The sequence below is a fragment of the Rhodoferax sp. BAB1 genome (assembly GCF_013334205.1).
Taxonomy (GTDB): domain Bacteria; phylum Pseudomonadota; class Gammaproteobacteria; order Burkholderiales; family Burkholderiaceae_C; genus Hylemonella.
In genome coordinates this window covers 133,239-186,154 of sequence record NZ_CP054424.1, presented here as the reverse complement: position 1 = coordinate 186,154, position 52,916 = coordinate 133,239, and the positions used below count along the sequence as shown (strand labels likewise).

The window sequence follows — 52,916 nt, the reverse complement described above, 5'->3', positions numbered from 1 at the left end:
GGCTCCGTGAGCCACGTCTTTGGTTCGGATGGCGCAAGCCGATCGAGTTCCTTGGCTCTGACGTGGAGCAGAAGAAAGTGTTGACCCTGATTGAGGGTATCGCGGCTGGGGCCTATATGTAATGGCTACCCGAGAATCTGACTGACTTGTAAGATGGCATGGTCGTTACTAACAACAAAGACCGAAATGGCCAATATCGCTAGCCTCCTGAAATCAGAGATCTCCCGTATTGCACGCAAAGAGATCCGCGCAGAAACCGAGACCCTGAAGAAGGCCTCGGCCCAGTACCGTAGCGACATCGCTGCACTCAAGCGGCACCTTGCCGAACAGGACCGCCTCATTGCCAAACTAAGAAAGCACAAGCCGGCCGCCGCCGCTAACGACAAGGCGGAAGAAGCCTCCCAGCTTCGCTTTCGCGCCGACGGCTTTGCAAGCCTGCGCAAGAAGCTGGGTCTGTCAGCCGCCGACATGGGCAAACTGCTCGGCGTTTCACTGCAGACGATCTACCAGTGGGAGAAAGGGCAGTCCAAGCCCCGGGCTAGCCAGCTGCAGGGCATTGCTGAAGTGCGCAAGCTCGGTAAGCGCAGCGTAGCCGCTCGTTTGTCTGAAAACTAATCTTGGCGAGACTTTTCGGCAATCATGATCACTTCACTGGCCTAGATCTGTGTCTATCGCAACGATCAGATATATGCGGATCGACATAGGCACAGTAGAGGATGAAGCACCGAAGAGGTCAAAGCAAGGGTTAACAGTCTATTCTGAGATAACCAGATGGATCGGATCAGAGAGCCAGATCACAGAAATTTCACGAGTCTTGGCGAGATCACTGGATCATCGGCAAGACTCGTGAGGTACAGCTTCAAAGGGGAAAAGGCAATCTATCAGCTCTGGTGTGCCTAAATGACAGGTCAGTTCTCGTGACCTTGGCGCAGCTGGAAGTCGAGACGTGCACTCTCGCTGCTGGTCATGACGATCTTTTGACCGTCAGTCGTCTCCAGGACTTGGCCTTTGGGGAGATGGACGGCGCGGTCGAACTTGTCGGCCACTGCCATCTTTCCGTCCTTAAAAACGAATACGGTGCCGCCGTCCTTCAGGCGGTAGGTCTTGTCGACATTGTCTGCCAGCGAGTCGGCGGAAAAAGCGGTTGATGCCAGGGTACTGAGCACGACGGCAGCGAAGAGCGAAGTGATGCGGGTGTTCATATCAGGTCCTTTCTTGAATATAGGTGCTACGTTATTCAAAGCACTTGTGCGAATGCACGTCCTGTATTCTGTCGAGCGCCTCTGACATGAAGATGTGCCGCTGATTACATTTGCGTCAGGTCTGCAGCTCCGTTGAGCATGCAAAGATGTTGCTAATGTCCTCGCTTACATAGGGCTCACTTTGATGAACCACAGAGTAAATCTTGTTCGGCCCTGAGCCGATGAAACTTCGATCTTGCCCCCGTGTGCCTCCACGATCGCGCGCGTGATGGCCAGTCCTAAACCGGCGCCTTCTGAGTCCGGCTGCGCCCGTGACGGATCCGCACGATAGAAGCGGTCGAACAGCCTGGGCATGATTTTCGGATCGATCTCATCGCCCGTGTTTTCGACTATGACCTGGGTCGCGTTCTCGGTGTCGCTGATCTCGATGTGGACCTCGCCAGCAGTATTCGTATGCCGTAGTGCATTAGACAACAAGTTGCTCACCGCTCGACGAAACATCAGCCGGTCACCCAGGATGTTGCCGCCGCCGTGCAGGCTCATGCGGACATTTTTTTCATCGGCCACGGCCTCGTAGAAGTCCAGTAGAGCCTGCGCTTCCTGGGCAGCAGAGAAAAGCCCTTTGCTGGGAAGCTGGATCCCTCCTTCGGTCTTGGCCAGAAACAGCATGTCGGACACCATGCGCGCCAGGCGCTGGAACTCCTCAGCGTTGGACGCCAGGATATCTCGATAGGTTTCGGCATCACGCCGGTTGGACAAGGCCACCTGCGTCTGCGTCAAGAGGTTGCTGATCGGGGTTCGCAGCTCATGCGCCAGATCTGACGAAAAGTCGGACAAGCGCTGGAAATCCTGCTGCAACCGATCTAGCATGCGGTTGAGTTCGTTGGCCAGATCCGCCATTTCGACGGGCACGGCCTCGACCGGCATACGAGGATTGAGCTGCTGGCCACTGACGTCCGAGGCTCTCGATTTCATGGCGCGCAGCGGGGCCATGCCCTGGTGCGCGGCGAACCAGCCTGCAAACCCGCTGACCAGAGTAGCCAGCACGGCATACAGTGCCAGGGTGTGCTGCAGCTGCGCCATGAAATGAGTGTGGTGCTCGGTGTCGATGGCGACCAGGATCAGAAGACGGTCTGATCCGGTGCGATTGCTTTCCACCCACTGGCCCAGCCCGTGGTAACCGCGACCGCGACTGGTCCAGTGTAGAGATTTCGGGGGATTACCCGGCTCGGGCAGTACGGCAGCGTAGGGCGGGTTGAAGTCGTCCGATTGGAAAAAGACCTGGCCTCGTCCATCCCTAAGCAATACATAGAGACCTTGGTGATGATCCAGCGCCTCCTTCAATCGGACTTGGGCGTCCTGCGCCGAGCTGGACCTGGCGAGCAGCTCGCCAACCAGACGCTGTTTGTCTTGCAGAGCGATCTCATCAAGGTCAATGAAATGGCGCTCGGTCGCGATCAGAAAAATCGCACCCAGGCCCAAGAGAATCGCTGCTGAGAGCAACGTGAAGAACAGGGTGAGGCGGAATGTTAGCGAAAGGGATTGAAGCATTCAGGACTCCTCCGGGGCTTCCAGCACGTAGCCCATGCCACGCACCGTCTGGATGAGCTTGACCTCACGGCCCTCGTCGACTTTGACCCGCAACCGCCGCATGGCCACTTCGATGACATTGGTATCCCCATCGAAGTTCATGTCCCACACCTGGGAGGCGATCAGGGAGCGCGGCAGGACTTCGCCGCGGCGACGCATCAGCAACTCCAGCAAGCCGAACTCTTTGGCCGTCAGATCGATTTTCCGGCCACCCCGGGTGACACGGCGGCGCAGCAGATCCAGCTCCAGATCGGCCACCAGCAGCGAGGTCGGCTCCGTGCCACTGCGCCCGCGCCGCAGGATGGTCCGTACCCGGGCGAGCAACTCGGCAAAGGAAAACGGCTTGACCAGATAGTCGTCGGCGCCAAGTTCGAGGCCCTTGATGCGGTCTTCCACCTGGTCACGCGCCGTAAGAAACAACACCGGCATCTGCAGCCCGCGTTTGCGTATGCCATGAAGGACCTGCCAGCCATCGATGCCAGGCAGCATGACATCCAGGATGACCAGATCGTAGGGCTCCTGGAGGGCCTGGTGCAGCCCGTCCGTTCCGTCTCGTGACAGATCGACCACGAAACCGGCTTCCCCCAGTCCCTGGCGCAGGTACTCCCCGGTTTTGTGCTCGTCCTCAACGATCAATATCTTCACGCATGTACTCCACAACCGGATGGGCGCCAGTTTGACAAGTTTCGGGCCTTCGTCAGCAAGATTACAGAAATTTAATCTGGAAGACAGCTTTCTGACGACGTCGGATTCTCAGAATCACCCCCTGAAATCAGCGAGTCACCCCAAGAGGAATCCATGACCATCCCTACCCGCAGCCTGTCCTTCGGAAAATTGCTTCCCTGGACCATGGCTTTACTTGCCGGCTCAGCCATGGCGCAGACCGCGGCAGAGCAAAAGCCGCTGGCAACTCCGGCCCAGCTGAGCTACACCTCTCCCCTGCGCGGCTATCAGACCTACACGGACCAGCCGGTCCAGTCCTGGCGGGAGGTTAACGACACCGTTGGCCGTATCGGGGGATGGCGCACTTATGCCAAGGAAGCCAGAACGGCTGAGCCTGCCAATGACACGGTACCTTCGTCTGCGGCCCATGAAGGGCATCACGGAGGTTCCAAGCGATGAGACGCACTCTGCAATCGAGCGGAGCCAGGCTCGCGATATCGGCCGTGACTCTGGCGGTTCTGTCCGGCTGTGCCAGCGTCAGTCTTGAACAGAACGTCAGCCGTGTGAATAACGAGGCCAGCAGTTTCACTGAAAAGAAGCTGACGCTTTCGCGCACAGAACAAGAGCGGAAAGAGCGGGCTGAGGCCGCCCAGGCCCTCCTAGCCCAGCCTCTGGGCCAACGCGAAGCCGTGCAGCTGGCCCTGGTTAACAGCCATTCCTTGCAGGCCTTGCTGGCACAGGGCTGGGCGGAATCTGCCGATGCGGCCCAGGTTGGCCGGATCGCCAACCCCTTTTTCAGCTACGAGCGCATGGTCGCGGGCGACGAGCTGGAGATAGGGCGCTCTCTGACGTTTGGCCTCCTGGATCTGCTAACGCTGCCGGCGCGCCAGGGCATCTCCCGCTACCGTATCGAGCAATCGCAGCTGCGGCTGACCAGCGAAGTGGTGGACCAGGTAACGCAAGTCCGTCAGGCCTGGGTGCGCGCGATCGCCGCGCAGCAGACACTCAAATATGCTCGCCAGGTGTATGAAAGTGCTGAAGCCACGGCCGAGATTGCCCGGCGCATGCAGGCCGCAGGCAACTTCAGCCGCCTCAGCCGTGCCCGCGAGCAGGCTTTCTACGCAGATGCCGCCACGCGTCTGGCCACGGCCACCCATCAGGCCACGGCCGCACGCGAAGAGTTGGTCCGCCAGCTGGGCCTCGATGAGGCACAGGCCCGGCAGCTCAGGCTCCCCGAGCGCCTGCCTGATCTGCCCAAGCAGGCTCTGGATCCCCAGACCGCTGGCACACAAGCCACGCGCAACCGCTTGGATATCCGGCTCGCGCAGTCGAACTACGAGGCCTATGCTAGGTCTCAAGGTCTGACCACGGTGACCAGCTTCACCGACATCGAACTCACGGCACGGCGCAACACCAATACCGACAGTGCGACTGGCAGCCGTTCGGACCCGCGCGGTTATGAGATCGGGGTGCGCCTGCCGATTTTCGACTGGGGTGGCATGCAGCGTGATGCGATGAGCGCGCGCACGCTGGCTGCGGCTAACCAGTTGGAAGCCACGGTGCGTGCGGCCGGGTCGAACCTGCGCGAGAGCTATTCCGCCTACCGGACCGCCTACGACGTGGCGCGTCATCATCGTGATGAGGTCGTCCCGCTGCGCAAGGTGATCTCGGACGAGAACCAGCTGCGCTACAACGGGATGATCATCGGCGTTTTCGAGCTGCTGGCCGATGCGCGTGATCAAGTCAACACGGTCATCGCAGCCATCAATACGGAGCAGCAGTTCTGGCTGGCTGATGCAGCCTTGCAGGCCTCCTTCATCGGTCGTCCGACCAGCACGGCGCTCTCTGCCGCGGCACCCGCTTCCGGTGCTGCTGCAGCCGGCCATTGATTTCCAAGGAATCCGCAATGACATCCAGAAGAAATTTCTTCAAATTCGCAGGTATCGCCGGCGGCGCTGTGGCTGCGGCCTCGGTCAGCCGCGTGGCCATGGCTGCCCTGCCCGAACCGGTCATGCAGACCAGCCCGGACACCATGGCTCCATTGATTCCCACCAGTGGCCGGCCCTACAACCCGGTGGTCACGCTCAATGGCTGGACGCTGCCGTGGCGAATGAACCAGGGCGTAAAGGAGTTCCATCTGGTGGCTGAACCCGTGGTGCGTGAAATGGCTCCGGGCTTTAAGGCCCACTTGTGGGGTTACAACGGCCAGAGCCCGGGTCCCACGATTGAAGTGGTCGAGGGGGATCGCGTGCGAATCTACGTCACGAACAAGCTGCCTGAGCACACGAGCGTTCACTGGCATGGACAGCGCCTGCCCAGCGGTATGGATGGTGTGGCGGGTTTGAACCAGCCAGCCATTCAGCCGGGCAAGACCTTTGTCTACGAGTTCGTGGCGCGCCGGCCAGGCACTTTCATGTACCACCCACATGCCGACGAGATGACGCAGATGGCCATGGGCATGATGGGCTTCTGGGTGACCCATCCCAAGGTCAAGAACCCGCTGATCGACGAGGTTCAGAGAGACTTCTGCTTTCTCCTGAACGCCTTTGATATCGATCCTGGGAGCTACACCCCCAAGATCATGACCATGCTGGACTTCAATCTGTGGTCCTGGAACAGCCGTATCTTCCCCGGCATCGACTCTCTGAATGTCCGCCTGAACGACAAGGTCCGGATCCGGATTGGCAATCTGACGATGACCAATCACCCCATCCACCTGCATGGCCATGAGTTCCTGGTGACTGGAACCGATGGCGGGCCCACACCGAAAAGCACGCGCTGGTATGAGGTGACCACCGATGTCGCGGTTGGCCAGATGCGCCAGGTTGAGTTCCTCGCGGATGAGGAAGGCGACTGGGCCTTCCACTGCCACAAGAGCCACCACACCATGAACGCCATGGGACATAACCTCCCTACGCTGATAGGTGTGGACCACCGCGGCCTCTCCAAGAAGATCAACAACCTGATCCCGGACTATATGGTCATGGGGGAGCGTGGCATGGCGGACATGACGGAAATGGAGATGCCCATACCCGACAACACCGCCCCCATGATGACTGGCGAAGGCCCGTTTGGTTCGGTGGAGATGGGTGGCATGTTCAGTGTGCTCAAGGTTCGGCGCGATCAGAAACCCGGGGACTACAAGGATCCGGGCTGGTTCAAGCATCCCGAAGGTACGGTTGCGCACGAATACGAAGGCCCTCTCAGCGAGCCTGCACGGTTCAAGGCCGAAGGTGGCCAATCCATGCCCAGGGTGCAGACACCCAGCAAACCAACCGAAGTCAAAATTCGCAAGCCTCAGTCCCACAGCGGGCACTGATTTTTTAATCCAAGGAGATATCCATGACGCACGAAACACAGACCCTGGCCAAAGTGATGGCCCTGATGGCAATTGCCCTGTCCAGCTCGGCTTTTGCCAGCGGCAACCATGCCGGTGGCCACGGCCACGGGCATGTTGATGAAGATACGGCGATCGGCAAGCCCGGCGTGGCAGCACGGGTCAGTCGCACGATCACCATCGAAATGAACGACAGCATGCGCTACACGCCCGCAGACGTTCAGGTCAAGCAAGGCGAGACCATCCGGTTCGTTGTCAAGAACGTCGGCAAGGTCAAGCACGAGCTCAGTCTCGGAACGCAACAGGAGCTGATGGAGCATCTGGAGCAGATGAAGAAGTTTCCTGACATGGAGCATGACGAGCCCAGCAAGGTCACGCTGGCTCCTGGCAAGCAAGGCGAAATCGTCTGGCAGTTCACCAAAGCCGGCCCCGTGAATTTTGCTTGCCTGATGCCCGGTCACTATGAGGCCGGCATGAAGGGCGTCGTTCGAGTCGGAAAACGATGAGAGCTCGGTGTTCTCGAATTAAGTCAAACCCCAGATCGCGCACTCACTACTATTCATTTGGAGTAACGTCATGAAAGCAATCAAGAAAATTCTGCTGATCAGCGCCATGTCCCTGGGGGTGACGTGGCCTCTGATTAGTTCAGCGCAGGCGATGATGGATCACGGCACTTCCAGTATGTCTGGGGCGGCCATGATGACGGACGGTGAGGTCCGCAAGGTGGATCAGGCCGCAGGCAAGGTCACGATCAAGCACGGCGACATCAAGCACCTAGACATGCCGGGTATGACCATGGTCTTCACCGCCAAGGACAAAAGTGTTCTGAACAACGTCAAGCCTGGGGACAAGATCAAGTTCATGGCCGTCGCTGAAGGAGGCAAGTTCTTCGTGTCCGACATCCAACCCGAAAAGTAATTCCTGTCCGCAGGACAGCTCAGGCTGCTCCTGCCCTCAGGTCTCGTGAGCAGAGTCATCTTCAAACCAACCAGGAGTGAGCCATGATCAATATCCGCAATCTCATCGCTGTCTTGTGCGTCGCTGCGGTGCCCATCGGCGCCTATGCCCAAAGCAAGGAAGAGCATCAAGAGCACCATCCCGCAGGCGCGGCCGCTGCGACGCAAGGCAACGCGTCGCCTCGGTCCATGGGGGCTGACCGCATGGCCGCGATGGACCAGCATATGAAAGCCATGCAGGCTATGCGGGAGAAGATGGCCGCGGCCAAGACGCCGGCGGAGCGCCAGGCGCTGATGGCCGAGCACATGAAAGTGATGCAGGAAGGCATGACCATGATGGGTCAGATGCGAGGCATGTCGGGGATGCAAGGCATGCAGGGTGTCATGCAAAGTGGTTCTGGCATGGCGGGCAATATGGCTGAACGCCAGCAGATGATGGAAAAGCGCGTGGAGATGATGGAGTCCATGATGCAAATGATGATGGACCGCCTTCCGTGGCGGACGGTCATTGGCCAGCAGGGCAGGCATCCACGTTGAGGAAAACCGACCAAATGGGGGTATCGGTAGGCAGCTCTTTCAGAGCACTCTGCTAGCGATCGAACCACGATTTGAACCAATCCGCACAGCGGCGCAAGAAGGAAGATTTCGGCTTCCGCTTCTTGTCCTGTTCGACGTGGCGGCGAACCTGAGATTGCATGACCCGATCAACCGTTATCTTGGACCACTGCTGTGCCCATTCCACCTGGCCCCTTCGAATAAAGAAGTGAGACAAGCAAGGAGCGTCTGAGACCAGTATGGAAGGGGTGACAGTGGGAAGTCCGCCCTCTATAACGAGTTGGTGCTGATCCAGCAAATTCAGCATGACCCTGTGACCGCACCCGCACGCGCAGGCCAAGGCGGCCATTTCGAAGCGTCGGCTGTAATGGAACTCAAATGGCCCCACCTGAGGCGGGAGCCTTTCGCTCTCGATGATGCGATATACACCGCTGCTCATCCTGCTGTATCCATCGCCATCCCGGCAAGATCGAATACCACGGAATGCGAATCGCTCAGGCGGTCAAAGAATCCCATGTGCTGCTTGAACCGGATCACGGCAATTGCAGCGTTGAGAGCGTTGAGTTCAGCAATCTGAGGCTGACTCCTATATTCCCGATCATGGGCGTTTTGTGCAGGCAAGTGCTGCGTGCCATTGAGTTTGTCAAAATCGCCGGGCTTGCCACCAGCGGTACGAACAAATCCGTACAAGCCGTTTGCGCCCTTATTCAACCCCATGCCCACGTCCACAAACGGCACTGAAGCGCTGTGGCAGGCCTGAGCAATCATTTGCCGAGACGGGGCATCATCGACACACACGAAGACGAAGTCGAACTCAGCCAGACAAGCAATATTGTTTTTGTTGACGCGTTCGACATGCGATTTGATGCCGCCATGAAAATGGCCGTAGGCCTCAGCCAATGCTTCGACCTTGGGCATGCCCAGATGTTTTTCACCATAGACCCCGGGAAGTCGGAAGAGCGTGTGCACATGGACAATGTCGTCGTCGAACAGGTGGATCTCCTCAAGATGGGTTTTGGCGACATAGTCCAGCACGTACGCGCCTGTACCGCCGCACCCGATGATGGCTACCTTGTGCTCACGCAACTTGTGCGACAGCTCCACCACTCCTTCACGGGCAGACAGCGTGTCAGGAAATTTCAATGGACTCAGTGCCGCCTCAAGGTGCCTCTTCAGGGCGCGTCGGGGCGTGACGTCGGCATACTTATGAACTGCCGGCGAAGAAATCAAGGTAAGGTACTGGTTGATCTTTTCTTCGATGGAAACGTACTGCCTCATCCCTTCCGGCTTGCTGGAAAGCATTCTGTTGCCGACGATGTGCTCCGACACCGTACGTACCTCTTCGGCGGTACCCGTGCTGATTTTTAGCCCATCAATGTTGCACGGTATCTCGCCAGCGAAGTAGACCTTATGGTCCGATGGGCGGTCGATCAAGTATTCCTCGCGCAGATCTAATGGGCAGATCATGTCGAGATATTTCAACTCGCCCGAGGCGTTCAGATAAGGTACGCCAAAAATGACGAGGTGCGCGTTAATGAACCCTACGTCATAGCCCTGTTTGACGAGTTTGTCGATGAACGGATTACGACTCGCCAGTGCCTGTAATTCGGTAGTCCATGCCATCTTTCACCATCACTTCTCCGCCGGGAGGCAGGGTGCCAGTCAAGTTATCGGAATTGCCCTTGTAGTATTTAACAATGTAATTCGTTCCGGTAGCGCCAGGGAATGCCATCGCAATCAGCGTCGCATACGAAATTTTCTGGTGCGGCACCACATGTTCGACCGTGTTCACAAATATGGTTACTGTCTTTTTATCAGACATAAATTTCTCCAACTGAATTGCGCATTGGGTTCAAACAAGTTGCCCAGGTGGTCCAAAGAGAATTTTTCGGTCCCAGGGGCAGACGATCTCAGGCTATCTTTTTGACCTGAAGCGGCAGCTGTAGTTCTTCAATGTCCAACGTGAAGTCAAGAGGCACTTGGATGGGCTGCTGATCCTCATTCTTTCCGTTGTAGACGTCTACATCAGTCTTGAGCTGGTAACAGTCGCCGACGATTTGCTGGCGTCGCTGCGCAAAGGACTTCAAGAAGTGGTCGCGAGGAGCCTTGACATCGTCCATGTCGGCCCAAAGCGACATGATTTTCTCGCCTTTCTTGAATCGAACGGCATGCTTCGCTCGGTAGCGCTGTCCATCCTCGTTTGTACGGAACTCCTCCCGGAAAAATTGCGAAATGTCCGACGCTATTGCATCAACGACCGTGCGAATACTCGGCTTGTGCAAGCCTCGCTGGTATGCCCACTCGGCTACCGCGTGCGGGTCGATCAGTCCATCGCCGCCAACCTCTGCCTGGTAGCGCTCGATATAGGTTTTCACCTGATTCACATAAGCCGACATAGCAACTCCTAACGCGATGTTGTGATTACTCGGAGAACGAACCCCAGCCATCGGAGTCAGCCGACGGTAGCACCAGCGCTCGTACCTTGACTTGGTACTTGCGCAAGAAGTCATGGCGCCCCAGCTTGCGCTGGAGTTGCCCGACCACCAATCCCGGATGTACGTTGATTCGCTGTGCAAATCGAAGCACCTTCTCCTCGGAGAAATACGGTTGAACACGAGCGATGAAATTCTCGATTTCAGCTGACGACACACAAAACTCCGCCCCCGCTGCGTTGGCCAACTGTTCACATTCCGGCAGCTCTGCGTTGTCTTCCCCTACATCTGTGTCAATGACAGCTTGGCTATTGGCCTTCCCGTCCTCTCGCAGCACGTGCTCAATCTCGTGCCTCAGAACGAACCAGAAGTTATCAATCCGGTCGAAGCGCAGCGTCATGCCAATAACCGGCTTGTCGTCCTCGAGCCAAAAGCAAGCGCCGTCCATCTTCGAGCCGGCCATCGGCTCTACCAGGGCAAAGCGAACACCGGCCTCTGCAAGAATGCGAGGAGCATGGCGGACCTCTTCAGGCGAGAGGGTGAGTGCCTTGAGCTTATCCAGCGCCGCCAAAAGCTTGGCTCGGGCGTAGGCCGGCACGATCTGCTGGCTCGCCATCGCCTTTACACGGAACAGCCAGGCCAGCTGCAGCGGAGTGACGTCTAGGGTCGCGTGGGTCTTCTTCGCGCTGTGGCAGAGATCCGGCTCTACCGACATGTCCGTGATGGAAAAAAACGCGCAAAAACGCTCCTCCAAGACATCGATGTTCTCGCTCGCGCGAACCCATCCGCGGCGGAGCATTTCCCGCACGGGGAATTTGTCGTACAGACGAGCCTTGCGCGCGACGTTGTCGTTGGATAGCTTAACCTTGGAAAGCTGATATTGGCTCTCAAGGTTCATCCAATATTCTGGCGACGTGCCAAAGGCGTCTGCTAGGCCTGTGGCAGTTTCGGGTGTTATGGCCCGCTTTCCAGCAATGAGCTCACTTATAAGACGGGGCGGCCGGTCAAGAATATCTGCCAGCTCCTGCTGGCTCCACTCCCGCGCTTCCAGCTCTTCCCGCAGGAACTCTCCTGGCGGAAATACTTCAGCAGGCACGCATGTGTTCATGGTCTCTCCAATTTCTAGTGTTCTAGTGATAGTCGACAATTTCAACAATCCCGATGATCTTGCAGGGGTGGTCACCTCGAATCTCCAATATCAGTCGCCATTGCAAGTTCAGACGTATCGAATGTTGTCCCTCCCTGTTCCCCTTGAGTTTTTCAAAGCACAACGACCTCACAGCCTGAAAATCGCGCTCATCTTTAAAGGCGCGAATCTGCTGCATCCGTTTTCGAAAGGCACGCACGATCTCCTGTGAGAGCCCGGCTGTGAACCGGGCATCAGTCTCCAGACGATCTAGGTCGCCATCGTCGAACTCAACTTCCATGGAGTCAAAGTCTAGAATGAAATTCTAAAGATGTCAAGTACATCATTACACATGGTGTAATGATGTACCTTTTAGTAAAACAGATACGAAACAGCATTTCAAAAAGCACTATAGGTAGTGTGAAATATCTCTAGCCACACCACATATAGTGTCTCTCTGTGGCTTACGCTACATCGTTACCATGAACGTCGCCGCAAATTGCATCGACCCCGAGCAAACGGCGCGGACGTTGCAACTTGAGTTGTGGGATCGACAGTGCGCCCTTTGGCCTGGTGAAAAAGTTACCCCCTGGACGTCTGTGACCCTTGGGTCGCCGCCAAATATCTAGACTTTGAGGTTCAGGAAGGGTGGCTGAGCAGCAACGCAACGCGACAAGGATTCCAGTTAGGCGGGTTCATTAATCGCCCGGCGAAGCTGATTGCGATCTCCTCTGAGCAAAAGCCACGCACGAAGCTCTTCACTCTCGCCCATGAAGTCGGGCACTTACTCATGCATCCGGGTCTTCACCATCATCGGGAACTACCGATGCACGGCCTGACCGAGCCGCATGAGCCCACCGATCAGAGGGAGCGTCAAGCGAACCACTTCGCGGGCTGCTTCCTCGTGCCTGAGAAACAGCTTCGCCTCGCTTTTACTGCGAGCTTCGGCGTCAAGGATTTGAAGCTGACAGACACCATCGCATGCGAATTGCTTGGGGCGAGCTATACGTCCTTGATGAACTCCCCCTACCCCTCGCTTGCATTTGAGCGAGTGGTCGCGCAAGCCCAGCGCTTTAACGGCCATCAGTTCAGCGCCCTTAACGACCTCTTCCAAGTTTCACCTACCACGATGGCGATTCGTCTGCATCAGACTGGTCTGGTGTATCGCTAGAGAAAAATTAAGGCTGCTCGTGCTACCGGAATGATCACTTCATGGCCGCAACCGGACGGTCAGAATTCCAAAGTGACAGACTGCAATCGCTGAACAGTCACTCATCTTTGGGGTTCGCAGGATCGCACCAAGTCGATATCAGTCCAAGCTTTTCAATAATTTCAAGTGGAGGGCGATATACGGACTTTACCGTTACTAGTCAGCTTGCTTGGTCTTGGCACTAATTGCAATAATTTCCCATAATTTAAATTTATTAGTTAAATAAAGCAATCTCCATGAAAATTTACCCGTATTAATTGTCAATCTAAGCTAAGCGACGCAAGAGTGTCACGGTCATTCGACCGTGACACTCTTGGCGAGGTTTCGTGGTTTGTCCACATCCGTCCCGCGGGCGCAGGCGGTGTGATAGGCCAGCAGCTGCAGCGGCACCACGTGCAGCAGGGGCGAGAGCGCGCCGTAGTGCTCGGGCATGCGGATCACATGCAGGCCTTCGCCGCTGTCGATGCGGGTGTCGGCATCGGCCAGCACATAAAGCACGCCGCCGCGGGCGCGCACCTCGTGCAGATTGCTCTTGAGTTTTTCGAGCAGCGCGTCGTTGGGCGCCACCGTGACCACGGGCATGGCGCTGGTCACCAGGGCCAGGGGGCCGTGCTTGAGCTCACCGGCCGGATAGGCCTCGGCGTGGATGTAGCTGATTTCCTTGAGCTTGAGCGCGCCTTCGAGAGCAATGGGGTAGTGCAGGCCGCGCCCCAGGAAGAGCGCGTTTTCCATGCGGGCGAAGTCTTCGGCCCAGCTCATGACCTGCGGCTCCAGCGCCAGCACGGCCTGCAGGGCCACGGGCAGGTGGCGCATGGCCTTGAGGTGTTGCGCCTCATCCGCATCGCTCAGGTGGCCGCGCACCTGGGCCAGGGCCAGCGTGAGCAGGAAGAGGCCAGCCAGCTGGGTGGTGAAGGCCTTGGTGGAAGCGACGCCGATCTCGACGCCGGCACGTGTGATGTAGGCGAGCTTGCACTCGCGCACCATGGCACTCGTCGCCACATTGCAGATGGTCAGGGTCTGCGCCATGCCCAGGCTTTGCGCGTGGCGCAGGGCGGCCAGGGTGTCGGCCGTTTCGCCGGACTGGCTGATGGTGACCACCAGCGTGCGCGGGTTGGGCACCGAGTCGCGGTAGCGGTATTCGCTGGCCACTTCCACCTGGGTGGGGATCTTGGCGATGCTCTCCAACCAGTACTTGGCGGCGCAGCCGCTGTAGTAGCTGGTGCCGCAGGCCAGGATGAGCACGTTGTCGATGTCCTTGAAGACCCGGTAGGCACCGTCGCCGAACAGCTCGGGCACGATGCCTTCCACACCCTCCAGCGTGTCGGCGATCGCGCGCGGCTGCTCGAAGATTTCCTTCTGCATGTAGTGACGGTAGGGGCCGAGTTCGGCCGCGCCGCTGTGGGCCAACACGGTTTTCACGACACGCTGCGCGGGTTTGTGATCACGGCCCACCACCCAGAACTTGCCCAGCTGCAGGTCCACCACGTCGCCTTCTTCCAGGTAGACGATCTGGTCGGTCACGCCGGCCAGGGCCATGGCGTCGCTGGCCAGGTAATGCGAACCATCGCTGCCCACGCCCAGAATCAGCGGCGAGCCGGCGCGCGCGCCGATCACACGGTGCGGTTCGTCCTTGTGAAAAACGGCGATGGCGTAGGCGCCGTGCAGCTGTTTGGTGGCGGCCTTCACGGCCTCGAACAGGTCACCTTCGTAGATGGCGTCGATCAGGTGGGCGATGACTTCGGTGTCGGTCTGGCTGAGGAAGACGTAACCCTTCTTTTGCAGGGCGACGCGCAGTTCGTCATGGTTTTCGATGATGCCGTTGTGCACCAGGGCCACACGGGCCGCGCGCTGTGCGGTGTCGGCGCCCGGGCCGTGGCTGAAGTGCGGATGGGCGTTGTGCACGGCGGGCGCGCCATGGGTGGCCCAGCGGGTGTGGGCGATACCGGTGTAGCCGGTCACGTTGTCGCGGGCCACCTGCTCCGCCAGTTCGGCCACGCGCGAGGTGCTGCGTGCGCGCTGCAGGCCGCCAGCCGCATGCACAGCCACGCCGCAGGAGTCATACCCACGGTACTCCAGCCGCTGCAGGCCCTGCACCAGCACGGGGACGATGTTGTGATTGGAAACGGCGCCGACGATGCCACACATAAGGGTGTCTCCTGAACTCGATGGGGCGATGGTAGAAGCAGCGACGAAAAATATCTGATTGATTTTTTGTACTTTATGAACTTAAATTTCATAAAATACACGACAAGACCAAATACTTCAAAAATAATATCGAAATGGAATCAATCACCATCGACGCGACGGATTTACTGCTGCTCGACGCCTTGCAGAAAAACGCCAGTCTAAGCAACCAGGCGCTGGCCGCGCTGGCCCACATCTCGCCGCCGACCTGCCTGCGGCGCGTCAAGCGCCTGCTGGACGGCGGCCTGATCGAGAAGCAGGTCGCCATCCTCAGCACGGACAAGCTGGCCCCCCTGCTGGGCCATGGCCTGCAGGCCATCGTGGAGATCACGCTGGAGCGCCAGGGCGAAGAAGCACAGGCTGCCTTCGAGTTGCGCGTGGCGGCCGATGAGGCCGTGCAGCAGTGCTACCGCGTTTCGCCGGGACCGGACTTCGTGCTGATGGTGCACGCGCGCGACATGCCGGACTACCTGGCGCTGGCGCAACGCCTGTTCACCAGCGACGCCAATGTGCGCAACGTCAAGGCCTTTTTCAGCGTGAAGCGCAGCAAGTTCGGCACGCGTGTGCCGCTGCCGGCGAAGTCCTAGGAACTCTCTCAGCTCAGACGGGCGTGCCCATGGCACAGGGCAGCGTGAAGCTGACGGTGCAGCCCCCCTCCAGCGCGCCTTCGGCGTGAATGCTGCCGCCATGGCGCTCGACGATCTTGCGCGCGAGCGCCAGCCCCAGGCCCAGGCCTTCGAACTGGCTGGCCCCGTGCAGGCGCTGGAAGACGTGGAAGAGCTTGAACTGGCGCACCGGGTCGAAGCCCACGCCGTTGTCGCGCACATGGAGCGTGGCCAGGCCCTCAGGCGTCACTTCGGCACCGATCCCGATCACCGCGGTCTCGCGTGGGCGCGTGAACTTGAGCGCGTTGGACAGCAGGTGCACCAGCAGCTGGCGCAGCAGCGCGCCGTCCCCGATGAGCACGGGCAAACCCTCCTGCACCTGCCATTCGATCTGGCGGCCGGCACACAGCTCGGCCAGCTGAGCCTGCGCCTCGGCCACCAGGGTGCCGGCCTCCCATTCCCGCACCTGCAGCTCGACCCGGTCCAGCTGTGACCAGCTCATCAGGCCGTCGATCTGCTGGCCCAGTGTGCGGGCCGCGCCGTGGACCGTCTCCAGGTAGCTCAGCGCTTCCCCCGGCAGCACGGGGCCGGCTTCCTCGCGCAGCAGGGCGGCGTAGGACATGATGTGGCGCAGGCTGGCGCGCAGGTCATGCGATACCGCGTAGGCGAAGTCGCCGAGTGCGGCGCGCGCGTCGTGCAACTCGGCTTGCAGCCGCGCGATCTCCTGCTCGGGCGCGGGTTCGCTCTCGCTCATTTTCTCTTCTCGGGCCGCTTCCAGTTGCTCAGGCTGACCTGCTTGGCGCGCGCCACCGTCAGCGCGCCGGGCGCCGTGTCCTTGGTGATGGTGGAGCCGCCGCCCACGGTGCCGCCGGCACCGATGGTGACGGGGGCGATCAGCACGCAATTGCTGCCGATGTGCACGTCGGCCTCGATCACCGTGGTGTGCTTGTTGGCGCCGTCGTAATTGGCGGTGATGCTGCCAGCGCCGTAGTTCACGCGCTCGCCCACCTTCGAGTCACCGATGTAGGCCAGGTGGTTGGCCTTGGCGCCCCTGGCCAGGGTCGAGGCCTTGATCTCGACGAAGTTGCCGATGTGCACTTCCTCGCCCAGCTTGGCGCCGGGGCGCAGGCGGGCATAAGGACCGATCAGGGCGCCGGCACCGACCTCGATGCAATCCTTGTCGCTGGCACCGCCTTCGATGTGGGTATAGGGGTGGATCACCGCGCCGGCAGCGATGCGCGCGTTGCTGATCGTGCAATGCGCGCCGACCTTCACGCCCTCGCCCAGCTCCACCCGACCGGCGAAGATGCAGTTGATGTCGATCTCCACGTCCTGCCCGCACAGCAGTTCACCGCGCACATCAAACCGCGCCGGGTCGGCCAGGCGCACACCCTGCTCCATGAGGCCGCGCGCCACGCGCTGCTGGTGCGCACGCTCCAGTTCGGCCAGCTGCACCGGGCTGTTGATGCCGGCCACCTGCAGCGCATCGCTGATCTTGTGCGCCACCACGGGCACACCCTGCGCCACCGCGAACTTCACCACGTCGGTCAGGTAGTACTCGCCCTGGGCGTTTTTGTTGTCCAGCTGGCCCAGCCAGGGCTTGAGCAGCCGGGCCGGCACGGCCATGATGCCGCTGTAGATTTCCTGGATGGTGCGCTGGGCCTCGCTGGCGTCCTTGTGCTCCACGATGGCCCGTACCTCGCCCCCCGTAGAACGCACGATGCGGCCGTAGCCCGTCGGGTCGTCGAAGGCGATGGTCAGCAGGGCCAGCTTGTCGCCGCCGCAGGCCGCGATCAGCGCGCGCAGGGTGGTGCCTTCCGTCAGCGGCACGTCGCCCGAAAGCACCACCACGATGCCGTCGTCCGGCAGGGCCGGTACGGCCTGCTGCACGGCGTGGCCGGTGCCCAGCTGTGGCTCCTGGCGCACGAACTGCAAACCCGGCCCCTCACCGGGGCGGCGCACGCCGGCTTCGACTTCGGCCGCGCCATGGCCCGTGATGACCACCACGCGCCGGGCATTCAACCCCACGGCAGTGTCCACCACATGCTGCAACAATGCACGACCGGCCAATCGGTGCAACACTTTGGGCAAGCGGCTTTTCATGCGCGTGCCCTTGCCCGCCGCCATGATGACCACATCCACTGCCTGTCCGTTCTGCTTCATGCGCCTGCCTACCGTGATGTTGAGTTTCCTGCCCCGCATTATCAGCGCGCTGCTGCTGGTCCTGCTGGCCGGCTGCAGCGCCGTGCAGACCGGCTACAACAATGCCCCCACCCTGCTCTACTGGTGGCTGGACGGTTACATCGACTTCGAGGATGCCCAGGCCCGCCCGGTGCGCGAGAGTCTGGACGCGCTGCACGCCTGGCATCGCCGCCAGGAACTGCCAGCCTATGCCGAATGGCTGGGCCGCCTGCAGCAGCAGGCCGGGGCCACGGTCACGCCCGAGCAGGTCTGCAGCCACCTGGCCCAGGTCCGCGTGCACCTGCAGCACCTGGGCGAGCAGAGCGCCGACGGCCTGGCCCGGCTGGCACCCAGCGTGCAGCCCGAGCAGTTGCGCCACCTGGCCCGGCAGTTCGAGAAACACAACCAGAAATGGCGCGAGGAGTGGCTGGACGGCAGCCCCGCCGAACTGCTGGAGCGCCGCCTGGAACGCACCGTCGAGCGCTACGAAGATTTCTATGGCAGCCTGAGCGAGGCCCAGAAGACCCTGCTGCGCCAGCGCCTCACGGCCTCCAGCTTCGATGCCCGCCTGGCCTGGGCCGAGCGCCTGCGCCGCCAGCAGGACATGCTGCAGGTGCTGCAGGAACACCGCAACGGCGAGCGGCCGGCGCACGTCAAGGCCGAGATGCTGGCCTTGGTGCAACGCAGCCTGACACCGCCCGAGCCAGCAGCGCGCGCCCAGTTCGAGCGCATGCTGCAGGAGGGCTGCCAGAGCATCGCGGCCCTGCACAACAGCGCCAGCGAGGCGCAGCGGCGCCGGCTGGGCGAGAAGCTACGGGGCTACGAGGCCGATCTGCAGGCCCTGATCGCCTGGCGCTGAAACGCTGGCTGTGCCCGGGCCCTCTGCGAGAATGGGCGACGCCCACCCCCAAGGAGGATCCGTCATGCGCCCCTGCACACACAAGCTTCTGCGCCTCGGCCTGCTGGCCGCCCTGTTGCTGGCCGGCACGGGCCAGGCGGCCGCGCCACTGTCCGAACTCAAGCTGTTCAAGTCCGCCCCCATGGGCCAGGGCCTGTGGCGCATGGAACTGATCTCCAGCGACGACCCGCAGATGGCCCGCGGTGCAGCGGCCATGGGCCAGACCGGTCTGTGCATGGACGTGGCCAGGCAGATGTCCAAGAACACACCCGCCGAAGACCCCAGGTGCACGCCCAAGGTCCTGCGCAACACCGACAGCCAGGCCGAGATCGAGGTCAGTTGCAAGGACGGCGGGAGTTCGCGCATGCTCATGACCCGCGAGAGCGAGAAGAGCTACCTGATGGACAGCACCGTCAGCAAGGACGGCAAGCAGCGCAGCTTCAAGGTCCGCTACACCCACGCCGGCGCCTGCAAGGGCGAGTCCATGATGCAGTTCGACAAGAACAGCCCCATGTGCAAGCAGATGGACCCGGCCAAGATGCTGGCCGGCTGCGCCAGGCTGCCCGAGACCTCGCGCGCAGCCTGCGAGCAGCAGATGAAGGGCCTGGCGGCGTCCTGCCAATAAAAGGCTGGTGGCTCCGAACTTGTGAAGAAATCGTAGCGAGCGGCCCGAGCGCAAGGCGGACGGAGCGCAGCCACCGGAACGTACTTCAGGTACGTGAGGATGGCGAGCACCGCCCAACGCCGCGATCGGGTTGCGCAGTAGATTTATTCACAAGTTCTCAGCCCTGCAGCGCCTCCCACATCGCCTTGTCGCGCTCGGCCGTCCAGATGCGCGGGTTCTTGATGCCGCTGGCCTCGTCAAAGGCACGGCTCACGTCGAAGGGCAGGCAGTGTTCGTAGATGAAGACGTGGCCGAACACCGGGTCCATGCTCTTGCGCGCGTGCGCCATGGCGGCCTTCAGGTCCAGGCCCTGTGCCACGGCTTCCTTGCCTGCCTGGAACAGCGTCTGGACCCAGCGTTTCGTGTAATCCAGCGCCTTGTTGACGTTGGCATTGCCCTTCATGGCCTCGCCGCGGCCGGGCACCAGGTAGTCGGCCTTGAGGGCACGCAGGGCTTCCAGCGTGGCCGGCCATTCGGCCAGTTGGGCGTCACCCGTGTAGACGCCGGCCTCGTACTCGACCAGGTCGCCCGAGTACAGCACTTTTTCCTCTTCCACCCAGGCGATGGTGTCGCCGCGGGTGTGGCCGGGGCCGGGGCTCCAGATCTGCACCACCACGCCGCCCAGGTTGATGGACAGCTTGCCCGGCACCTCGCCCTTCACCGGGTTGCCGCCGCCGATGACCATGGTGGGCCAGGTCAGGCCGGGCACGGTCTCGGCGTTGCGGAACAGGCGCGGGAAACGCTCCATCTCGCTTTTCATGTCCTGCGCGCCGCGCTCACGGATCAGCTCCAGCGTGCCCTGGCTGGCAATGATCTCGGTGGCGCCTTCGGCGGCGTAGGCGTAGGCGCCCAGCACACGCACCGCGTGGTAGTGGGTCAGCAGCACGTACTTGATGGGCAGGTCGCTCACCGTGCGGATCTTGGCGATCAGGTCGCGCGCCATGGCCGGCGTGGCCGTGGCGTCGCTGACCATGATGAAACGCTCACCGATGATGACACCCGAGTTCGGATCCCCCTCGGTGGTGTAGGCCCAGCAATGTTTGCTGAGCTGTTCGAAGGTGGTTTTCTTGTCGGTCAGGTCGGCTTGCGAGGCAAAGGCTTTGCTCATGGGAACTCCGGGGGACACGCCGCGAGGCGAAAGCGCCGATTTTACTTAGGTGAAATTGCTTACGGATACCGTAATCAACCCATGCCGCCCACCGGCCACACCACGCCGTTGTCGTTGAGGATGGCCTCCAGCGGTATGTCATGCGGCTCGGGCTCGAAATCGTCGAGGTAACCCTGGGTGAAGCCCAGGCCCACGGTGTAGGGCTTGGGTTGCAGCGTGGCCAGGGTGCGGTCGTAGAAACCGCCGCCGTAACCCAGGCGGTAGCCGCCCGCCCCATAGCCCACGCAGGGCACGAAGAGCAGGGTGGGCACGATGACTTCGGTGTCCTTCGGCTTCGGAATGCCGTAGGCGTCTTCCTCCATCGGACAGCCGGGGTACCAGGCGTGGAAGGTCAGGGTCTTGTGTACCTTGTCGATCACGGGCAGGCCGATGCGCCGTGGTTGCGGCTGATCCAGCAGTTCGCCGTCCTCTTTCCAGCGATGCAGGGCCGGCAGGGGATCGAATTCGCCCTTGATCGGCCAGTAGGCGCCGATCACGGCGTCCGGCCGGCCCACCAACCAGATGCGCATGACTTGTTGCAAAAGTGCCGCACGCTGTAGGCGATCGGGCAGGTTCAGGCGTTCAGTAATGAGCCGCTGGCGCAGGTTTTTCTTCTCTAGCGCCCTTTTTGCCTCGGATGTGTCCATAATTTCCACATGCAGTTTCAAGTCATTCTGACAGCTATCGCCTTGACCCTGGGTCTGGCCCTGCCCGCCACGGGCGCACCGGCCAAGGCCAAGGCACGTGCCAAGCCCTCCCAGGATGCCCTGATCACCGACATGGCCGAAGCCTACAAGAAACTCGACCAGAAGCGGCTGGCCGCGCTCCTGCCCCAGGTCCAAGGCCATGTGCTGGAGTCCTGGGCCGCCTACTGGGAGCTCAGCGCCCGCCTGGAAAACGCCAAACCGGCCGAGATCGAGGCCTTCCTGGGCCGTTATGCCGGCACCTACGCGGAAGACCGCCTGCGCAACGACTGGCTGCTGCAGCTGGGCAAGCAGCGCGACTGGGCCCGCTTCACGGCCGAGCTGCCCCGCTACCGCATGGGCGACGACGCGGAAGTCCGCTGCCATGCCCTGCATGCGGCCTACAGCACCCAGAACGAAGACGTGGCCGCCCAGGTGCAGGAGCTCTGGCTGGCCCAGCGCGACCCGGATGAGGGCTGCGCCGCCGCAGCCGAACGCCTGATCAAGGACGAGAAGCTGGACCCCATGGTGGCCTGGCGCCGCGCCCGCCTGGGTTTCGAGTTCGACAAGCCGCGCATCGCCCAGCAGGCCATCGGCCTGCTCAACCCGGACTGGGCGAACGGCCTCAACACGCTGTACGCCAATCCCAAGCGCTACCTGGACGAAAAGCTCACCGCCTTCCGTCCCAAGACCCGCGAATGGGTCACCCTGGCCATGATCCGCCTGGCCTCCAGCGACCCGGAAGCCGCCGCCGAAGAGGTCAACAAGCTGCGCTGGCGCGCCCAGCTCACGCAGGAAGAACGCAGCTGGGTGTGGGGCGTGATCGGCAAGCGCGCCGCGCGCACCCTCTCGGACAAGGCCCTGGGCTACTACGCGCAGGGCGAAGATCGCCACATGCACAGCGACCACCTGGTCTGGAAAGTGCGCGCCGCGCTGCGCGCCAACGACTGGCAACAGGTGCACGATGGCATTGCCGCACTGAGCGAAACGCAGCTGCGCGACTCGACCTGGATCTACTGGCGCGCCCGCGCCCTGCTGGCCCTGCAGGCCCCCAATGCCGAGTTGCGCTCCCGCACCCTGCTGCAGTCCATCGCCTCGCCGCGCGGTTTCTACGAGCAGCTGGCCATGGAGGAACTGGGCCAGCGCATCAGCGCGCCCGCCGCCCCGGCCGCGCTGAGCGAAGAGGAGTTGCAGGCCGCACGCGACAACGAAGGCCTGCAGCGCGCACTGCACGCCATCAGCATCGGCCTGCGCTCGGAGGGCGTGCGCGAGTGGAACTACAGCACCAACCTGCACCAGCGCGGCGGCATGAGCGACCGCGAACTGCTGGCCGCGGCCGCCCTGGCCTGCGAGCAGCAGGTGTGGGACCGCTGCATCAACGCCAGCGAACGCACCCGCTCGATCATGGATTACACGCAGCGTTTCCCCACCCCCTTCCGCCAGGAGGTGCAGCAGCGCGCCGAACTCACGGGCCTGGAGCCGGCCTTCGTCTACGGCCTGATCCGCCAGGAAAGCCGTTTCATCCTGGAAGCCAAGTCCGGTGTGGGCGCGGCCGGCCTCATGCAGGTCATGCCCGCCACGGCACGCTGGACGGCGCGGCGCATCGGCATGAACAACTTCAAGCCCAGGCAGATCACCGAACGCGACACCAACATCGCCATCGGCACGGGTTACCTCAAGCTGGTACTGGAGGCCTTCGACGGCTCCATGCCCCTGGCCGCAGCGGCCTACAACGCCGGCCCCAGCCGCTCCAAGGTCTGGCGCGGCCAGGCGGGCGACCCGGTGCTCGAAGCCGCCATCTGGGCCGAGAACATCCCCTTCGGCGAAACGCGTGACTACGTCAAGAAAGTGCTGTCCAACACGGTGAATTACGCCGCCGTGCTCAGCGGCGAGCCCCAGTCACTCAAGGCCCGCCTGGGTTTTGTCGGCCCGCTGGGCGTGGACAAACCCGAACCCGCCGAAGAGTTGCCATGAGCCCGCACGGCCGCCCCGAAGGGCTCATCCTGGAGCGCACAGCGCGCAAGGTCCACATGCTCGCGCACGGCCGCTCCGAAGGGCTCATTCCGCAGCGCATGGCGCGGAGGATTTCCGAATGAAGCGTGTGCTCCTGCTGGGCGGTACGGGTTTCGTCGGCCGCCACATCTGCGAGCACCTGGCGCGCCTGCACTGGCCCATGACTGTGCCCACGCGCCGCGCGGCCAACGCCAGCGCGGTGCAACACCTGCCGCGCCTCACGGTGCTCGAAGCCGATGTGCACGACGAGGCCACACTGCGCCGGCTGCTCGTCGGCCATGACGCCGTCATCAACCTGGTGGCCATCCTGCACGGCAACGAAGCCGCCTTCCAGCGCAACCATGTCGAACTGCCGGAGAAACTGGCACGCGCCTGCCTGGCCATGGGCGTCAAGCGCCTGGTGCACATCGGCGCCCTGGGGGCCGAGCCGGCCGCCGCCGACACCGCGCCCTCGCGCTACCTGCGCAGCAAGTCGCGCGGCGAAGCCGCACTGCGGTCCGCCGCAGCCCAGGGCCTGCAACTCACCGTGCTGCGCCCCAGCGTGATCTTCGGTGCCGACGACCGCTTCCTCAATCTCTTCGCCGCACTGCAACGCATCTTCCCCGTGATGCCCCTGGCCGCTGCCGGCACCCGCTTCCAGCCGGCCTGGGTCGAAGATGTGGCGCAAGCGGTCGTGCACTGCCTGCAGGACACACGCACCGTCGGGTTGACCTATGAGCTCTGCGGGCCCGGCGTCTACACGCTCAAGGAACTGGTGCAGCTGGCCGGGCGCGCCGCCGGCATCCGCCGCGGCCGCGGCCGCCCGGTGATCCCCCTGCCCATGGCCATCGGCCGGCTGCAGGCGCTCTTGATGGAACTGACCCCGGGCCAGCCCCTGATGAGCCGCGACAATCTCGATTCGATGAAAGTCGACAACGTGGCCACCGGCCGCGTGCCCGGCTTCGCCGCGCTGGGCATCACGCCCACCGGCCCGGCCGCCGTGGCACCGGCTTACCTCGGCGACGGCGACCCGCTGCTGCAGCTGCGCAGCCGCTTCCGCCGCCGCTAGCCTCGCGCTAACATGGGCTCTTCAGACAGGAGAGGCCATGCTCAAGCTCACCATCGGCAACAAGAACTATTCGTCCTGGTCCATGCGGCCCTGGGTGCTGCTGCGCCAGGCCGGCATCCCCTTCGAGGAAAAGCTGGTGCGCTTCGATGCCTTCGATGCCGGCTCGCAGTTCAAGCAGGCCCTGGCGGGCCTCACGCCCACGGGCAAGGTGCCGGTGCTGCAGGACGACGCGCTGGTGATCTGGGACACCCTGGCCATCGCTGAATACCTGGCCGAACAATTCCCCGAGAAACAGCTCTGGCCCAAGGACAAGGCGGCCCGCGCCCGCGCGCGCAGCGTCTGCGCCGAGATGCACGCCGGTTTCAGCGCCCTGCGTAGCCACTGCACGATGAACATCGAGGCCTTGCTGCCCGACACCGGGGCCCTGATCTGGCGCGACCAGCCCGCCGTGCGCGCCGATGTAGAGCGTCTGGTGACCATGTGGAGCGAACTGCTCCAGGCCCACGGCGGGCCGCTGCTGTTCGGCAACTTCAGCATCGTCGACGCCTACTTCGCCCCGGTCTGCATGCGCCTGAAGACCTACGCCCTGCCGGTGCCGCCGGCCATCGCCGCCTATGTGGAGCGCGTGGCGGCGCTGTCCGGCGTGGCGGCGTGGATCGCCGACGCCCGCGCTGAGGCCGACTTCCGCGCTTTCGAAGAGCCCTACCGGCTCAAACGCTAGACTGCAGGCCATGCAGATCTATATGGTGGGTGGCGCCGTGCGCGACGCCCTGCTCGGCTTGCCGGTCCAGGACCACGACTGGGTGGTGGTGGGAACCACCCCCGAGGAGATGGTCGCCCAGGGTTTCGTGCCCGTGGGCAAGGACTTCCCGGTCTTCCTGCACCCGGTGACCAAGGAAGAGCACGCGCTGGCGCGCACCGAGCGCAAGACGGCGCGCGGTTACAAGGGTTTCGCCATCCACACCTCGCCCGAGGTGACGCTGGAGGAAGACCTGGCGCGGCGCGACCTGACCGTCAACGCCATCGCCGTGCACAGCAGCCAGTGCCGGCCCGACGGCTCTTTTGATGCCACGCACCTGACCGATCCCTATCACGGCCAGCGCGACATCGAGCACCGGGTGTTCCGCCACGTGACGCCGGCCTTCCGCGAGGACCCGGTGCGCATCCTGCGCGTGGCGCGTCTGTCCGCACGCTTCACCGATTTCACGGTGGCGCCCGAGACCATGGAACTGATGCAGCACATGGTGGACGACGGCGAGGTCGACCACCTGGTGGCAGAGCGTGTCTGGCAGGAGCTCAGTCGCGGTCTGATGGAAGAACAGCCTTCGCGCATGTTCGACGTGCTGCGCACCTGCGGCGCGCTGAAACGACTGCTGCCCGAGGTGGACCGCCTCTGGGGCGTGCCGCAGCCCGAACAGCACCACCCGGAGATCGACACCGGTCTGCACCTGATGATGGTGCTGGACATGGCCGCCCAACTGAACGCACCGCTGACCGTGCGTTTCGCCTGCCTGGGCCATGACCTGGGCAAGGGCACCACACCCGAAGAGCTGCTGCCGCGCCATATTGGCCACGAGGAGCGCAGCGCCCGGCTCCTGAAAAGCCTGTGCGAACGCCTGCGTGTGCCCATCGCTTGCGCAGAACTGGCCGACGTGGTGGCGCGCGAGCACGGCAACATCCACCGCAGCGGCACGCTGGGCGCCGCCGCTCTGGTGCGCCTGCTGGAGCGCTGCGACGCCATCCGCAAGCCGCAGCGTTTTGCCGAAGTGCTGCTGGCCTGCGAGTGCGACGCCCGCGGCCGCCTGGGCCTGCAGGCGGAACCCTACCCGCAGGCGACACGCCTGCAGGGTGTGCTGGAGACCGTGCTGGCCCTGCCCACGCAGGCCATCGCCGAGCACGCCATGGCCCAGGGGCACAGCGGCAAGAAGGTGGGTGAGATCATTCACACGGCCCGTGCCCAGGCCGTGGCGCAGCATCTGGGCCTGGACAGCCAATAACCCGTTGCGGCAGTCGGCTGCTTTGACGCGCCGGCAAAGCCGCAGCGCCTGCCGCATGATGACTGCATGCCCGTGCCGCCCCGCAATCCCTTCAACCCACCTCTGGCTGAAGGCGTGCGCCGTTTCGGCTTTCGCAAGTGGTACGAACGCGAGCTGCTCTCCAGCCACGCCCACCTGCTGCTGACCCTGCTGTGCAGCATCGCGCTGATCGGCATGCTGGAGGTCTTCCAGGGCGGTAGCCTGGGCGAGAAGCTGCTCGACGTGCTGCTTTTCATCGCCAGTGGCGCCATCGGCCTGTGGTCGCTTCGACGTTACCTCTACCTGCTCATGCATGCCGAGGAAGTGGCCAACCAGGCTAACTGTCCGGACTGCGGCACCTATGCGCGCTTCGAGATCGTCAGTGAAGACAGGCGCAACAGCCACACCGAGGTGCGCTGCCGCGCCTGTACGCGCGTGTGGACCATCGAGGCCTGAAGCAGGCGCCCGCTTAGCGCAAGTGCTGGCGCACCCAGGCGGTTATCTGGGCCGGCGAGGTCATGGCACCCGGTTGCCGCGCGACTTCACGGCCGCCCACAAACAGCGCCAGCGTGGGAATGCTGCGGATGTTGAAGCGCGCCGCCAGGGCCTGCTCGTCCTCGGTGTTCACCTTGGCCAGGCGCACCTGCGGCTCCAGCTGGGCCGCGGCCTGCTCGAAGGCCGGCGCCATCATGCGGCAGGGGCCGCACCAGGGCGCCCAGAAGTCCACCAGCACCGGCAGCTCGCTGCGGCCGATGTGGCGCTCGAAAGAGGCCGCGTCCAGCGCCACCGGCTGACCGGCGAAGAGGGGCTGATGGCATTTGCCGCAATCCGGTGCCTTCGCCAAGTCCACGACCTGGACGCGGTTGGTGGTGTGGCAATGCGGACAGACGATGTGGCGCGTTTCGCTCATGGTGAACCCTTTCTAACCCTCAGTATGGGGGCAGGGGTATCCGTTTCAAGCCCGGCTCAGAGGCTGAGAGTGAATTGACCGTGGTCGAGCAGGCCACGCAAACGCTCCCAATCAAGGCGCAAAGCACAGCCGTAGCTCGGGCTACGGCGAGCATTTGCAACGCCGAGTGGGGGCGTTTGAGAGGGATGAGCGGCCATGGGCAATTTGCTCTCAGCCTCTCAGATGAAGCGCGCAATGCCCGCGGCCACCAGGCTCAGCAGGATGGTGGTGGTGAAAGGCAGGTTGAACTCGCGGCCGAAGAGCGTGAAGTTCAGGTCACCGGGCAGGCGGCCGAAACCGATCTTCTTGAACCAGGGCGTGACCGCGTTGACCAGCAGCAGGATGAAAAAGATGACGAGCAGCCAGCGGAACATGGTGTGTGTCGGATTCAGAGTGTGTGGGTACGGTCGCCGGCGGAAAACCCCGTGGCATACCAGGGCTCGCCGGTGCACAGGCCGATGACCTTGAACAGCTCGCCCATCTCATGCTCCATGACCAGCTTGTGGGCCTGCGCGCGCGCCGGCAGTTCGGCCTGCTCCATCAGCTGGGCCAGGCCGCAATTGAGCAGGAAACGCGCCTGCGAACAGTACCCCAGCGCCGACAGGCCTGCCTCCTGCGCGGCCAGCGCGATGCCGGTGAAGTTGACGTGGGCCGTGATGTCCTTGAGCCCCACGTCGGTGAGCGGATCGGCATCGGCCTGGTGACCGCGGTGGCACATGACCGTGCCCATATGGCGTTGCGGATGGTAGTACTCACCCTCGGGGAAGCCGTAGTCGATGAAAAAGGCCGCGCCGCGCTGTAGCCGCTCGGCCAGGGTGCGGATGAAGGCCTCGGCCTGCAGATGGATCTCGGTCAGGTAATCGTGCCCGCCGGCGGGCTCCACGGGTGGGCGCAGCGCCGTCGGCCGGTCGGCCCAGACGTAGCGATCACCGGCCAGCGCCACGCCCCGCTCGTACCAGAGGCCGCCACCACGTGCGAGCAGTTGCACGGGCATGGCGTCCAGCACCTCGTTGCCCACCACCACGCCCTGCATCGTGGCCGGCAGTTCACTGACCCAGTGCACACGGTCGCCAAATTTCTGCAAGGCCTGCTGCTGGCGCACCCGCAGCGCCCCCGACAGGTCGACGATGGTGTAACGGCGCACCTGCTCGCCCAGGGTTTCCAGCAACTGCAGGGCCAGCGCCCCGGAACCGGCGCCGAACTCCCAGACCTCGTCGGTCTGGGTGTGCTGCAGGGCCTGGCCCACCTGCACCGCCAACGCACGGCCGAACAGGGGCGAGAGTTCGGGCGCCGTCACGAAATCGCTGCCCGAACCCGGCATGAGGCCGAGCTTGCGCAGGTCATTGGCGTAATAACCCAGGCCCGGCGTGTACAGGGCCCGGCTCATGAAATCGTCAAAGCCGATCCAGCCCCCGGCCGCCTGGACGGCTTGCACCATGCGGGATGTCAGGGTGGTCGTTAAACTGTCGGCTGTATTCATAAGGGTCTGTTCACGCCATTTTTGCATGATGCGTTGCGGAACAAAAAAGCCATGCGGTAGGCGCGCAGTCGCCGCCGGAGTCATCTCCGGCTAGACTGCGCAACACCCCGCATGGCCTTTTTGGCCGCAACCCGAAGGGAACGGGGTTAAAAAAGCGCCACTCGTTGTTGCACTCCTAGCTCAGGCTTTAGCCTGAGCGTCGTCGCGCGCCTAGATTGGCGCTTTTTTAACCGCGTTCGCACATGTAAAAATGGCGTGAACAGACCCTCGATTCTCCTCCAATGTCCTCCCCCGCCCGCACCGTGCTCGTGACCGGCTCGGCCAAACGCCTGGGCCGCGAGATCGCGCTCACCCTGGCCCGGGCCGGCTGGCAGGTGGCCGTGCATTACCGCGGCTCGGTGGACGAGGCCATGTTGACCGTGGCCGACTGCGACTTGCTCACTGCGGCCGCCGCCTTTGATGCCGATCTGGCCGATGAGGCCGCCGTGCGCGCGCTGCTGCCGCGGGTGGTCGCGCATTTCGGCCAGGTCGACGCGGTGGTCAACAGCGCCGCCCTGTTCGAGCACGACAGTGCCGCGACCTTCGGCTACGCCGCGCTCGAAAAGCACCTGCGCGCCAACACGGGCGCGCCCATCCTGCTGGCGCAGGCCCTGAACACGCATGTGCGGGAGCGTTCGGGCAAGGGGGTCGTGGTCAACCTGCTGGACCAGAAGCTGTGGAACCAGAACCCGGATTTCCTGAGCTACACCCTGTCCAAGGCGGCGCTGGAAGCGGCCAACACCATGCTGGCCATGGCCCTGGCGCCCGACGTACGTGTGGTGGGCGTGGCGCCCGGCCTGACGCTGACCAGCGAGTACCTGAGCCCGGAGAAGTTCGAAGCCCTGCACAAGCTCTCGCCGCTGGGTCGCTCCTCCACCCCCGAAGACGTGGCCGGCGCGGTGAAATTTGCGCTGGAAAACGCGTCCATCACCGGCACCACCCTGCTGGTGGACGGCGGCCAGCACCTCTTGCGCTTTTCGCGCGACTTTTCGATGATGTAAGCGCAGCGCGTCATGACCAAAGGCACCCAGATCCTCACGCTCACCGGTTTGCGCTTCGACGCCAACCTGGGCATCCTCGACCACGAGAAGGCCGCCCCGCAGCCCATCCAGGTCGACGCCGAGCTCAACCTCGGCCCGCAGCCGTTGCGCCCGCACGACGACGACATCAACCACGTGCTGGACTACCGCAAGGTGCGCCAGATCATCATCGACGAATGCCGCTCCGAGCACATGAACCTGCTGGAAAGCATGATCGGCAAGCTGGCCGACCGCCTGCTGCAGCTGCCCGGCGTGATCGGCGTGCGCGTGAAGATCGTCAAACTGGAAATCTTCGACGACTGCGAAGTCGCCATCCGCGCCGAAACCGGCATCTGGTGAACGCGGAACCAAACAAGTGAACGGGGGCTCTGACCCCCAGCGGGCTACCGGCCCATGGAGTGAATGATGAGTGCCGTCTGGATAGACAATGAACCGGCCGTCAGCAATGACAAGGCCCTGAAGATCGAGCGCGAAACGCACAAGCTCGAAAAGCGCCTGTGCCGCAACGTCGGCCAGGCCATCATGGACTACAACATGATCGAGGAAGGCGACCGGGTCATGGTCTGCATGTCCGGCGGCAAGGACAGCTACGGCATGCTGGACATCCTCATGAAGCTCAAGGCCCGTGCGCCCATCGACTTCACCCTGGTGGCCGTCAACCTGGACCAGAAACAACCCGGTTTCCCCGACCACATCCTGCCCGAGTACCTGAAAAAGCTGGGCATCGAGTTCCACATCGAGACCCAGGACACCTATTCCATCGTCAAGGAGAAGGTCCCCGAGGGCAAGACCATGTGCAGCCTGTGCAGCCGTCTTCGCCGCGGCATCCTGTACAACGTGGCGCGCCAGCTCAAGTGCAACAAGCTCGCCCTGGGCCACCACCGCGACGACATGCTGCAGACCTTTTTCCTCAACATGTTCTTCGGCGGCAAGTTGAAGGGCATGCCCCCGAAGCTCACCAGCGACAACGGCGAATTCATCGTGATCCGGCCCATGGCCTATGTGGTCGAGAAGGACCTGATCCGCTGGGCCGAGCACAAGGCTTTCCCCATCATCCCCTGCACCCTGTGCGGCAGCCAGGAGAACCTGCAGCGCAAGCAGATCGGCAACCTGCTGCGCGAGTGGGACAAGAAGTTCCCCGGCCGGCTGGAGACCATGTTCACCGCGCTGCAGAACGTGGTGCCCTCGCACCTGATGGACGCGAAACTGCACGACTTCAGGAACCTGAAGGCCACCGGCGTGCCCGACGCGAACGGCGACCTGGCCTTCGACGAGGAAGAACTGCCCGCTGCACCCGGCCTGCCCGGCGGCGTGCAGGTGGTGACGCTGTAAAAATGAAGCGGCTTCTCTTTCTGCTATCCCTCACGCTGCTGCTCGGCGGCTGCTCGGGTTTGCGGCTGGTCGAATCCCAGGTGCGCGCCACGGCCGCCATACCGACCGGCGGCGCGGCCATCGAGGCCGGTGCGCGCTACCGCTTCGAACGCCTGCCCTCGCAGACCGATCCTGTCGAGACCGATACGGTGGAAGCCATCGCCGAGGCCGAACTGACCGAGGTGGGCCTGGTGCGCGACGACAAGAACCCGCGCTACAGCGTGCAGATCACGACCCGCATGGAATCCTTCTACGTGGATGACTGGGGCCGCCCCTACAGCGGACCGCGTGTGGGCGGCTCCATCATGATCGGCACGGGCAACCTGGGCATAGGCATCGGTACCGGCGTGGGCATGCGTTTCCCACCGCCCAGCCAGTACCGCCACGAGGCCACCCTGCTGCTGCGTGATCTCCAGAACAACCAGGTCGTTTATGAAACCAGCGCCCTGCACGAAGGGCCCTGGAACGACCGCTACAACATCCTGCGCGCGGTGCTGGCCGCGGCCCTGAAAGACTTTCCCGATCCGCCGGCCGGCGCGCGCCGTGTGAAGGTCGAGATTCCGCGCTGAACCTGCCCCCCAGGATGGACAAAACCACACGCATCCTCGCCATCCGCCACGGTGAAACCGCCTGGAATGTGGACACGCGTATCCAGGGCCACCTGGACATCCCGCTCAACGACACGGGCCGCTGGCAAGCCGCACGGCTGGCGCGCGCCCTGGCCGTGCGCGACACCATCCACGCCGTCTACAGCAGCGACCTGCAACGCGCCCACGACACCGCGCGGGCCATCGCCACCGCCACCGGCGCCCCGCTGGCCACGCACACCGGTCTGCGCGAACGCGGCTTCGGTATCTTCGAAGGCAAGACCTACGTCGAGATCGAACAGACCTGGCCCGAGGAATCCGAACACTGGCGCAAACGCACACCACACTGGGCACCCGCCGGCGGCGAGTCGCTGCTGCAGGTGCGCGAGCGCATCACGCACACCCTGCGCGAACTGGCCGCGCGCCATCCGGGCCAGCAGATCGTGCTGGTGGCGCACGGCGGCGTGATGGACCAGCTCTACCGCGCTGCCACCGGCCAGGACCTGCAGGCCCCGCGCACCTGGCAGCTCGGCAACACCGCCGTGAACCGCCTGCTCTGGACGCCTGAAGGTCTGTCCCTGGTGGGCTGGGCCGACACCTCGCACCTGGAAGACAACTCGCTCGATGAAATCAGCACCTGACACCCCCCCGCATCGCCTGCAACACCTGATCGGCCAGAGCGTCGCCGCCATCGACACCCCGGCCCTGGTGGTCGACCTCGACGCCATGGAACGCAATCTGCAGCGCATGGCCGATTACGCCAAATCGCACGGTGTGAAACTGCGCCCGCACGCCAAGATGCACAAGAGCGCCGCTCTGGGTCTGCGCCAGATGCAGGCCGGCGCCGTGGGCCTGTGCGTGCAGAAAACCTCCGAGGCCGAAGCCCTGGCCGCCGCCAGCGTGAACGACCTCTACATCAGCAATGAAGTCATCGCCCACCCGAAGCTGCAGCGCGTGGCGGCCCTGGCGCGCAGCCTGCAGGCACGCGGTGGCCGCCTGGCCATCGCGGTGGACAGCCTGCTGGGCATCGCGCACCTGGCGCAGGCCATGGGCAGCGGCGAGAACCTGATCGATGTGTTTGTGGAACTCGACGTGGGCCAGAAACGCTGCGGTGTCGCCGAACCCGCCGACGTGCTGCCGCTCGCACAGGCCATCGCCCGCCACCCCGCCCTGCGCCTGGCTGGCCTGCAGGCCTATAACGGCCGCGCCCAGCACCTGCGCACCGTGGCCGAGCGCCGCGCCGCGCTGGACGAGGTGATCGCCCGCGTGCAGCAGGCTCGCCGCATTGTCGAGGCCGCGGGCCTGAGCCTGCCGCTGGTCACGGGCGCCGGCAGCGGCACCTTCGGTCTGGAAGCCACCAGCGGTGTCTTCGGCGAACTGCAAGCCGGCTCCTACCTTTTCATGGACGCCGACTACGCGCGCAACGAGGTCGACACGTCACAACCGCAATTCGAGCACGCGCTCTTCGTCAAGACCCAGGTCATGAGCGTCAGCGCTGGCCACGTGGTGGTGGACGCCGGCCACAAAAGCCACGCCATCGAATCGGGCCTGCCCCGCGTGCACGGCGAAGTGCTCGAAGCCACCGGCTGCAACGACGAGCACACCACCCTGCGGGCCACCAGCTCGGCCCCCTTGCCCGCGCTGGGCGAAACGCTCTGGCTGATCCCCGGCCACTGCGACCCCACCGTCAATCTGCACGACTGGCTGATCGGCGTGCGCGGCGGCCTGCAAGCCGGCAGCGTCGCCGAGCTGATCCGGGTGGATGCCCGCGGCTGCCTGGACTGATCCCGGGCACCAGGTCTCACCATGCCCGCCGCCGCCCTGCGTCATCGACTCCTCTGGCTCCTGGGCGGCGCAGTCCTCGCTGCCACCGGCGCCGTGGTCCTGGCACGGCTGGAGCTGACCCGCCAGTTCGAGGCCTTCGAGACCAACGCCCGCATCGTGCACCGCCTGCTGAGCCAGCGTGTGGTGCAGCACGACGCCATCATGGACACGCTGGCCCTGCTGCAGCCGCCGGCCGCCGGCCCCCGTGCCGGCGCGCCCGAGCAGCGCCTGCCCGCGCTGTACCCGCAGATCCTCTCCGTACAGCGGCGTAACCCGGGTCAGACGTGGGCGGATGCAAAGCTGACCAGCATCGAAGCCGAATCGCGGCTACGCAAGCGTCCGGCCCTGGGCGCGGTGGACTTCGGCGCTGGCCGTTACCAACTGCTGATGGCAGCCACGCCCAGCAGCTTTGTGCTGACCCTGGACCTGCGTGCGCTGGCGCCCTGGAACGACTGGCCCATGGAACGCGAGCGCAGCCCGGTGCGCGTGGCGCTGGAATATGGCGGGCAGCAGATGGTGCTGCAGCCAGGCGTCAACGTTGACCAGAGCTCGGGCTGGTTCTTCGAATTCCGCAAGCAGCTGGCCGCCGAGAGCCAGCCTTTTGAAGTCGTGGCGCAGCAGCGTGTGGGCTGGGCCGAGCTGCCCTGGGCCCGTATGCTGCTCTGGACGCTGGCCGTGGCCGCGGTGCTGACCCTGCTGCGCCAGTACCTGCAACAGCGTGCCGAACAGCAACGCAGCCAGGCCCTGCTGCGCCTGGGCCAGGTGGCCCGGCTCAACACCCTGGGTGAACTCGCCGCCGGCATGGCCCATGAACTGAACCAGCCGCTCACAGCCGTGCTGGCCAACACACAAGCGGCACAACGCCTGCTGGCCGAAGACCCGCCCGAACTGGCCACGGCCCGCGGTGCCATGGAGCAAGCCAGCGCCCAGGCCCGCCGCGCCGCCGAGGTGCTGGGCCGCTTGCGCCGCAGCGTGGAACGCCCCGACCCCGGCGCGCACGTGCAAGCGCTGAGCCTGAACGAAGCCCTGCACCGCGCGCTGTATCTGCTGGAGCCCGAATGCCAGCGCCGCGGGGTCACACCCGAAGTGCAGGCGCATGCCAACGTGCAGGTACTGGCCGAACCGGTGGCGCTGGAGCAGATCGTGCACAACCTGCTGATGAACGCGCTGCAGGCCCTGGAACAGGTGCCTGCCGGCGAACGCCATCTCACGCTGAGCCTGCAGCAGCAGGACGGCAAAGGCGAGCTGGCCGTGGCCGACAGCGGGCCAGGCATCCCCCCGAGGTGCTGCCGCACATCTTCGAGCCCTTCTACACCACGCGCAAGGACGGCTTGGGTCTGGGGCTCAGCCTGTGCGAAACCTTGGCCACCGGCATGGCCGGCCAACTCAGCGTGAGCGTGGTGGCCCCGCGCGGCACGCGCTTTTGCCTGCATCTGCCCCTGGCCCACGCATGAACGCACCCCAGTCCCCGCTGATCCACCTGATCGACGACGACGCGGCCGTGCGCGAGAGCCTGGCCCTGCTGATCTCCACCGTGGGCCTGCGGGTGCAGACCTGGGACCGGCCTGACACTTTTCTGGCCGGGTTCGACCGCCAGGGCATAGGCGCCATCGTGCTGGACGTGCGCATGCCCGGCATCAGCGGCCTGAGTCTGCTGGACACGCTGATCGCCCAGGGCGTGGACCAGCCCATCCTTATGCTCACGGGCCACGGCACGGTGGAAATGTGCCGCCGCGCCTTCAAGGCCGGCGCCGCCGAGTTCCTGGAAAAACCCGTCAACGACGAACAACTGCTCGAAGCCCTGCAGCAGGCCGTCAGACAACACGTGAAGTCGCGCGAGCGGCACCAGGCCGACCGTCTGGCACGCGAGCGTTACGCCCAGCTCTCCGAGCGCGAGCGTGAGGTGCTGGGCCTCATCGTCGCGGGCCTGACCAACAAGGAGATCGGCCGCGCGCTCGACCTCTCGCCGCGCACGGTCGAAACCCACCGCGCCCACCTCTTCGCCAAGCTGCAGGCCGAGTCCCTGGCCCAGCTGATCCGCGCCTACGCGGCCCTGGTCGAGGCCTCTCCGTAGTTCTACGGAGCCCCGCGCGTAGCCGACCGCATGGCGGCGCGCGCCTCGTTTTCCTACAGTGCATCCATGGTTCGGCGGGCGCCGGACCAGACCCCAAATCCTCACAGGAGCACTGCACATGTCCACCTTCACCAAATCCTCGGTCCTCGTCCTGAGCCTCGTTGCCGGCCTCGCCAGCGCGCAATCCGTGCGCATCGAAAAGAACATGTCCCTGGAACTGGCCAACCAGATCGCCAGCGCCACCGTGGCCGCCTGCACCGCCGCCGGCTACAACGTGGCCGCCACCGTGGTGGACCGCGCCGGCACCGTGCGCGCCGTGCAGCGTGCCGACAACGCCGGTCCCCACACCCTGGAAGCCAGCCGCCTGAAGGCCTACACCTCGGCCTCGGCCAAGAACACCACCCTGGCCATCATGGAAGCCTCGCAGAAGAACCCCGCTGCGGCCAACCTGGGCAGCATCCCCGGTTACCTGCTGCTCGGCGGTGGTGTGCCCGTGAAAGTGGGCAATGAAGTCATCGGCGCCGTGGGCGTAGGCGGTGCACCCGGCGGCCACCTGGACGAACAATGCGCCGTGGCCGCCATCGCCAAGGTGCAGGACCAGCTGAAGTAAGCACAATGCACAGCAGAGGAGAACTCACATGTCTATTCGACGCTTCCTCGGTATCTCCCTGCTGGCCCTGGCAGGCCTGGCGACGCTCGCCAGCCTGCCGGCGCAGGCCCAGGTGCCACCCTCACCGGCCGAAGCCGCGGCCTACACCGGCCTGCATGCAGCTGCCTGGGTGGGTGACCTGCCGCGTCTGCAGCAGCTCATAGCTGCTGCAAACAAAACCCAACTCAACGCACGCGACCCTTATGGCCGCACGCCCCTGCACGTCGCCACCTACGCACGCCAACGCGCCGCCATCAAGGCCCTGGCCCAGGCCGGCGCCGACCTGAACCTGCTGGAGAACGACCGTTACGACACCGTCACCATCGCCTCCGTCGCGGACGACGAAGAAACGCTGCGACTGCTGCTGCAGCTCGGCGCCAAGGCCGGCCAGACCACCAGCCGCTACGACGGTACGGCCCTGATAGCAGCCGCCCATCTGGGCCACGACGGCGTGGTACGCCAGCTGATCGCCGCCGGTGCGCCGCTGGACCATGTGAACAACCTGCACTGGACAGCCGTCATCGAATCCATCGTGCTCGGCGACGGCGGCAAGCGCCACCAGGCCACGCTCCAGGCCCTGATCCAGGCCGGCGCCAACCTTCAACTCAAGGACCGCATGGGGCAGACACCGCTGGCCCTGGCGCGCGCACGGGGTTATGGCTCGATGGAGAAGATGCTGCTAGCGGCGGGCGCCAAATAAGCCCATATCAGGGTTCTTGCGAAGGGCGGCGAGTACTGAACTTCCGCAAAATGGCGCCATGAGCCCCAGCCAGATCATCGTCCTCGCCACCCCCGTCTTCCTGCTGCTGATCGCCATCGAGTACGCCTGGGGGGTCGCGAAGGGCCGCAACACCTACCGCCTCAACGACGCCATCAACAGCATCGGCCTGGGCATGCTGAGCCAGATCAGCGCCGTGCTCACGCGCCTGCTGCGGGTGGGCATCTACACCGCGGTCTACGGCTGGGTGGCGCTGTGGCACAACGACGACTTCTGGATGGAGTGGTACGGCTGGGTCATCGCCCTGGTGTTCTACGACTTCTGCTACTACTGGCTGCACCGCGCCGGCCATGAGGTGGCGGTGTTCTGGGCCGCGCACGTGGTGCACCACCAGAGCCAGGACTACAACCTCAGCACCGCGCTGCGGCAAACATCGAGCGGCGCGCTGCTGGGCTGGGTCTTTTACCTGCCCATGGCCCTGGCCGGGGTGCCGCCCCTGGTCTTCGGCATCGTCGCGCTGATCGACCTGCTCTACCAGTTCTGGGTCCACACCGAACACGTGGGCAAGCTGGGCTGGTTCGACCGCTGGTTCTGCAGCCCCTCCAACCACCGCGTGCACCACGCCGTCAACGACAAGTATCTCGACCGCAACTACGGCGGCATCCTCATCGTCTGGGACCGGCTCTTCGGCAGCTTCAAGGAAGAGGACGAGAGCTGCGTCTACGGCACGCGCAGCCCGCTCAACAGCTGGGACCCGCTCTGGGCGAATGCCGAGGTCTACTGGGGCCTGCTGCACGACAGCTGGTTTGCGCGCCGCTGGAGCGACAAGCTGCGCGTCTGGTTCAAGCCCCCGGGTTGGCGCCCGACCGATGTGGCCGAGCGTTTTCCCAAACCCGCATTCGATATCAACCGCCTGCAGCGCTACGACCCGCCGGCCACTCGCACCGTGTTGTGGTTCGGCGGCCTGCACTTCCTGGCCCTGCTGGGCGGCGTGGTGCTCTTCCTCTGGTTTGCGGACACGCTGCCGCTGGCGCAATCCGTGGTCTGGCTGGCGGCCTTGAGCACCGTGCTCTGGTGCACCGGCGCCGTGCTGCAGGGCCGCCTCTCCATGACCGAGGTGCTGTTCATCGAAGCCGCGGCGCTGTCCACCGCCTGCGCGGCCACCGGCCTGCTGGAACTGCACCGCGTGTTCAAGCCGCTGACGATGCTGATTGCTATTGTTTTAGTAGCGCTCACCTTGCCCCTGAAATTCTCGGTCCCGCTGCAGCTGGCCCTGGTGGGCTCGCTGGCCGGTGACGTCTTCCTGATGGTTCCAGGCTTTTTCATCCCCGGCCTGCTCAGTTTCCTCTGTGCCCACCTGGCCTACATCGCCGTCTTCAAACGCGGCCAGGCGTGGTTTCCGAGCCGGGCCGCGCTGCTCCTCCCCCTGGGCTTCGCTGCCGTGATGTATGGCGTGCTCTGGTTCGGCGGCCTGCCCGCCGGCCTGCGCGGGCCGGTGGCGGCTTATGTGGGGGTGATCGCGCTGATGGCGGCGCAGGCCATCGGCCGGGCCACGGTGCTGCGTGACCAGCCGGCCGTCTGGGTCGCCGTGGGTGCGGTCTTTTTCATGCTCAGCGACACCCTGCTGGCGCTCAACAAGTTCGTGTCACCGCTGCCGCTCTCGCAGCTCTGGGTGCTGTCCACCTACTACATCGCCCAGGTGCTGATCGTGCGCGGCCTGCTGGCAAGCCGGCCCTAATCGTCGCTGGTCTCGACCAGCTTCTGTGACTTGGCGAAGACCCAGGCGATCGCGAAACCGGCCGAATAGTCCTCGCGCTTTTGCACCAGCGGGCTGCCGGCGAAGGCAGCACTGCGCAGGTCGTCGTACTTGGCAAAGGCGCCCATCCAGACATCCCCCTGGCGCCGGCTCAGGGCGGCAATGAACTGCCGGCCCGAGGCGCCGCCCGGAGCGCTGTAGGCCGGGCGCGTTGCCGTGGCGTAGGGCGACGCCACGTCGTAGAAATAGGCGTGGTAGCCGCGGTCGCCGTAGAGCCAGCCGGCCTGCAGGCCCAGGTTCCAGCCGCTGCGCAGCACGTTCTTCAGGTCCAGGTTGAGCTGCGGATGGGCCAGCCAGCCCACATGGTCGAAGCGCCCGAAGTTCACGGCGAAGACCGGCCGCAGCGGCAGGCGCAGGTCCAGGTTGGTGTGGCGGCGCTCGTCGTAATACAGATGCAGCTGCAGTTCCGGCCCCAGCTCCAACGTGGGGTCCAGGTCGGGCATGCCGCGGCGCGCGCTGCTGTCCTCGCTGCTCACGGGCACCGAGCCGTTGACGCTGATGTCCAGCTCCACCCGCTCGCGCCGGAACAGCAGGCCGCGCACGCGCTCGCGGTCCACCTGCAGGAATTCGCCGCGGTACTGCACATAGGGTGTGGGCAGCACATAAGCGCGCCGGTCGGCAGCGCCGCGGTAGAGCGGGAAATCGATGGCCGCCACACCGGCCCCCAGCTCCCATTCGGGCTTGAGTTCGGCCTGGGCCGTGAGCGACAGCGCAGCCAGCAGGCCCCCGGCGCCCAGGCGACGCAGCGCCTTCATTCGGTGAACAGGCTGCCGTCGGTCTTGGGCGGCGTCACGCCCAGGTGCCGGTAGGCCGCCAGCGTGGCGATGCGCCCGCGCGGCGTGCGCTGCAGGAAACCCTGCTGGATCAGGTAGGGCTCGATCACGTCCTCGATGGTGCCGGCTTCCTCGCCGATGCTGGCAGCGATGTTGTCCAGGCCCACGGGGCCGCCGTCGAAACGGTGGATGACGGCCTCCAGCAGCTTGCGGTCCATCAGGTCGAAACCCTGCGGGTCCACGTCCAGCATGGCCAGGGCCTTGTGCGCCATCTCCACCGTGATGCGTCCCGTGCCCTTGACCTCGGCGTAGTCGCGCACACGGCGCAGCAGGCGGTTGGCAATGCGCGGCGTGCCGCGCGAGCGGCGCGCGATCTCGAAGCCGCCTTCCGGGTCCATGGGCGCACCCAGCAGGCCGGCGCTGCGCGTGACGATGCGGCCCAGCTCCTCGGCCGAATAGAACTCCAGCCGCGCCACGATGCCGAAGCGGTCGCGCAGCGGGTTGGTCAGCATGCCGGCGCGGGTGGTGGCGCCCACCAGGGTGAAGGGCTGCAGGTCCAGCTTGATGCTGCGCGCGGCCGGCCCCTCGCCGATCATGATGTCGATCTGGTAGTCCTCCAGCGCGGGGTAGAGGATTTCCTCCACCACCGGAGAAAGACGGTGGATCTCGTCGATGAAGAGCACGTCGTTGCGCTCGAGGTTGGTCAGCAGCGCGGCCAGGTCCTTGGGCTTTTCCAGCACGGGGCCGCTGGTCTGGCGCAGGTTGACGCCGAGTTCGTGCGCGATGATGTGCGAGAGCGTGGTCTTGCCCAGGCCGGGCGGGCCGAACAGCAGCACGTGGTCCAGCGCCTCTTCACGCTTGCGCGCTGCGCCGATGAAGATCTCCAGCTGCTCGCGCACCTTGGCCTGGCCCACGTATTCGTCGAGCAGCTTGGGCCGCAGCGCGCGTTCGATGGCCTCCTCGCCGGGCGAAACGGGCGCGGCCGAGACCACACGCGGGCCGGAGGGCATTTCAAAATCGTCGGTCTGGATGCTCACGGCCGGAATGGAAAAGCTGGGGGAAGTAAGTCAACGCTATACCGGTCTGGCACAGCTGTTCCGACTATAGCCGACCTCAAGTAATCAACCCCTTGTGCCGATAGGATGGAGGAGAGACGAAATCCATGAGACTGCCCATGACGCCCATCACCCGCCCCCTGCCCACGGCCCGCCTCACCCTGCTGGCCCTGTTGCTGGCCGGCGGCGTGGCCGGCGTGCGTGCAGCCGACCCCGAACCCGCAGCCCCCACACCGGTGCCTGCCGTGGCCCCGCCCCTTGCGCCTGCGGCTTCGGCTCCAGCGCGTGTGGAAGGCACACGTACCGACATCGAGTCCCAGTTGCGCGACGCCATGAGCCGAGGCGACCCCAGGACCAAGCGCCTGAACCTCATCATCGACGAGAAGAGCAGCCGCGGCGGCCTGGCCCCGGGCTCGCCGCCACCGCTCAACCCGGTGGACCACCCGCAGCGCGAACCCGGCATCGTGATCCGCCAGCAGCGGCCCGCCTCCCCGCCCAAGCCGGCTGCCCCGGCCTTCAAGAATATTCCCTGGAGTTACGCGGGCGAAGGTGGCCCGGCCCACTGGGCCCAGCTCAAGCCCGACTACGCCACCTGCACCAGCGGTCAGCGCCAGTCACCCATCCCCATCGAGGACAGCGACACCCTCCAGGGCCCAGCCGAAGCCATCGAGTTCCGCCACGTCCCCAGCACGGGCACGGTCACGAACACCGGCCACAGCATCGAAGTCCAGCTCAGCGGTGAGAACAGCCTCACCGTGCGCGGCCAGACGTACAAGCTCTTGCAGTTCCACTTCCACCACCCGGCGGAGGAGCGCATCAACAGCCGGGTCTATCCCATGGTGGTCCACTTCGTGCACCGCAACGAGACGGGCCAGCTCGCCGTGCTGGCCGTGCTGCTGGAAGAAGGCGCGGCCAACCCGCTGATCCAGAAGGTCTGGACCCACATGCCGCTGGACGTGAAGGACAGCGTGCCGCTGCCGGCGGACCTGATCCACGTGGGCGAGATCCTGCCGCGCGACCAGCGTTATTACCAGTACATCGGCTCATTGACCACGCCGCCCTGCACCGAGGGGGTGCTCTGGCTCATCCTGAAGCAGCCGGTGAGCATCAGCGCCGAGCAGTTGCGCCTCTTCGGCCAGCTTTATGCCAACAATGCGCGGCCCCTGCAGTCCCGCAACGGCCGGCCCGTGCGCGACGCGGTGCTGATCGCGCCGGGCGGGCGTCCCTGAGCTTGGAGCCTACTTCGCCAGGGCCTTGAGCGCGAGCTTGATGCCTTCGCTCACGCCCACGTCCTTCGGGAGCGCCTTGAGCGCGGCGGCGGCTTCCTTGTCGCTGTAGCCCAGGGCCAGCAGCGCCTGCAGGATGTCGGCCTGCGCGTCGCTGCCCGGCTGCGCGCCGGGTTGGGCAAGGTCGGCCCCGAGCTTGCCCTTGAGTTCGAGCAGCAGGCGCTCGGCCGTCTTCTTGCCGATGCCCGGCACCTTCACCAGGCGCCCGGCCTCCTGCAGGCTGACGGCCTGGGCCAGTTCGCCCACGCTCATGCCCGAGAGCACGGCCAGCGCGGTGCGCGGGCCCACGCCCGAGATCTTGATGAGTTCACGAAAGGCCTCGCGCTCGACGGCCGTGCCGAAGCCGTAGAGCAGCTGAGCGTCCTCGCGCACCACGAAATGCGTGAGCAGGGCCACCTTCTCGCCCAGCTGCGGCAGGTTGTAGAAGGTGCTCATGGACACCTGGACTTCGTAACCCACGCCGTTGCAGTCCACCAGGACCTGGGGAGGGTTCTTTTCGAGGAGGGTGCCGGAAAGCCTGCCGATCATGGGGCGCCTATCATTGAGGAAAGTTTGAAGGAATTATCAGTTGATTCTGCGCCACCTCTTCTCCCCGCCCAACAACGCCCGCCTGGCCCGCCTGTGCGGCCCCGCCGACGAACACCTGCGCACCATCGAGGCCGCGCTCAACGTCAAGATCGCCCACCGCCACGAGCAGTTCAAGGTGGAAGGCGCCAAGAAACAGGCCCAGCGCGGCATGGAAGTGCTGCAGGCCCTGTACGAGATGGCGACCAAGCCCATCGACGACGCCATCGTGCAACTCCTGCTGGCGGGCGACAGTTCCATGCCGCTGACGGAAGACGGTGAGGTGTTGCAGACCCGCCGCCACGAGCTGCGCGCGCGCACGCCCAACCAGGCCCATTACCTGGAGAGCATCGCCGGCAACGACATCACCTTCGGCATCGGCCCGGCCGGCACCGGAAAAACGTATCTGGCGGTGGCCTGCGCCGTGGACGCGCTGGAACGCAGCGCGGTGCAGCGCATCGTGCTCACCCGCCCGGCCGTGGAAGCCGGCGAGCGCCTGGGTTTCCTGCCCGGCGACCTGACGCAGAAGATCGACCCCTACCTGCGCCCGCTGTACGACGCGCTCTACGACCTGATGGGCTACGAGAAGGTGCAGAAGGCCTTCGAGCGCAACGCCCTGGAGATCGCGCCTCTGGCCTTCATGCGCGGGCGCACGCTGAACAACGCCTTTGTGATCCTGGACGAGGCGCAGAACACCACGCCCGAGCAGATGAAGATGTTCCTCACGCGCATCGGCTTCGGCGCGCGCGCCGTGGTCACTGGCGACGTGAGCCAGGTCGATCTGCCCAAGACCCAGCTCAGCGGCCTGATCGACGCCGAGCGCGTGCTCAAACGCGTCAAGGGCATCGCCATCTGCCGCTTCACCAGCGCCGACGTGGTACGCCACCCGCTGGTGGCGCGCATCGTCGACGCCTATGACAAACAGCGCAAGCCGGGAGATTCGCTGTGAACGGGCTGCCTGAACTGGATCTGTCCCTGCAGTTCGGCGCCGCTGTGCCGGACAGCCACAAGAAGCTGTTGACGAAGGCCCGTGTCACGCGCTGGACACGCATAGCGCTGCTGCGCCCCGCCGAGATCACCGTGCGTATCGTCGGCACGGCCGAGGGTCGCACCCTGAACCGCGAGTACCGCCACAAGGACTACGCCACCAATGTGCTGACCTTCGACTACGCGCTCGAGCCCGTGGTCAGCGCCGACCTGGTGCTGTGCGCGCCGGTGGTGGCGAAAGAAGCCAAGGAACAGGGTAAGCCCCTGGAAGAGCACTACGCCCACCTACTGGTGCACGGCACCCTGCATGCTCAAGGCTACGAGCACGAGACCGATGAGGTCGATGCGCTAGAGATGGAGGCGCTGGAGGTCTTGTTGATGGAGGGGATGGGGTACGGAAATCCGTACGAGTAAAGACAGCTTACCAGCTGTCTATTCTCGAAGTCCCATCTGCTTAGCCACCAAGTAGCTGGTGTAGGTAAACCGCTGAAATCCCACCTTAAATTCTGTCGCGCTTCGCCGCCCCTCGTAGAACGCAACCTTTTCGTTTTGCCCTCTTAAAACGAGGCAGATAATTTCCCTCATTTCCGGCTCAACGTCAGGACCGAAATATATTCCGGTGAGCGCTTCCGATTTGTATCCATACAAAGTTCCTGCCTGCATATGAAAAGCACGCCATTCTTTCTCATAAGCCCACGACTCAGACTTGGTGCAATATGGCGTCATCAAATGATCGGTTCCGTTGGTTTCAATAACAGAATCTAGTATCGCCATCGGGCTCACCTCTGGCAGTGATTTTGAATACGCAACCTTCCTTGCTTTCGTAAAAGGCTCATAGGAAGTATCAAACTCAAGGCACATACCTTTGTACTTCCCGCCGTAATGCGCCCACATTAACAAGTTGTCTGGCGACTCTGCAAAACACGCCACCCCTCGGGTTGTCAGAAAATTTTCTATCTGCTCTTTGAACGCACTTACTGAGCTTTTATGCAGTAGCTTTGCAAGCTTCTCAACAGCCAAATTAACTAGCTCCCTTCTTTGCTGATCCGTAAGCTCTTTGTCCTGCAGGTAAAGTGCCCGAACTTTTTCAACTTCTTCGTTCGTCGGCTGTCTAATATTGGGGGCTATAGCGCAATCGTAGGGGTCATTAAATCCTCGAGGCGACCCAAAGTAGATCGATTGCGCTTTCAGGTTTCTAAGGGTTTGTGCGTCGATTCGTTCGTACTTGTATAACTTCGCTGGACGATCATTCATAGCCACCTCCCCTATTGGTTTAATTGGCAACCACCCTCATCGGTATCGTCACCGGCCCGTCGTTGACCAGAAACACCTGCATGTCCGCCGCAAACTGCCCGGTCTGCACGACTGGATACGCGGCCCGAGCCTGTTCCACAAAGTAGTCGTACAGCCGGCGCCCCTCGTCCGGCGGGGCGGCGTTGCCGAAGCCGGGGCGGTTGCCGCCGGTGGTGTCGGCGGCCAGGGTGAACTGGCTCACGATCAGCAGGCCGCCGCCCACGTCCTGCACGCTCCTGTTCATCTTGCCGGCCTCGTCGGCAAAGATGCGCAGCTTGAGGATCTTGGCCAGCAGCTTGTCGCCGATGGCCTCGGTATCGCCGCGCTCGGCGCAGACCAGAACAGCTAAGCCCGCGTCGATCTGGCCGATGGTGTGACCATCGACCTCGACGCGGGCTTGTCGGACGCGTTGGAGCAGGGCGAGCATGCGGCGTTTATACCGCGGCGCGCCCGCCTCCGGGCTTCGGCTTACTTGGCCAGCGACACCGCCACGGTGGGGCGCTTCTCCAGGGTCCACTGGTGCATGGAGCCGTCGTAGAGCTTGGCGTTCTTGTTGCCGACGATCTCCGACAGCACGAACCAGGTGCCGGAAGCCTGGTGGCCGGTGTTGCAGTAGGCGATGGCGGAGGCCTGCGCGTCCAGGCCGCTGAGCTTGAAGACGTCGCGGTAGGTGTCGGCGGCCAGCAGGCGGGCGGCGTCGCCGCCCTGGGTGGACATCAGGCCGGTGTAGACGTTCCTGGCGCCGGGCACATGGCCGGCGGCGCTGGTGCTGCTGCTCTTGCTCAGGCCCAGGTAGTGGGCGTCGTCGCGGGCGTCGATCAGCTGGGCCGACTTGTCGGCCTGGGCACGGGCCAGGTCGTCGGAGGTGGCCAGCAGCGCGGCGCTGCGGTCGGCCTTGGCGGCCCAGTTGCCTTCGGTCGCCTTCACGGCGTCGGTGCTGACGGCACGGCCCTCGGCGATCCAGCCGGCGGTGCCGCCGTTGAGCACGGCGATGTTGTCTTCACCGTAGACCTTGAACTGCCAGTACAGGCGGGCGGCGTCGTTGAAGTCCAGCGGCTCCATGCCGGCGGACACGATCACGATGGGACGGCCGGCCGACACACCCCAGCTGCGCACCAGTTTCTCGAAATCGGCGCGCTCGGGAATCATGGACTTGAGCTTGACGCCGTTGATGCTGCGGTCCATACGGACCTTCTTGTTGTCCACCAGCACGGCGCCGTCGATGTGGCCACCGAGATCGACCAGGAATTTCTTGCCGGTCTTCTTGTCGGTCTCGAACTCGGGCGTGAGCGTGAAGGTCTTGGGGTTGGCGCGCACGTCCAGCACGGTGACCTCGGCGCGGTTCTGCTCCAGCCAGGCGCCATCAACCACGGGGCCGGGCACGTCCAGGGCCAGGGCCCACTGGGATAGGCCCAGCAGGGCAGCGCCTGCAAAGTAACGGATGTGAGTCTTCATCTGCATCTCCTTTTAAGAATCATTGAGTCAGGGGCCCGGCCGCCGACAAGGCGTCCTGCGGCCAGTTCACGGGAAGGGAACTCCAGACGGCCACGCGCCGGTCGGCCCAGGCCTGCGCCCGGGTCTGGTCATGGCGGCGGCAATGCCGCTCGAGGGCGGCATCGCGCTGCTCCAGCATCTGGCGCAGCGGCGTGGCATAAAAACGCACCATGTCGCCCAGCCACAGGCCGGCGCCACTCAGCGGGCCGCGCAGGCGCAGCTCGAAGTGGGCCAGTTCGCGCACCAGCGAGGCCGCGTCCGCCCAGCGCTCGCCGGTCACCCACTGGTTGGTGGCGAACCAGCACAGGGGCAGGCCGCGCGCGTCCAGCGCCAGGCCGGCGAAGTGCGTCAACTTGCCCTGCGGGCTGCGGCGGAAGAGGTGGATGTGGCCATGCTCCTGCGGGTGGCGGGCGCTGTCTTTTTCAGCGCGGTCGTGGACATGGAAATAGAACTGCCAGCGGCCGCTGCTGTCGACGGCATCGTGGCGCGGGTAGTGCGCCCAGATCTCGAAACGCCGGCTGCGCCCGATGAAGGGAAACAGCATGGAGCGCCCCTGGCGCGCCAGGCGCAGTTGCCGCGCCAGCGCACCGTGCGCGGCGCGCCCGGTATCGACTCGCTGGGCAGCAGCGGACATGGCTGGCGAAATCAGCGCTTCTTGCCAGCGCAGGGATTGTCATCCCCGCTGCGACGGCGCTTGGAACCCGCACAGGGGTTGCCCGCGCAGGGGTTGTCGGCACGGCTGCGGCGCTTGGAGCCGGCGCAGGGATTGCCACTGCAGGGGTTGTCGGCGCGGCTGCGGCGTTTGCTGCCGGCGCAGGGGTTGCCCGCGCAGGGATTGGCGGCGCGGGCCGGGGTGTCGGCCGACTGCGCCACGGCGGCGACCGGCACGGCGCCCAGGGCGAGGGCCAGGGCCGAGACCAGCGGGGCCAGGGTATTGCGGGGATGTTTCATGGATCGTTCTCCTGAAAAAAATGGTTCAGACCCGGCCGGCCGCGCGCGCACGGCGCTCGAACCAGCCGCCGAGATAAAACACGCCGACGGCGGCGCCCACCAGGGCGGCCAGCACCAGCCACTCGGGCAGGCCCAGGGCTTCGGGCAGGCGGTCACCCTGGGTGAACTCGCCGGCGGTGGTCAGCGCGTCGAACTGCGGGAAGAAGCCGGCAAAAACGAAGGTGCCGACTAGCAGGCCGAGGAAAAAGACGATGGCGTCAATGCGGCCCGTCATCAGGCCCACGGCGGCGGTGCCGGGGCAGTAACCACCCACGGCAAAACCGGCGCCGATCAGCGCGCCGCCGGCGGCGATGGCCCAGAGGTAGGGAATGGGCACGTACAGGGCGCTGGCCTCGACCAGGCCGGCCAGTTCCAGTCCGTAGAGGCCAACCGCCGTGAAGACGATGGCCGTGAACATGACCTTGAACACCGACCAGTCGCTCAGGCGGAACTGGGCGGTGAGCTTGCAGCCGCTGCCGAAGCCGGCGCGCTCGAGCACGAAGCCGAAGCCCAGGCCCAGCAGGATGGCGAAGAACATCTCGATCATTTAACACCCCCGCCGCTCAGACGCGCGGCGATCAGACCGGCGGCGAAGAACGCGCCGAGGAAAACAAAACCGGCCACGCTGAGCACGGCCGCGCCCGACAGGCCCACGCCGCTGGTGCAACCGGCGGCGATGCGCGCGCCGATGCCGGCCAGGATGCCACCGGCCAGGGCCTTGAGCAGACGGCCGGTGCGCCCGGCGCTGGCCGCGCCTTCGATGCGCCAGGCCAGACGGCCAGCCAGCCAGGCCGAGAGCAGGGCCCCCAGGAAGACCCCGACCACCTGCCAGCTGATCCACGAGGACAGCACGGCGCCGTCTTCGACCAGGGGCCCCAGGTAGTCGTTGGCCAGCGTCCATTGCGGCGCGGCGATGTCGCCCAGCCAGGCGCTCAGACGGGTGGTGAAACCGGTGGCGCCCAGGCCATGGCCGGTCAGGATGAAGGTCAAGAGCAGCACCACGCCCAGGGCGAGGCCCGCCAACCAGGCCGGCCAGTAGGGCTTGCTGCCCGGCGCTTCACACGCATTGGAAATTCCCACTCTGCTTGCTCCAACTATGAAATGAACAGGCGTGAATATACCCTAGGGGGCATATTCCATCCAGAGGGAGTGGGGAAATCCGGCCCCATGCCGCGGCGGCGGCCTGGCCGCCTGCGACGCTCAGAGCCGGAAGGTCTGCACCGCCTGCTCCAGGCGCTGGGCCTGGTCCTTGAGGCTGGCGGCGGCGGCGGCCGACTGCTCGACCAGCGCGGCGTTCTGCTGCGTCATCTGGTCGAGCTGGTTCACGGCTTCGTTGACCGAGACGATGCCGGTCGACTGCCCGGCGGCATCGGTGGTGATCTCGTGGATCACGCCGCTCACGCGCTGCACCGCCTCGACGATCTCCTGCATGGTGCTGCCGGCCTGCTGCACCAGGCGGGTCCCGGACCCGACCTTGTCGACCGAGTCGCTGATGAGGGCCTTGATCTCGCGGGCCGCCGCCGCGCTGCGGCTGGCCAGCTGGCGCACCTCGGCCGCCACCACGGCGAAACCGCGCCCCTGCTCGCCGGCGCGGGCGGCTTCCACCGCCGCGTTGAGCGCCAGGATATTGGTCTGGAAGGCGATGCCGTCGATGACGCCGATGATGTCGTGGATACGACGCGAACTCTCGTCGATCCCGGCCATGGTCTGCACCACCTCGCCCACCACGGCGCCACCGCGCCCGGCCACCTCGGCCGCGCTGCCGGCCAGCTGGTTGGCCTGGCTGGCCGCAGCAGCGGTGTGGCGCACGGTGCGGGTCAGTTCATCCAGGCTGGAAGCGGTGCGCTGCAGATTGCCGGCCGCCTGCTCGGTGCGGTCGCTCAGGTCCTGGTTGCCGGCCGCGATCTCGCTCGACGCCACGGCCACGCCCTGGCTGGAATGGCGGATGTCACCCAGGGTGCTGCGCAGCACGCCGGTGAGGCGATGCACCGAGTCCAGCAGGCTGCCGGCCGGGGCCGGCCCATCGCTCAGGGCCAGGTTGCCGTCGGCCAGCTGGGCCAGGGTGTGCTGCGCGTCCGTGGGTTCACCGCCCAGCACGGCCCGTGCGGTGCGCCGGATCCAGACCGTGAAGCCCACACAGACGGCCACGCACACCAGCGTCAGCAGGCCCGTGAGCAGCGCCCCGATCTGCAGGTAAGCCACCATGGCCTGACCGCTGGCCACTTGCGCCTGCTGCTGCAGCCAGGCGGCCCCGATCACCACGGTGGAGCCGGCGCCACCCACCATGACCGTCGGGACGATCATCGAGAGGGTCAATTTCTGGGTGTAATTCATGTCATTCGCCCTTCGACGCAGGATGTCCTGATGAATGGATCCATCCTAGCCAAAAACAGCCAGGGCGTCGCGTCTGGGGGCTCCGGAAGCTGGTGTGGAGCCGTCGGCTTACCGGAGGCTGGCGCGCGCCTGCGCGAGGCGCTGGTCCAGGTAGGCACCGTAGAAGTCGGGGATGTAACCACCCACCAGGCGCTCGGCCACCTCGGCGCCGCCCCGGCCGAAGAAGAGCACGGTGGGGGCGATGCGGATCTTCCACTGCCGCACCAGGTCGTCGTGCGTGACGGCCTTGCCCTGGAAATCCAGCACACGGGTGCGGCTGCGCATGTCCACCTGGGCCACGTGCAGGCCATCCTGCTGGTGCATGGGCGCCAGGTAGTTGTTGCGCGCAATCTTGCAGAAGGCGCAGCCCTCCAGGCTCACCATCACCACCAGCGGCTCGCGCCGGGCCAGCGCAGCGGCCAGTTCTTCCTTGAGGTTGTGCGCCGCCGGCAGCTCGGCGGCCCGGGCCGGGCTCAGGGCCAAGGGCAAGGCGGCTGCGGCCAGCAGCAGATCGCGCCTGGCGATACCCGCGCGCTTCACTTGCCGCCCTCCTGCTCGAGCAGCAGGTAGGTGTTGTAGGCGTTCATGCGGTTGGCCACGCGGAACAGGGGCAGGTGTTCGAACTGGCTCCAGTCGGTGTTCTTGTAGGCCTCGTCGAAGGGCTCCAGGTTGGCCGCGGCCTTGCCCATGCTGGTGCGCAGGTAGACCAGGTAGTCGCGCGTGAGCTGCATGTCCTTGCGCGCCTCGCGCGACAGCGGGCCGTGGCCCGGCACGATGACACCGGCATCGAAAGCCAGCAGCTTTTCCAGCGCCAGGATCCACTGCCGGCTGTCGGCCTGGCCCACGTAGGGGATGCGGCTGCGAAAGACCAGGTCGCCGGCGAACAGCACTTTCTCCGAGGGCAGGTAGACCACCAGGTCTTCCGGCGTGTGCGAGGGACCGACGATCTTGATCTGGAAATCCACCCCGCCGATCGTGAGCGTCCGGTCGCCATCGAGCCATTCATCGGCCTCGACCAGGCGAGTGTCTTCATCGATCCAGGGGGCCAGTTCCACCCGCGAGGCCTCCAGGCGCAGGCGCGCGGTCTCGGAGTTCATGTAGACCTTGGCCGCCCGGTGGGCGATGATGCGTGCGCCCTTGGCCTTGAAGGCCTGCAGGCCGTAGATGTGGTCGGCATGGTAATGCGTGACGATGACGTGCGTGACGGGCCGGGGTGTGACCTTGCGGATCTCGGCCATCAGGCGCTCGGCCAGTGCAGGCGAGCCCAGGGCGTCGATCACCACCACGCCGGCCGGCGTGACCACGAAGGCGGCATTGGAGATGAAGTTCTGGTTGGCGGACGAGCCCAGCGCGGACACGCCCTCGACGTACCAGGCCGAGGGGGCCACCTGCTGCGCCACCATGGGCGGCGCCTCGGCCCGGGCTCCGACCACCCCTCCCAGCAGGGCCAGGGTCGTCGCCAGCAAACGGGCGACCCGACGGGCCCCATCCATTCCATACACGCGCATTCCAACTCCAGTCTGGCAACCTGGCCGCCCTCTCCGACTCGGGATTTTTTTGAGGCAGGTCAAGCCGCTACGATGCAATTATGCTTAGCATTCAATATAAGCATTCACTAAATTATGGTACGGCTTCATGAACCTGGCAACCCTACTTGAGCAGCACGGCGAAAGCCTGGTGCTTGCCATCGTCGGCGGCGTGATCGGCCTGCTGTTCGGCTTTTTCGCCCAGCGCTCCAAGTTCTGCCTGCGGGCGGCGACCATCGAGTTCTGGCACCGCAAGTTCGGCGAGAAGCTCTCGGTCTGGCTGCTGGCCTTCTCCACCACGGTGGTGCTGGTGCAAGGGCTGATCGTGCTGCATGCGCTCGATACCAGCACGGCACGCCAGCTCGCCACGCGCGGCAGCCTGTCGGGCGCGCTGATCGGCGGCCTGCTTTTCGGTGCCGGCATGATCATGACGCGCGGCTGCGCCAGCCGCCTGCTGGTGCTCTCGGCCAATGGCAACCTGCGCGCCCTGCTCTCCGGGCTCATCTTCGCCGTCACGGCCCAGGCCGCGCTCTCGGGCTCGCTGGCGCCCTTGCGGCTGGCCATCAGCAACTGGTGGACGGTAGAAGGCGGGCCGACCCGCGACCTGCTGGCCATCACGGGCATCGGCCACTGGGGCGGCCTGTATGTGGGGCTGATCTGGTTTGTGGCGGCGCTGTACTTCGCCATCCGCAGCGGCTGGGGCCTGTGGAAGTGGGTGGGTGGCATCGGTACCGGCCTGGCCGTGGCGGCGGCCTGGTGGGCCACCTACCTGATCTCGTCCAACAGCTTCGGTGTGGTGCAGGTGCAGGGCCTGACCTTCAGCGGGCCCTCGGCCGAGTGGCTGATGCGCGTACTGGCCTCGCCGGCACCAGCCATCGGTTTCGATTTCGGCCTGCTGCCCGGCGTGTTCGCCGGCTCCTTCATCGGCGCCCTGGTCGGCAAGGAGTTCCAGCTCGAAGGCTTCAAGGACGGCTACAGCATGCGTCGTTACATCGTGGGCGCCATGCTCATGGGCTTCGGTTCCATGCTGGCCGGTGGCTGTGCGGTAGGTGCGGGCATGACGGGCGGCGCGGTGTTCGCGCTCACCGCGTGGCTGGCGCTGATCGGCATGTGGGCCGGCGCCGGCCTCACCGACCGCCTGATGGACAGCCAGGGCACGGCACAGGAGCCGGGCCAGCAGGTGGTCGGCACATCGGCCACGATGCGGGCACCTTGATCCGTGTAAGGTTTCTGCGGGTAAACACCCGGGACAATCCCGGGGGCGACTCGCTAAATTAGTCGCTATTGATATTTCATTCGACCAAGGAGACCTTCATGCGCCTTACTCCCCTCTGGGCGGCCGTGCTGCTGCTGGGCAGCTATGCCGGCAGCGCCACCGCTGCCACGCCGCAGGACACCGTCAAGCTGCACCAGCGTGCACTGGCCGCGACCTGCGCCAACTGCCACGGCACCGAAGGCCGGACCACCGAAGGCTCCGCCATTCCCTCGCTGGCCGGCATGCCGCGTGAATACATGGTGG

Annotated in this window: 63 protein-coding genes and 1 pseudogene (2 of these 64 cut by a window edge); 34 read left to right on the top strand and 30 right to left on the bottom strand. The window is 64.5% G+C overall.

Annotated features, from left to right (window positions below; genetic code table 11):
• Together HTY51_RS00900 and HTY51_RS00895 are read left to right on the top strand one after the other, a co-directional pair.
• Positions 1 to 122 carry the final stretch of an antitoxin Xre/MbcA/ParS toxin-binding domain-containing protein gene (locus HTY51_RS00900; protein WP_174250965.1) on the top strand. It extends 313 nt beyond the left edge of the window, so only the last 122 of its 435 coding nucleotides appear in the window; the start codon falls outside the window, past its left edge; the stop codon is at positions 120 to 122.
• A gap of 64 nt (positions 123 to 186) precedes the next feature.
• Positions 187 to 615 (top strand): DNA-binding transcriptional regulator, encoded by a 429-nt coding sequence (locus HTY51_RS00895; protein ID WP_174250964.1) that lies wholly within the window; start codon positions 187 to 189, stop codon positions 613 to 615.
• 293 nt (positions 616 to 908) lie between these two features.
• On the opposite strand, the gene HTY51_RS00890 is transcribed toward HTY51_RS00895, so the two are convergent.
• From HTY51_RS00890 to HTY51_RS00880, 3 genes are all read right to left on the bottom strand, one after another.
• Complete coding sequence (locus tag HTY51_RS00890) at positions 909 to 1,202, bottom strand: CopK family periplasmic copper-binding protein (RefSeq protein WP_174250963.1); 294 nt, start codon at positions 1,200 to 1,202, stop codon at positions 909 to 911.
• Positions 1,203 to 1,367: 165 nt separating this feature from the next.
• Entirely contained in the window at positions 1,368 to 2,753 is a 1,386-nt protein-coding gene (locus HTY51_RS00885) for a heavy metal sensor histidine kinase (RefSeq protein WP_174250962.1), read from the bottom strand.
• Positions 2,754 to 3,437: a heavy metal response regulator transcription factor gene (locus tag HTY51_RS00880; protein WP_174250961.1), complete on the bottom strand. Its 684-nt coding sequence runs from the start codon at positions 3,435 to 3,437 to the stop codon at positions 2,754 to 2,756.
• 153 nt (positions 3,438 to 3,590) lie between these two features.
• Here HTY51_RS00880 and HTY51_RS00875 point away from each other — a divergent pair, with 153 nt between their 5' ends.
• The 6 genes from HTY51_RS00875 (at position 3,591) to HTY51_RS00850 (ending at position 8,285) form a co-directional block, all read left to right on the top strand.
• Positions 3,591 to 3,914, top strand: coding sequence for a hypothetical protein (locus HTY51_RS00875; RefSeq protein WP_174250960.1), 324 nt, complete (start codon positions 3,591 to 3,593; stop codon positions 3,912 to 3,914).
• Entirely contained in the window at positions 3,911 to 5,344 is a 1,434-nt protein-coding gene (locus tag HTY51_RS00870) for a TolC family protein (RefSeq protein WP_174250959.1), read from the top strand. The genes HTY51_RS00875 and HTY51_RS00870 overlap by 4 nt, the downstream gene beginning before the upstream one ends.
• A 17-nt stretch (positions 5,345 to 5,361) precedes the next feature.
• A complete protein-coding gene (locus HTY51_RS00865; RefSeq protein WP_174254112.1) occupies positions 5,362 to 6,774 on the top strand; it encodes a multicopper oxidase family protein in 1,413 nt (470 codons plus the stop codon).
• Positions 6,775 to 6,797: 23 nt separating this feature from the next.
• Positions 6,798 to 7,298 carry a plastocyanin/azurin family copper-binding protein gene (locus HTY51_RS00860; RefSeq protein WP_174250958.1) on the top strand — a complete coding sequence of 167 codons (501 nt, stop codon included), beginning with the start codon at positions 6,798 to 6,800 and terminating at the stop codon, positions 7,296 to 7,298.
• A gap of 70 nt (positions 7,299 to 7,368) precedes the next feature.
• Positions 7,369 to 7,710, top strand: a complete 342-nt coding sequence (locus HTY51_RS00855) for a copper-binding protein (protein ID WP_174250957.1) — start codon at positions 7,369 to 7,371, stop codon at positions 7,708 to 7,710.
• A gap of 83 nt (positions 7,711 to 7,793) precedes the next feature.
• Positions 7,794 to 8,285 (top strand): hypothetical protein, encoded by a 492-nt coding sequence (locus HTY51_RS00850; RefSeq protein WP_174250956.1) that lies wholly within the window; start codon positions 7,794 to 7,796, stop codon positions 8,283 to 8,285.
• Between the two features lie 52 nt (positions 8,286 to 8,337).
• Here HTY51_RS00850 and HTY51_RS18820 read toward each other — a convergent pair whose 3' ends face one another.
• From HTY51_RS18820 to HTY51_RS00825, 6 genes are all read right to left on the bottom strand, one after another.
• Positions 8,338 to 8,610, bottom strand: a complete 273-nt coding sequence (locus HTY51_RS18820; RefSeq protein WP_371733867.1) for a DUF6527 family protein — start codon at positions 8,608 to 8,610, stop codon at positions 8,338 to 8,340.
• 128 nt (positions 8,611 to 8,738) lie between these two features.
• Positions 8,739 to 9,926: a ThiF family adenylyltransferase gene (locus tag HTY51_RS00845; RefSeq protein ID WP_174250955.1), complete on the bottom strand. Its 1,188-nt coding sequence runs from the start codon at positions 9,924 to 9,926 to the stop codon at positions 8,739 to 8,741.
• Positions 9,886 to 10,125 carry a multiubiquitin domain-containing protein gene (locus HTY51_RS00840; RefSeq protein WP_174250954.1) on the bottom strand — a complete coding sequence of 80 codons (240 nt, stop codon included), beginning with the start codon at positions 10,123 to 10,125 and terminating at the stop codon, positions 9,886 to 9,888. The genes HTY51_RS00845 and HTY51_RS00840 overlap by 41 nt, the downstream gene beginning before the upstream one ends.
• 88 nt (positions 10,126 to 10,213) lie before the next feature.
• Entirely contained in the window at positions 10,214 to 10,699 is a 486-nt protein-coding gene (locus HTY51_RS00835; protein ID WP_174250953.1) for a hypothetical protein, read from the bottom strand.
• 25 nt (positions 10,700 to 10,724) lie between these two features.
• On the bottom strand, positions 10,725 to 11,843 hold the full coding sequence (locus HTY51_RS00830) for a HigA family addiction module antitoxin (RefSeq protein WP_174250952.1): 1,119 nt from the start codon (positions 11,841 to 11,843) through the stop codon (positions 10,725 to 10,727).
• Positions 11,844 to 11,865: 22 nt separating this feature from the next.
• A complete protein-coding gene (locus tag HTY51_RS00825) occupies positions 11,866 to 12,162 on the bottom strand; it encodes a type II toxin-antitoxin system RelE/ParE family toxin (RefSeq protein WP_174250951.1) in 297 nt (98 codons plus the stop codon).
• A 288-nt stretch (positions 12,163 to 12,450) separates the two neighbouring features.
• On the opposite strand from HTY51_RS00825, the gene HTY51_RS00820 reads away from it, so the two are divergent.
• On the top strand, positions 12,451 to 13,032 hold the full coding sequence (locus HTY51_RS00820) for an ImmA/IrrE family metallo-endopeptidase (RefSeq protein ID WP_174254111.1): 582 nt from the start codon (positions 12,451 to 12,453) through the stop codon (positions 13,030 to 13,032).
• Between the two features lie 333 nt (positions 13,033 to 13,365).
• Here HTY51_RS00820 and glmS read toward each other — a convergent pair whose 3' ends face one another.
• Complete coding sequence (gene glmS / locus HTY51_RS00815) at positions 13,366 to 15,216, bottom strand: glutamine--fructose-6-phosphate transaminase (isomerizing) (RefSeq protein WP_174250950.1); 1,851 nt, start codon at positions 15,214 to 15,216, stop codon at positions 13,366 to 13,368.
• 134 nt (positions 15,217 to 15,350) lie between these two features.
• Between glmS and HTY51_RS00810 the strand changes: the two genes are divergently transcribed.
• A complete protein-coding gene (locus HTY51_RS00810; RefSeq protein ID WP_174250949.1) occupies positions 15,351 to 15,842 on the top strand; it encodes an Lrp/AsnC family transcriptional regulator in 492 nt (163 codons plus the stop codon).
• A gap of 13 nt (positions 15,843 to 15,855) precedes the next feature.
• On the opposite strand, the gene HTY51_RS00805 is transcribed toward HTY51_RS00810, so the two are convergent.
• Together HTY51_RS00805 and glmU are read right to left on the bottom strand one after the other, a co-directional pair.
• Positions 15,856 to 16,614 (bottom strand): ATP-binding protein, encoded by a 759-nt coding sequence (locus HTY51_RS00805; RefSeq protein WP_174250948.1) that lies wholly within the window; start codon positions 16,612 to 16,614, stop codon positions 15,856 to 15,858.
• Positions 16,611 to 18,023 (bottom strand): bifunctional UDP-N-acetylglucosamine diphosphorylase/glucosamine-1-phosphate N-acetyltransferase GlmU, encoded by a 1,413-nt coding sequence (glmU, locus tag HTY51_RS00800; RefSeq protein ID WP_174250947.1) that lies wholly within the window; start codon positions 18,021 to 18,023, stop codon positions 16,611 to 16,613. The genes HTY51_RS00805 and glmU overlap by 4 nt, the downstream gene beginning before the upstream one ends.
• Here glmU and HTY51_RS00795 point away from each other — a divergent pair.
• Entirely contained in the window at positions 18,022 to 18,900 is an 879-nt protein-coding gene (locus HTY51_RS00795; protein ID WP_174250946.1) for a DUF6279 family lipoprotein, read from the top strand. The genes glmU and HTY51_RS00795 overlap by 2 nt on opposite strands.
• Before the next feature lie 64 nt (positions 18,901 to 18,964).
• Positions 18,965 to 19,564 (top strand): DUF3617 family protein, encoded by a 600-nt coding sequence (locus tag HTY51_RS00790; protein ID WP_174250945.1) that lies wholly within the window; start codon positions 18,965 to 18,967, stop codon positions 19,562 to 19,564.
• A gap of 157 nt (positions 19,565 to 19,721) precedes the next feature.
• Here the strand turns inward: HTY51_RS00790 and HTY51_RS00785 are convergent, their stop codons facing one another.
• Complete coding sequence (locus tag HTY51_RS00785) at positions 19,722 to 20,711, bottom strand: MBL fold metallo-hydrolase (protein WP_174250944.1); 990 nt, start codon at positions 20,709 to 20,711, stop codon at positions 19,722 to 19,724.
• A gap of 74 nt (positions 20,712 to 20,785) precedes the next feature.
• Positions 20,786 to 21,397 carry a 5-formyltetrahydrofolate cyclo-ligase gene (locus HTY51_RS00780; RefSeq protein WP_174250943.1) on the bottom strand — a complete coding sequence of 204 codons (612 nt, stop codon included), beginning with the start codon at positions 21,395 to 21,397 and terminating at the stop codon, positions 20,786 to 20,788.
• A 9-nt stretch (positions 21,398 to 21,406) separates the two neighbouring features.
• On the opposite strand from HTY51_RS00780, the gene HTY51_RS00775 reads away from it, so the two are divergent.
• The 6 genes from HTY51_RS00775 to HTY51_RS00755 all read left to right on the top strand — a co-directional run bounded on the left by HTY51_RS00775 (position 21,407) and on the right by HTY51_RS00755 (position 26,965).
• Positions 21,407 to 23,407, top strand: coding sequence for a lytic transglycosylase domain-containing protein (locus HTY51_RS00775; protein ID WP_174250942.1), 2,001 nt, complete (start codon positions 21,407 to 21,409; stop codon positions 23,405 to 23,407).
• The gene (locus tag HTY51_RS18710) at positions 23,404 to 23,529 is read left to right on the top strand and encodes a hypothetical protein (RefSeq protein ID WP_256406483.1); all 126 of its coding nucleotides are present in this window, start codon (positions 23,404 to 23,406) and stop codon (positions 23,527 to 23,529) included. Before HTY51_RS00775 ends, HTY51_RS18710 begins: the two co-directional genes overlap by 4 nt.
• Positions 23,526 to 24,494, top strand: coding sequence for a complex I NDUFA9 subunit family protein (locus tag HTY51_RS00770; protein ID WP_174250941.1), 969 nt, complete (start codon positions 23,526 to 23,528; stop codon positions 24,492 to 24,494). Before HTY51_RS18710 ends, HTY51_RS00770 begins: the two co-directional genes overlap by 4 nt.
• A 37-nt stretch (positions 24,495 to 24,531) precedes the next feature.
• Positions 24,532 to 25,215 (top strand): glutathione S-transferase family protein, encoded by a 684-nt coding sequence (locus HTY51_RS00765; protein ID WP_174250940.1) that lies wholly within the window; start codon positions 24,532 to 24,534, stop codon positions 25,213 to 25,215.
• Positions 25,216 to 25,225: 10 nt separating this feature from the next.
• Positions 25,226 to 26,491 carry a multifunctional CCA addition/repair protein gene (locus tag HTY51_RS00760; RefSeq protein ID WP_174250939.1) on the top strand — a complete coding sequence of 422 codons (1,266 nt, stop codon included), beginning with the start codon at positions 25,226 to 25,228 and terminating at the stop codon, positions 26,489 to 26,491.
• A 66-nt stretch (positions 26,492 to 26,557) separates the two neighbouring features.
• Entirely contained in the window at positions 26,558 to 26,965 is a 408-nt protein-coding gene (locus tag HTY51_RS00755; protein WP_174250938.1) for a hypothetical protein, read from the top strand.
• A gap of 13 nt (positions 26,966 to 26,978) precedes the next feature.
• Here the strand turns inward: HTY51_RS00755 and trxC are convergent, their stop codons facing one another.
• The 3 genes from trxC to HTY51_RS00740 all read right to left on the bottom strand — a co-directional run bounded on the left by trxC (position 26,979) and on the right by HTY51_RS00740 (position 28,896).
• Positions 26,979 to 27,419 (bottom strand): thioredoxin TrxC, encoded by a 441-nt coding sequence (trxC, locus tag HTY51_RS00750; protein WP_174250937.1) that lies wholly within the window; start codon positions 27,417 to 27,419, stop codon positions 26,979 to 26,981.
• 218 nt (positions 27,420 to 27,637) lie between these two features.
• Positions 27,638 to 27,832 (bottom strand): DUF2905 domain-containing protein, encoded by a 195-nt coding sequence (locus HTY51_RS00745; protein ID WP_174250936.1) that lies wholly within the window; start codon positions 27,830 to 27,832, stop codon positions 27,638 to 27,640.
• A gap of 14 nt (positions 27,833 to 27,846) precedes the next feature.
• Positions 27,847 to 28,896, bottom strand: coding sequence for a class I SAM-dependent methyltransferase (locus HTY51_RS00740; RefSeq protein WP_254606943.1), 1,050 nt, complete (start codon positions 28,894 to 28,896; stop codon positions 27,847 to 27,849).
• A gap of 323 nt (positions 28,897 to 29,219) precedes the next feature.
• Here HTY51_RS00740 and HTY51_RS00735 point away from each other — a divergent pair, with 323 nt between their 5' ends.
• The 11 genes and pseudogenes from HTY51_RS00735 to HTY51_RS00685 all read left to right on the top strand — a co-directional run bounded on the left by HTY51_RS00735 (position 29,220) and on the right by HTY51_RS00685 (position 38,978).
• Complete coding sequence (locus tag HTY51_RS00735) at positions 29,220 to 29,978, top strand: SDR family oxidoreductase (RefSeq protein WP_174250934.1); 759 nt, start codon at positions 29,220 to 29,222, stop codon at positions 29,976 to 29,978.
• A 12-nt stretch (positions 29,979 to 29,990) separates the two neighbouring features.
• Positions 29,991 to 30,356 (top strand): dihydroneopterin aldolase, encoded by a 366-nt coding sequence (locus tag HTY51_RS00730; protein WP_174250933.1) that lies wholly within the window; start codon positions 29,991 to 29,993, stop codon positions 30,354 to 30,356.
• Positions 30,357 to 30,422: 66 nt separating this feature from the next.
• Complete coding sequence (gene ttcA, locus HTY51_RS00725; protein ID WP_174250932.1) at positions 30,423 to 31,349, top strand: tRNA 2-thiocytidine(32) synthetase TtcA; 927 nt, start codon at positions 30,423 to 30,425, stop codon at positions 31,347 to 31,349.
• 2 nt (positions 31,350 to 31,351) lie between these two features.
• Positions 31,352 to 31,957 (top strand): DUF4136 domain-containing protein, encoded by a 606-nt coding sequence (locus HTY51_RS00720; protein ID WP_174250931.1) that lies wholly within the window; start codon positions 31,352 to 31,354, stop codon positions 31,955 to 31,957.
• A gap of 14 nt (positions 31,958 to 31,971) precedes the next feature.
• Positions 31,972 to 32,616, top strand: a complete 645-nt coding sequence (locus tag HTY51_RS00715) for a histidine phosphatase family protein (protein ID WP_174250930.1) — start codon at positions 31,972 to 31,974, stop codon at positions 32,614 to 32,616.
• Entirely contained in the window at positions 32,600 to 33,760 is a 1,161-nt protein-coding gene (locus HTY51_RS00710) for a DSD1 family PLP-dependent enzyme (protein ID WP_174250929.1), read from the top strand. The genes HTY51_RS00715 and HTY51_RS00710 overlap by 17 nt, the downstream gene beginning before the upstream one ends.
• Before the next feature lie 21 nt (positions 33,761 to 33,781).
• Positions 33,782 to 35,253: pseudogene (locus tag HTY51_RS18815) on the top strand (sensor histidine kinase).
• Positions 35,250 to 35,873, top strand: a complete 624-nt coding sequence (locus tag HTY51_RS00700) for a response regulator transcription factor (protein WP_174250928.1) — start codon at positions 35,250 to 35,252, stop codon at positions 35,871 to 35,873. Before HTY51_RS18815 ends, HTY51_RS00700 begins: the two are co-directional and overlap by 4 nt.
• Positions 35,874 to 35,991: 118 nt before the next feature.
• Complete coding sequence (locus HTY51_RS00695) at positions 35,992 to 36,483, top strand: heme-binding protein (RefSeq protein ID WP_174250927.1); 492 nt, start codon at positions 35,992 to 35,994, stop codon at positions 36,481 to 36,483.
• A 28-nt stretch (positions 36,484 to 36,511) separates the two neighbouring features.
• Entirely contained in the window at positions 36,512 to 37,222 is a 711-nt protein-coding gene (locus HTY51_RS00690) for an ankyrin repeat domain-containing protein (RefSeq protein WP_174250926.1), read from the top strand.
• Positions 37,223 to 37,280: 58 nt separating this feature from the next.
• A complete protein-coding gene (locus HTY51_RS00685) occupies positions 37,281 to 38,978 on the top strand; it encodes a lysoplasmalogenase family protein (RefSeq protein ID WP_174250925.1) in 1,698 nt (565 codons plus the stop codon).
• Here the strand turns inward: HTY51_RS00685 and HTY51_RS00680 are convergent.
• Complete coding sequence (locus HTY51_RS00680; RefSeq protein WP_174250924.1) at positions 38,975 to 39,811, bottom strand: MipA/OmpV family protein; 837 nt, start codon at positions 39,809 to 39,811, stop codon at positions 38,975 to 38,977. The genes HTY51_RS00685 and HTY51_RS00680 overlap by 4 nt on opposite strands.
• Positions 39,808 to 40,866: a Holliday junction branch migration DNA helicase RuvB gene (ruvB, locus tag HTY51_RS00675; protein ID WP_174250923.1), complete on the bottom strand. Its 1,059-nt coding sequence runs from the start codon at positions 40,864 to 40,866 to the stop codon at positions 39,808 to 39,810. Before ruvB ends, HTY51_RS00680 begins: the two co-directional genes overlap by 4 nt.
• Positions 40,867 to 40,991: 125 nt before the next feature.
• Here ruvB and HTY51_RS00670 point away from each other — a divergent pair, with 125 nt between their 5' ends.
• On the top strand, positions 40,992 to 42,113 hold the full coding sequence (locus HTY51_RS00670) for a carbonic anhydrase (protein WP_174250922.1): 1,122 nt from the start codon (positions 40,992 to 40,994) through the stop codon (positions 42,111 to 42,113).
• Positions 42,114 to 42,122: 9 nt separating this feature from the next.
• On the opposite strand, the gene ruvA is transcribed toward HTY51_RS00670, so the two are convergent.
• The gene (gene ruvA, locus HTY51_RS00665) at positions 42,123 to 42,698 is read right to left on the bottom strand and encodes a Holliday junction branch migration protein RuvA (protein WP_174250921.1); all 576 of its coding nucleotides are present in this window, start codon (positions 42,696 to 42,698) and stop codon (positions 42,123 to 42,125) included.
• Positions 42,699 to 42,738: 40 nt separating this feature from the next.
• Between ruvA and HTY51_RS00660 the strand changes: the two genes are divergently transcribed.
• Together HTY51_RS00660 and ybeY are read left to right on the top strand one after the other, a co-directional pair.
• Entirely contained in the window at positions 42,739 to 43,683 is a 945-nt protein-coding gene (locus HTY51_RS00660; protein ID WP_174250920.1) for a PhoH family protein, read from the top strand.
• The gene (ybeY, locus tag HTY51_RS00655; protein ID WP_254606942.1) at positions 43,680 to 44,135 is read left to right on the top strand and encodes an rRNA maturation RNase YbeY; all 456 of its coding nucleotides are present in this window, start codon (positions 43,680 to 43,682) and stop codon (positions 44,133 to 44,135) included. Before HTY51_RS00660 ends, ybeY begins: the two co-directional genes overlap by 4 nt.
• 18 nt (positions 44,136 to 44,153) lie before the next feature.
• On the opposite strand, the gene HTY51_RS00650 is transcribed toward ybeY, so the two are convergent.
• The 10 genes from HTY51_RS00650 to HTY51_RS00605 all read right to left on the bottom strand — a co-directional run bounded on the left by HTY51_RS00650 (position 44,154) and on the right by HTY51_RS00605 (position 51,274).
• Positions 44,154 to 44,975: a DUF2971 domain-containing protein gene (locus HTY51_RS00650; RefSeq protein WP_174250919.1), complete on the bottom strand. Its 822-nt coding sequence runs from the start codon at positions 44,973 to 44,975 to the stop codon at positions 44,154 to 44,156.
• Positions 44,976 to 44,994: 19 nt separating this feature from the next.
• Positions 44,995 to 45,441 (bottom strand): D-aminoacyl-tRNA deacylase, encoded by a 447-nt coding sequence (gene dtd, locus HTY51_RS00645; RefSeq protein WP_174250918.1) that lies wholly within the window; start codon positions 45,439 to 45,441, stop codon positions 44,995 to 44,997.
• 41 nt (positions 45,442 to 45,482) lie between these two features.
• Positions 45,483 to 46,469 carry a sulfurtransferase gene (locus HTY51_RS00640; protein ID WP_174250917.1) on the bottom strand — a complete coding sequence of 329 codons (987 nt, stop codon included), beginning with the start codon at positions 46,467 to 46,469 and terminating at the stop codon, positions 45,483 to 45,485.
• A 19-nt stretch (positions 46,470 to 46,488) separates the two neighbouring features.
• Positions 46,489 to 47,142 (bottom strand): hypothetical protein, encoded by a 654-nt coding sequence (locus tag HTY51_RS00635; protein ID WP_174250916.1) that lies wholly within the window; start codon positions 47,140 to 47,142, stop codon positions 46,489 to 46,491.
• An 11-nt stretch (positions 47,143 to 47,153) separates the two neighbouring features.
• Positions 47,154 to 47,459 carry a hypothetical protein gene (locus HTY51_RS00630; protein WP_174250810.1) on the bottom strand — a complete coding sequence of 102 codons (306 nt, stop codon included), beginning with the start codon at positions 47,457 to 47,459 and terminating at the stop codon, positions 47,154 to 47,156.
• 25 nt (positions 47,460 to 47,484) lie between these two features.
• Positions 47,485 to 48,045 carry a YeeE/YedE thiosulfate transporter family protein gene (locus HTY51_RS00625; RefSeq protein WP_174250915.1) on the bottom strand — a complete coding sequence of 187 codons (561 nt, stop codon included), beginning with the start codon at positions 48,043 to 48,045 and terminating at the stop codon, positions 47,485 to 47,487.
• Positions 48,042 to 48,578, bottom strand: coding sequence for a YeeE/YedE thiosulfate transporter family protein (locus HTY51_RS00620; RefSeq protein ID WP_254606941.1), 537 nt, complete (start codon positions 48,576 to 48,578; stop codon positions 48,042 to 48,044). Before HTY51_RS00620 ends, HTY51_RS00625 begins: the two co-directional genes overlap by 4 nt.
• A gap of 120 nt (positions 48,579 to 48,698) precedes the next feature.
• Positions 48,699 to 49,832 carry a methyl-accepting chemotaxis protein gene (locus tag HTY51_RS00615; RefSeq protein WP_174250914.1) on the bottom strand — a complete coding sequence of 378 codons (1,134 nt, stop codon included), beginning with the start codon at positions 49,830 to 49,832 and terminating at the stop codon, positions 48,699 to 48,701.
• A gap of 108 nt (positions 49,833 to 49,940) precedes the next feature.
• Positions 49,941 to 50,411 carry a hypothetical protein gene (locus tag HTY51_RS00610; RefSeq protein ID WP_254606940.1) on the bottom strand — a complete coding sequence of 157 codons (471 nt, stop codon included), beginning with the start codon at positions 50,409 to 50,411 and terminating at the stop codon, positions 49,941 to 49,943.
• Positions 50,408 to 51,274: an MBL fold metallo-hydrolase gene (locus HTY51_RS00605; RefSeq protein WP_174254107.1), complete on the bottom strand. Its 867-nt coding sequence runs from the start codon at positions 51,272 to 51,274 to the stop codon at positions 50,408 to 50,410. Before HTY51_RS00605 ends, HTY51_RS00610 begins: the two co-directional genes overlap by 4 nt.
• A gap of 232 nt (positions 51,275 to 51,506) precedes the next feature.
• On the opposite strand from HTY51_RS00605, the gene HTY51_RS00600 reads away from it, so the two are divergent.
• On the top strand, positions 51,507 to 52,613 hold the full coding sequence (locus tag HTY51_RS00600) for a YeeE/YedE family protein (protein ID WP_174250913.1): 1,107 nt from the start codon (positions 51,507 to 51,509) through the stop codon (positions 52,611 to 52,613).
• 98 nt (positions 52,614 to 52,711) lie between these two features.
• On the top strand, positions 52,712 to 52,916 hold the 5' portion of the coding sequence (locus tag HTY51_RS00595) for a c-type cytochrome (protein WP_174250912.1). Its footprint extends 122 nt past the window's final position; only the first 205 of its 327 coding nucleotides appear in the window; it begins with the start codon at positions 52,712 to 52,714; its stop codon lies off the right edge, out of view.

What these genes read in the sequence shown, in the direction of transcription:
- HTY51_RS00740 (WP_254606943.1), bottom strand. Translation starts at nt 28,896, where the DNA reads ATGGTGCAAGCCGTCCAGGCGGCCGGGGGCTGGATCGGCTTTGACGAT.
- HTY51_RS18710 (WP_256406483.1), top strand. Translation starts at nt 23,404, where the DNA reads ATGAGCCCGCACGGCCGCCCCGAAGGGCTCATCCTGGAGCGCACAGCG.
- HTY51_RS00795 (WP_174250946.1), top strand. Translation starts at nt 18,022, where the DNA reads ATGCGCCTGCCTACCGTGATGTTGAGTTTCCTGCCCCGCATTATCAGC.
- HTY51_RS00685 (WP_174250925.1), top strand. Translation starts at nt 37,281, where the DNA reads ATGAGCCCCAGCCAGATCATCGTCCTCGCCACCCCCGTCTTCCTGCTG.
- trxC (WP_174250937.1), bottom strand. Translation starts at nt 27,419, where the DNA reads ATGAGCGAAACGCGCCACATCGTCTGTCCGCATTGCCACACCACCAAC.
- ttcA (WP_174250932.1), top strand. Translation starts at nt 30,423, where the DNA reads ATGAGTGCCGTCTGGATAGACAATGAACCGGCCGTCAGCAATGACAAG.
- HTY51_RS00825 (WP_174250951.1), bottom strand. Translation starts at nt 12,162, where the DNA reads ATGGAAGTTGAGTTCGACGATGGCGACCTAGATCGTCTGGAGACTGAT.
- HTY51_RS18820 (WP_371733867.1), bottom strand. Translation starts at nt 8,610, where the DNA reads ATGCTGAATTTGCTGGATCAGCACCAACTCGTTATAGAGGGCGGACTT.
- HTY51_RS00845 (WP_174250955.1), bottom strand. Translation starts at nt 9,926, where the DNA reads ATGGCATGGACTACCGAATTACAGGCACTGGCGAGTCGTAATCCGTTC.
- HTY51_RS00605 (WP_174254107.1), bottom strand. Translation starts at nt 51,274, where the DNA reads ATGGTGGCGCAGCAGGTGGCCCCCTCGGCCTGGTACGTCGAGGGCGTG.
- glmU (WP_174250947.1), bottom strand. Translation starts at nt 18,023, where the DNA reads ATGAAGCAGAACGGACAGGCAGTGGATGTGGTCATCATGGCGGCGGGC.
- HTY51_RS00745 (WP_174250936.1), bottom strand. Translation starts at nt 27,832, where the DNA reads ATGTTCCGCTGGCTGCTCGTCATCTTTTTCATCCTGCTGCTGGTCAAC.
- HTY51_RS00860 (WP_174250958.1), top strand. Translation starts at nt 6,798, where the DNA reads ATGACGCACGAAACACAGACCCTGGCCAAAGTGATGGCCCTGATGGCA.
- HTY51_RS00805 (WP_174250948.1), bottom strand. Translation starts at nt 16,614, where the DNA reads ATGAGCGAGAGCGAACCCGCGCCCGAGCAGGAGATCGCGCGGCTGCAA.
- dtd (WP_174250918.1), bottom strand. Translation starts at nt 45,441, where the DNA reads ATGCTCGCCCTGCTCCAACGCGTCCGACAAGCCCGCGTCGAGGTCGAT.
- HTY51_RS00865 (WP_174254112.1), top strand. Translation starts at nt 5,362, where the DNA reads ATGACATCCAGAAGAAATTTCTTCAAATTCGCAGGTATCGCCGGCGGC.
- ruvA (WP_174250921.1), bottom strand. Translation starts at nt 42,698, where the DNA reads ATGATCGGCAGGCTTTCCGGCACCCTCCTCGAAAAGAACCCTCCCCAG.
- glmS (WP_174250950.1), bottom strand. Translation starts at nt 15,216, where the DNA reads ATGTGTGGCATCGTCGGCGCCGTTTCCAATCACAACATCGTCCCCGTG.
- HTY51_RS00790 (WP_174250945.1), top strand. Translation starts at nt 18,965, where the DNA reads ATGCGCCCCTGCACACACAAGCTTCTGCGCCTCGGCCTGCTGGCCGCC.
- HTY51_RS00835 (WP_174250953.1), bottom strand. Translation starts at nt 10,699, where the DNA reads ATGTCGGCTTATGTGAATCAGGTGAAAACCTATATCGAGCGCTACCAG.
- HTY51_RS00810 (WP_174250949.1), top strand. Translation starts at nt 15,351, where the DNA reads ATGGAATCAATCACCATCGACGCGACGGATTTACTGCTGCTCGACGCC.
- HTY51_RS00855 (WP_174250957.1), top strand. Translation starts at nt 7,369, where the DNA reads ATGAAAGCAATCAAGAAAATTCTGCTGATCAGCGCCATGTCCCTGGGG.
- HTY51_RS00650 (WP_174250919.1), bottom strand. Translation starts at nt 44,975, where the DNA reads ATGAATGATCGTCCAGCGAAGTTATACAAGTACGAACGAATCGACGCA.
- HTY51_RS00765 (WP_174250940.1), top strand. Translation starts at nt 24,532, where the DNA reads ATGCTCAAGCTCACCATCGGCAACAAGAACTATTCGTCCTGGTCCATG.
- HTY51_RS00840 (WP_174250954.1), bottom strand. Translation starts at nt 10,125, where the DNA reads ATGTCTGATAAAAAGACAGTAACCATATTTGTGAACACGGTCGAACAT.
- HTY51_RS00885 (WP_174250962.1), bottom strand. Translation starts at nt 2,753, where the DNA reads ATGCTTCAATCCCTTTCGCTAACATTCCGCCTCACCCTGTTCTTCACG.
- HTY51_RS00635 (WP_174250916.1), bottom strand. Translation starts at nt 47,142, where the DNA reads ATGTCCGCTGCTGCCCAGCGAGTCGATACCGGGCGCGCCGCGCACGGT.
- HTY51_RS00895 (WP_174250964.1), top strand. Translation starts at nt 187, where the DNA reads ATGGCCAATATCGCTAGCCTCCTGAAATCAGAGATCTCCCGTATTGCA.
- HTY51_RS00735 (WP_174250934.1), top strand. Translation starts at nt 29,220, where the DNA reads ATGTCCTCCCCCGCCCGCACCGTGCTCGTGACCGGCTCGGCCAAACGC.
- HTY51_RS00695 (WP_174250927.1), top strand. Translation starts at nt 35,992, where the DNA reads ATGTCCACCTTCACCAAATCCTCGGTCCTCGTCCTGAGCCTCGTTGCC.
- HTY51_RS00875 (WP_174250960.1), top strand. Translation starts at nt 3,591, where the DNA reads ATGACCATCCCTACCCGCAGCCTGTCCTTCGGAAAATTGCTTCCCTGG.
- HTY51_RS00775 (WP_174250942.1), top strand. Translation starts at nt 21,407, where the DNA reads ATGCAGTTTCAAGTCATTCTGACAGCTATCGCCTTGACCCTGGGTCTG.
- HTY51_RS00890 (WP_174250963.1), bottom strand. Translation starts at nt 1,202, where the DNA reads ATGAACACCCGCATCACTTCGCTCTTCGCTGCCGTCGTGCTCAGTACC.
- HTY51_RS00700 (WP_174250928.1), top strand. Translation starts at nt 35,250, where the DNA reads ATGAACGCACCCCAGTCCCCGCTGATCCACCTGATCGACGACGACGCG.
- HTY51_RS00615 (WP_174250914.1), bottom strand. Translation starts at nt 49,832, where the DNA reads ATGAATTACACCCAGAAATTGACCCTCTCGATGATCGTCCCGACGGTC.
- HTY51_RS00760 (WP_174250939.1), top strand. Translation starts at nt 25,226, where the DNA reads ATGCAGATCTATATGGTGGGTGGCGCCGTGCGCGACGCCCTGCTCGGC.
- HTY51_RS00720 (WP_174250931.1), top strand. Translation starts at nt 31,352, where the DNA reads ATGAAGCGGCTTCTCTTTCTGCTATCCCTCACGCTGCTGCTCGGCGGC.
- HTY51_RS00625 (WP_174250915.1), bottom strand. Translation starts at nt 48,045, where the DNA reads ATGATCGAGATGTTCTTCGCCATCCTGCTGGGCCTGGGCTTCGGCTTC.
- HTY51_RS00630 (WP_174250810.1), bottom strand. Translation starts at nt 47,459, where the DNA reads ATGAAACATCCCCGCAATACCCTGGCCCCGCTGGTCTCGGCCCTGGCC.
- HTY51_RS00640 (WP_174250917.1), bottom strand. Translation starts at nt 46,469, where the DNA reads ATGAAGACTCACATCCGTTACTTTGCAGGCGCTGCCCTGCTGGGCCTA.
- HTY51_RS00780 (WP_174250943.1), bottom strand. Translation starts at nt 21,397, where the DNA reads ATGGACACATCCGAGGCAAAAAGGGCGCTAGAGAAGAAAAACCTGCGC.
- HTY51_RS00785 (WP_174250944.1), bottom strand. Translation starts at nt 20,711, where the DNA reads ATGAGCAAAGCCTTTGCCTCGCAAGCCGACCTGACCGACAAGAAAACC.
- HTY51_RS00710 (WP_174250929.1), top strand. Translation starts at nt 32,600, where the DNA reads ATGAAATCAGCACCTGACACCCCCCCGCATCGCCTGCAACACCTGATC.
- HTY51_RS00850 (WP_174250956.1), top strand. Translation starts at nt 7,794, where the DNA reads ATGATCAATATCCGCAATCTCATCGCTGTCTTGTGCGTCGCTGCGGTG.
- HTY51_RS00730 (WP_174250933.1), top strand. Translation starts at nt 29,991, where the DNA reads ATGACCAAAGGCACCCAGATCCTCACGCTCACCGGTTTGCGCTTCGAC.
- HTY51_RS00830 (WP_174250952.1), bottom strand. Translation starts at nt 11,843, where the DNA reads ATGAACACATGCGTGCCTGCTGAAGTATTTCCGCCAGGAGAGTTCCTG.
- HTY51_RS00770 (WP_174250941.1), top strand. Translation starts at nt 23,526, where the DNA reads ATGAAGCGTGTGCTCCTGCTGGGCGGTACGGGTTTCGTCGGCCGCCAC.
- HTY51_RS00870 (WP_174250959.1), top strand. Translation starts at nt 3,911, where the DNA reads ATGAGACGCACTCTGCAATCGAGCGGAGCCAGGCTCGCGATATCGGCC.
- HTY51_RS00690 (WP_174250926.1), top strand. Translation starts at nt 36,512, where the DNA reads ATGTCTATTCGACGCTTCCTCGGTATCTCCCTGCTGGCCCTGGCAGGC.
- HTY51_RS00670 (WP_174250922.1), top strand. Translation starts at nt 40,992, where the DNA reads ATGAGACTGCCCATGACGCCCATCACCCGCCCCCTGCCCACGGCCCGC.
- HTY51_RS00680 (WP_174250924.1), bottom strand. Translation starts at nt 39,811, where the DNA reads ATGAAGGCGCTGCGTCGCCTGGGCGCCGGGGGCCTGCTGGCTGCGCTG.
- HTY51_RS00755 (WP_174250938.1), top strand. Translation starts at nt 26,558, where the DNA reads ATGCCCGTGCCGCCCCGCAATCCCTTCAACCCACCTCTGGCTGAAGGC.
- HTY51_RS00715 (WP_174250930.1), top strand. Translation starts at nt 31,972, where the DNA reads ATGGACAAAACCACACGCATCCTCGCCATCCGCCACGGTGAAACCGCC.
- HTY51_RS00600 (WP_174250913.1), top strand. Translation starts at nt 51,507, where the DNA reads ATGAACCTGGCAACCCTACTTGAGCAGCACGGCGAAAGCCTGGTGCTT.